The sequence below is a fragment of the Micromonospora aurantiaca ATCC 27029 genome (assembly GCF_000145235.1).
In the GTDB taxonomy this organism is placed as follows: domain Bacteria; phylum Actinomycetota; class Actinomycetes; order Mycobacteriales; family Micromonosporaceae; genus Micromonospora; species Micromonospora aurantiaca.
On record NC_014391.1, the window covers coordinates 1,176,891 to 1,234,561 of the forward strand.

The following is a 57,671-nucleotide window of genomic DNA, read 5'->3' on the forward strand; positions in this document are numbered from 1 at the left end:
GACGGCCCGTACCCGCCCCTGCCGATGTACGCACCCTCCGGCGCGCCCGACCGGCTGGCCACCGCGTACGGGCAGGAGGAGGGCTCGGTGGAGGACGTCTACCAGTTCTACGGCCTCCAGCCGGGCACGTTTCCGATCGGCCCGTTCACCGTCACGGTCGACCGGATGAACCACCCGGTGGAGACGTACGGGGTGCGGCTGGAACACGGCGGCCGGGTGTTCTGCTACTCCGCCGACACGGCGCCCTGTGAGGCGCTGCTGCGCCTGGCCCAGGACGCCGACGTGTTCCTCTGCGAGGCGAGCTACATGGACGGCGTGGAGAACCCGCCGGATCTGCACCTGACCGGCCGGGAGGCCGGCGAGGCGGCCACCAAGGCGGGGGTGGGACGCCTCCTGCTCACCCATCTCGTACCCGCCTGGGGCAGCGAGTCGCAGACGGTGGAGGCGGCGGCCGGGGCGTACGCCGGGCCGCTGGACGTGGTCCGGCCCGGCGCCTGCTACGAGGTCTGAGCCCGGCGGCGGCCCTGTCGTGTCGGCGGGCACCCGCGGGCGGTGCGATCACCGCACCGCATAGGGTGCAGGCATGGCGCGACCTGACGGGCGGCAACCCGACCAACTCCGACCGGTGACCCTGACCCGGGGCTGGAGCACCCACCCGGAGGGCTCGGTGCTCGTCGAGTTCGGCGCGACCCGGGTCCTCTGCACGGCGAGCGTCACCGAAGGCGTGCCCCGCTGGCGCAAGGGCTCCGGGCTGGGCTGGGTGACCGCCGAGTACGCGATGCTGCCCCGTGCCACGAACACCCGCTCGGACCGGGAGAGCGTCCGCGGCAAGGTCGGCGGCCGGACCCACGAGATCTCCCGGCTGATCGGCCGCAGCCTGCGCGCCTGCGTCGATCTCAAGGCGCTCGGCGAGAACTCGATCGTGCTGGACTGCGACGTGCTCCAGGCCGACGGCGGCACCCGTACCGCCGCGATCACCGGTGCCTACGTCGCGCTGCACGACGCGGTGACCTGGCTGGCCGAGCGCAAGGCGCTGGCCGGCAAGGTGGAGAAGGTGATGCACCGCTCGGTGGCCGCGGTGAGCGTCGGCGTGATCGGCGGCGAGCCGATGCTCGACCTCTGCTACGCCGAGGACGTCACCGCCGAGGTCGACATGAACGTGGTCTGCACCGGCACCGGCGACTTCGTCGAGGTGCAGGGCACCGGTGAGGCGGGCGTCTTCGCCCGCGACCAGCTCGACGCGCTGCTCGACCTGGGCGTGGCGGGCTGCCTGGAACTGGCCGACGCGCAGCGGAAGGCGCTCTCGTCATGAACAAGGTCCTGCTCGCCACCCGGAACCGGAAGAAGCTGGTCGAACTCCAGCGGATCCTGGACGGCGCGCTCGGCGCGCACCGGATCGCCCTGCTCGGCCTCGACGACGTCGAGGAGTACCCGGAGCTGCCCGAGACCGGCCTCACGTTCGGCGAGAACGCGCTGATCAAGGCGCGGGAGGGCTGCCGGCGTACCGGCCTGCCGACCATCGCCGACGACTCCGGGCTGGCGGTGGACGCCCTCAACGGCATGCCGGGTGTGTTCAGCGCCCGCTGGTCCGGGGGGCACGGCGACGACCGGGCCAACCTCCAGCTCGTGCTGGACCAGGTCGCCGACGTGCCGGACGAGCACCGGGGCGCCGCGTTCGTCTGCACCGTCGCGCTGGTGCTGCCCGGCGGCAAGGAGCACCTGGTCGACGGCCGCCAGTCCGGCCGGCTGCTGCGCGCGCCGCGCGGCGACGGCGGCTTCGGCTACGACCCGATCTTCCTGGGCGACGGGCAGGAGCGCACCAACGCGGAGCTGACGCCCGAGGAGAAGGACGCGGTCAGCCACCGCGGCAAGGCGCTGCGGGAACTGGCCAAGCTGGTCGCGAAGGTGCTCCCACCCGCCGCCTGACCCGCCCCCACCGGGCACCCGGCCGCAGCGCCGACCGGGCACCCGAAGAACGCCGGACCGGTCCGCTCAGGCGAGCGGGCCGATCTCCCGTTCGATCGCCGCGCGCAGCTCCGGGCCGCGTACCACCTCGCGCGCGGCCTCCATCAGCGGCGCGAGGAACACGTCCGGTCCCGGCTCGCCGATCGTGCGGCCGAGCGTGTCGAGCGCCGCCCGTCCGGCCGGTGACGGCGTCAGCGGCGCGCGGAGCTGGAGTCCGCGTACGGCCGCCAGCAGCTCCACCGCGAGCAGGCTGGTCAGGTTGTCCAGCACGGTGCGCAGCTTCTTGGTGGCCGCCCAGCCCATCGAGACGTGGTCCTCCTGCATGCCACTGGTGGGCAGCGAGTCGACCGAGGCGGGCGCGGCCAGCCGGCGGTTCTCCGCCACGATCCCGGCGGCGGTGTACTGGGCGATCATCAGGCCCGAGTTCACCCCGGCGTCCGGCGACAGGAACGCGGGCAGTTCCCGGGAACGGGTGACGTCCAGCAGCCGGTCCACCCGGCGCTCGGCGATGGCGCCCACCTCGGCGGCGGCGATGGCGAGGTAGTCGGCGGCGAAGCCGAGCGGCGCGCCGTGGAAGTTCCCGGTCGACTCGACCCGCCCGTCCGGCAGCACCACCGGGTTGTCCACCACCGACAGCAGCTCCCGGCCGGCCACCACCTCGACGAAGTCGAGCGTGTCCCGGGCCGCGCCGGCGACCTGCGGGGCGCAGCGCATCGAGTACGCGTCCTGCACCGCGTGCGCCAGGTCGTCGCGGTGCGAGTCCATCACCGCCGAGCCCTGCAACAGCCGGTGGATGTTCGCCGCCGACGCGGCCTGACCGGGATGCGGGCGGATCGCGTGCAGCTCGGGCAGGAACGGCCGCTCCGAGCCGAGCATCGCCTCGATGGCCAGCGCCGCCGTCACGTCCGCCATGGCGAACAGGTGCCGGGCGTCGGACACGGCGAGGAGCAGCATGCCGAGCATGCCGTCGGTGCCGTTGATCAGCGCCAGCCCTTCCTTGGCGGCGAGTGACACCGGCTTCAGCCCGACCCGGCGCAGCGCGTCGGCGGCCGGGAGGCGGTCACCGGCCGGGCCGAGCACCCAGCCCTCACCGAGCAGCACCAGCGCGCAGTGCGCCAGCGGCGCCAGGTCGCCGGACGCGCCGAGCGAGCCGTGCTCGGGCACCCACGGGGTGACCTCGTGGTTGAGCAGGTCCACGAGCGCCTCGGCGACCAGCGGACGGACCCCGGAGCGGCCGAGCGCCAGCGAGCGGACCCGCAGCAGCATCATGGCGCGTACCACCTCGCGCGGCATCGGCGCGCCCACCCCGGCGGCGTGCGAGCGGATCAGCGCGTGCTGAAGCTCGGCCCGGCGCTCCGGGGCGACGAACGTGTTGGCGAGGGCGCCGAAGCCGGTGGAGACGCCGTACACCGGGCGGCCGGCCGCCTCGATCCGGTCCACGATGGACCGGGAGGTCGCCATCGCCTCGGTGGCGGCCGGGTCGAGCACGACCTTGGCGGTGCCGCGGGCCACCGCGAGCACGTCGGCGGCTGTGACGCCGCTGGACAGGATGGTCACTGTGGTCATCGCGGTACTCCGTTGTGCAGGACCTGGCGGATCAGTGGCACGCCCGGCCGGTAGGCCAGGTGCAGGTGGGACGGGGCGTCGAGGACGATCAGGTCGGCCCGCGCCCCGGGGGTCAGCCGCCCCACGTCGGTGCGGCGCAGCGCCGCCGCCCCGCCGGCGGTCGCGGCCCACACCGCCTCCGCCGGGGTCATCCGCATCTCGCGTACGGCGAGCGCGACGCAGAACGGCATCGACGACGTGTACGACGACCCGGGGTTGCAGTCGGTGGCGAGCGCGACTGTGACGCCCGCGTCGAGCAGCCGCCGGGCGTCCGGGTACGGCGACCGGGTGGAGAACTCGGCGCCGGGCAGCAGTGTGGCGACAGTCTCCGAGCCGGCCAGCGCGTCGATGTCGGCGTCGGTCAGGTGGGTGCAGTGGTCGACGCTGGCCGCGCCCAGCTCCACGCCGAGCCGGACGCCCGGCCCGGGACCGAGCTGGTTGGCGTGCAGCCGTACGCCCAGACCGGCGGCCTGCCCGCAGGCGAGGATCGCGCGGGCGTGGTCGGCGTCGAACGCGCCCCGCTCGCAGAACACGTCGATCCAGCGGGCGTACGGCGCGGCGGCGGCGAGCATCGGCCCGCACACCAGGCCCACGTAGTCGTCCGGGCGGTCGGCGTACTCGGCCGGGACCACGTGCGCGCCGAGGAACGTGGTGTCGCCTGTGAACTCGGCGGCGATCCGCAGTGAGCGGGCCTCGTCGGCGACGTTCAGGCCGTACCCGCTCTTGATCTCGACGGTGGTGGTGCCCTGCCGCAGCATCTCCGCGCGCAGCCGGCCCACAGTGGCACGCAGCGCGTCGTCGGAGGCCGCGCGGGTGGCGCCGACTGTGGTCCTGATGCCGCCGCCGGTGTAGGGCTCGCCTGCCATCCGGGCGGCGAACTCGGCGGCCCGGTCCCCGGCGAAGACCAGGTGGGCGTGGCTGTCCACGAAGCCGGGCAGCACCGCCGCGCCACCGGCGTCGATCCGCCGGTCGGCGGCCGGCGCGTGCCGGGCCGGACCGGTCCAGGCCACCTCGCCGTCGGAGATGAGCAGCGCGGCGTCGCGGCGGATGCCGAGCGGGTCGCCGTCGCGGCCGTCGTTGGTGACCAGCTCGCCGATGTGGTCGACGAGCAGGCTGCCGCGCGTCACGAGTCCTCCTTCGCGGTCACCGCCGCGATCGCGTCCCGCAGTTCGGTGGGTACGTCCACGGTCAGGTGCCGGCCGCCGTCCACCACGGGCCGGCCGTCCACCACGACGCTCGTCACGTCCGCGGCGGTGGCGGCGAAGAACGCGCCGACCGGCGGCACCCCGGCGGTGCGGGCGCTGTCGAGCCGTACCGTGACCAGGTCGGCCCGCTGCCCGACGGCGAGCCGGCCGGCGTCGCCCCAGCCCAGCGCGGCGTGCCCGCCGACGGTGGCGGCGGTGAGCAGCTCGGCCGGCGTGAAGTGCCCCCGCCTGCGGGTACGCAGTCGCTCGTCCATCTCCAGCGCGCGGGCCTCCTCGAACAGGTCCACCACGGCGTGACTGTCGCTGCCCAGGCTCAGCGGGCTGCCCGCGTCGGCCATCCGGCGTACCGGGCCGACCCCGTCGGCCAGGTCGCGTTCGGTGGTGGGGCAGACGCAGACCCGGGTACGGCTGTCGCCGAGCAGCGCCACGTCGGCGGCGGTCGGGTGGGTGGCGTGCACGGCTGTGGTGTGCGGGCCGAGCACGCCGTGGTCGGCCAGCAGGCGCGTCGGGGTGCACCCGTGCACGGCCCGGCAGGCGTCGTTCTCGGCCGGCTGCTCGGACAGGTGCACATGCAGCGGCAGTCCGTTGCGGTCGGCCCAGCCGGCCACCGTGGCGAGCTGCCCGGCCGGGACCGCGCGCACCGAGTGGATGGCCGCGCCGAGCCGGACGTGGTCGTCGGACGGGCGGAACGCGTCCACCCGCTCCGCCCAGCGCAGCGCGTCGCCGTCGCCGAACCGGCGCTGCGGCCCGGCCAGCGGCGCACCGTCCACGCCCCCGGCCAGGTACGCGGTGTCCAGCAGCGTGAGCCGGATCCCGGCGTGCGCGGCGGCCTCCACGAGCGCGGCGGACATGGCGTTCGGGTCGTCGTACGGGGTGCCGCCGGGACCGTGGTGCAGGTAGTGGAACTCGCCCACGCAGGTGATCCCCGCCAGCGCCATCTCCGCGTACACGGCGCGGGCCAGCGCCAGGTAGGAATCGGGGTCGAGCCGGATCGCGACGGCGTACATCAGGCTGCGCCAGGACCAGAAGTCGCCGCGTCCGTCGTGGGTGCGCCCGCGCAGCGCCCGGTGGAACGCGTGCGAGTGGGCGTTCGCCAGGCCGGGCACCGTCAGGCCGGGCAGCCGGACCGCGTCGCCGAGCACCTCGACCCCGGCGGTCGGCGGACCGTCCACGGTCAGCGGGGTGACCGCGGTGAGCCGCCCGTCGGTCGCCTCGATCAGCACGTCCCGGGTGGGCTCGGCGCGATCGGGCAGCCAGGCGTACTCGGCCAGCCAGCGGGTCAGCGGCATGCCAGCTCCTCCAGCACCCGGGCCAGGGCGGCCACCCCGGCGGCGCAGTCGGCGTCGGTGGCCGCCTCGGCGGGGGAGTGCGACACCCCGGTCGGGTTGCGCACGAACAGCATCGCGGTGGGCAGGTGCGCCGCCAGCACGCCCGCGTCGTGCCCGGCGCCGGTGGGCAGCACCGGCGCGCCGAGCAGCGCGGCCAGCCGGTCGGCCAGCCCGCGGTCGAACGCGACGAGCGGGGTCGCCGACTCCTGCGTGCAGGTCAGCGCGGTCCCGTCGCGGCCGGCCCGGTCGGCGGCCTTGGTGCGTACCGCCTCGACCAGACCGTACAGCGTCTCCGCCTCGGCCGCCCGCGCGTCCAGCCAGCCGGTGACCCGGGACGGGATCGCGTTCGTGGCGTTCGGCTCGACCGACACCCGGCCGACTGTGGCGTGCGCGTCGCGCAGCCGGGCCTCCTTGTTCGCCGCCAGCACTGTGAACGCGTAGGTGAGCATCGGGTCGCGGCGGTCGGCCATCCGTGTCGTACCCGCGTGGTTGCCCTCGCCGGTGAAGTCGAACCGCCACCGGCCGTGCGGCCAGATCGCGGAGGCCACCGCGACCGGCGCGTCCAGGTCGACCAGCGCGCGGCCCTGCTCGACGTGCAGCTCCACGAAGGCCGCGAAGCGGCCGAGCAGCGCCCGGTCGGCGCCCGCCGGCCGCTCGCCGAGCGCCTCGGCGAAGGTCGTCCCGGCCTGGTCGCGCAGCCCGGCCGCGCGGTCGACGTCGATCTCGCCGGTGAGCAGCCGAGACCCCAGGCAGGGTACGCCGAACCGCGCGCCCTCCTCCTCCACGAACGCGGCCACCACCACCGGCCGGTCCGGGGTGACGCCCGCGGCCCGCAGCTCGTCCACGGCGAGGAACGCGCTGACGATGCCGAGCGGACCGTCGTACGCGCCGCCGTGCGGCACCGAGTCGAAGTGGCTGCCGGTGAGCACGGCGCCGCCGGTCTCGGGGTCGCCCCACCAGGCGAACAGGTTGCCGTTGCCGTCCTGCTGAACCGGCATCCCGCGGGCGTCGGCCTGGTTGTGGAACCACTCCCGCAGCCGCAGCTCCGGTTCGGTCAGTGCGTAGCGCAGGTAGCCGCTGCTGCCCTCGTCGCGCCCGATCGGCGCGATCTCGTCCCACAGCTTCCGGAACCCGTTAGGAAGGGACCCTTCCTCTACCGAATGCGTTAACAAGGGGCCCTTCCTTACTCGGCCATCGGGACGCGCACGCCGGTGCGCCCGGCGACCTCGCGGGCGTCGTCGTAGCCGGCGTCGACGTGCCGGATCACGCCCATCGCCGGGTCGTTCGTGAGCACCCGCTCGATCTTCTGCCCGGCCAGCGCGGTCCCGTCGGCCACGCAGACCTGGCCGGCGTGGATGGACCGGCCGATACCGACGCCGCCGCCGTGGTGGATGGACACCCAGGACGCGCCGCTGGCGGTGTTGACGAGCGCGTTCAGCAGCGGCCAGTCGGCGATCGCGTCGGAGCCGTCGGCCATCGCCTCGGTCTCCCGATAGGGGCTGGCCACGCTGCCGCAGTCGAGGTGGTCCCGGCCGATCACCACCGGCGCGCTCAGCTCGCCGGAGGCCACCATCTCGTTGAACCGCACCCCGGCGCGGTCACGTTCGCCGTAGCCGAGCCAGCAGATCCGCGCCGGCAGGCCCTGGAACGCGACCCGCTCGCCGGCCATCCGGATCCACCGGGCGAGGGACTCGTTCTCCGGGAACAGGTCGAGGATGGCCCGGTCGGTGGCGGCGATGTCCTTCGGGTCGCCGGAGAGCGCGGCCCAGCGGAACGGGCCCTTGCCCTCGCAGAACAGCGGCCGGATGTATGCGGGCACGAACCCGGGGAAGTCGAACGCCCGCTCGTATCCGCCGAGCTCGGCCTCGCCCCGGATCGAGTTGCCGTAGTCGAAGACCTCCGCGCCCGCGTCGAGGAAGCCGACCATCGCCTCCACGTGCTTCGCCATCGACGCCCGGGCCCGGTCGGTGAATTCGGCCGGCTCGGCCGCCGCGTAGTCCCGCGCGTCGGCCGGGTCCACGCCCTCCGGCACGTAGGACAGCGGGTCGTGCGCGCTGGTCTGGTCGGTCACGATGTCGATGGCCACGCCCCGGCGCAGCAGCTCGGGGAAGACGGTGGCGGCGTTGCCGACCACCCCGACGCTCAGGGCCCGCCGGTCCCGCTTCGCGGCGAGCGCCCGCTCGACCGCGTCGTCAAGCGAGTCGGCGATCTCGTCGAGGTAGCGGTCGTGCGCCCGCCGCTCCAGCCGGGACCGGTCGACGTCCACGATCAGGCAGGCGCCGCCGTTCATGGTGACCGCGAGCGGCTGCGCGCCGCCCATGCCGCCGCAGCCGGCGGTGAGCGTCAGCGTGCCGGCGAGCGTGCCGCCGAACCGCTTCTCGGCGACAGCGGCGAACGTCTCGTACGTGCCCTGGAGGATGCCCTGGGTGCCGATGTAGATCCAGGACCCGGCCGTCATCTGCCCGTACATGGTCAGGCCCAGCGACTCCAGGCGGCGGAACTCCGGCCAGGTGGCCCAGTCGCCGACCAGGTTCGAGTTGGCCAGCAGCACGCGCGGCGCCCACTCGTGGGTGCGCATCACCCCGACCGGGCGGCCCGACTGCACGAGCATCGTCTCGTCGTCGCGCAGGTCGGTCAGCGTCCGCACCAGCGCGTGGTACGACGGCCAGTCCCGGGCCGCCTTGCCGGTGCCCCCGTAGACCACCAGGTCCTCGGGGCGCTCGGCCACCTCGGGGTCGAGATTGTTCATCAGCATCCGCAGGGCGGCCTCCTGCGGCCACCCCTTCGCGGTGCGTGCGGTGCCGCGGGCGGCGCGGACGGGCTGGTGCATCTCGTACTCCTCTCAGCCGAGGAACAACTGGCGGCGGGCGGCGGACGACTCGAACGCCTCGAGCCGGTTCTGGGTCTCGGCCGGTGCGGCGTCGCAGATCGCCTGGAGCACCACCATGGCCAGCGTCATCGGGGCGGTGTGCAGATCGAAGACCAGGTCGGCGCCGACGGCGGCGGGCAGCACCACCTCGGCGTGCTCGGTGGCCGGGCTCACCGGCGAGTCGGTGATCGCCACGACCGTCAGCCCGGCGTCCCGGGCCTCGCGCAGCGCGTCGAGGGTCTCGCGGGGGTAGCGGGGCAGCACGAACGCCAGCATCGCCGTCGCGCCGGCCGCGACCGCCTGGTCCAGGCGGTCGACCAGCATGCTGCCGCCGTCGTCGAGCACCCGCACGTCCGGGTGCACCTTGGCGGCGAAGTACGCGAAGTACGCGGCGAGCGGCGCGGCGGCGCGCAGCCCGAGCACCGGCAGCGGACGGCTGGCCGCGAGCAGCTTTCCCACCTCGGCGACCCGGCCGGCGTCGGCGAGCTGAGCGGCGAGCCGGTCGAGATTGTCCCGCTCGGCGTGCACCGCCCGTTGCAGGGCGTTGCCGGCGGCCGGTCCGGCCGACCCGGTGACAGTGAGTTCCCGCAGGCGGCGGCGCAGCGCGGGGTAGCCGTCGTGCCCGAGCGCCATGGCGAACCGGGTCACCGACGGCTGGCTGACGCCTGCCAGCTCGGCCACCTCGGCGGCGGACAGGTACGCCGCCGCGCCCGCGTGCCGCACCAGGCAGTGGGCGATGCGGCGCTGGGTCGGGGTGAGCCGTACGCCGTGGAAGAGGTCGAGCAGGCGGTCAGGGGAGGCCGCACCGCTTTCATTCACGAGCCGACTCTATGCATGAAAACTTTCAGAGCGCAAGAGTGGCCCGACCGCAGGGAGATCCGACGGGCGTGCTCTCTGTACTATCCGCACGGCGGGTGAGCAGAGGAGTGGGGCATGCAGCCGGAAGGTCCGTACAGGTTCACCGAGGTGCTGGGCGAGTGCCAGGTCGGCAGGGCCTGGGCCGCGCTCGACGGGCAGGACCGCGCGCTGACCGTGGCGGTCCTGGACGGCGCCGCAGCCGGTGACCAGCGCTGGCGCGAGGCATTCACCAACGCGGCGAACGTGCTGGCCCAGACGCCCGGCGGCCACCGGTACGTCAACTCCGACTTCGCCGCCGGCCAGCCCTGGGTGGCGTACCCGTCCGAAGAGGACGGCGCTGCCGAGCGGCTGTTCCGCAGCCTGGGCATGGACTACCAGCGCACCGCCACCGCCGAGATCCTCCCGCCGCCCCCGCCGGTGTCCGCGCCGCCGCAGCAGGTCTCGTCCCCGCCGCAGTTGCCGTGGAGCCCGCAGCCGTGGGCGATGACGCCGCAGCAGCCGGTCTCCGGCGCGCCCGTCTCGTCCGGCGCGCCGGTGTCGCCCGGCATGCCGGTGTCGCCGGGCATGCCGGTGCCGGCGATCCCGGCCCAGGCCACCGCCCCGGATCCGCTCGTGCCGACCGGCGGTCCCCGGATCGCACCGGTCGCCCGCCCGCCCAAGAGCCGTACCGGCCTGTGGATCGGAGGTCTGGTCATGGCGGCGGTGCTGGCCGGCGGCGCCGGTCTGCTCGCCGGACGGTCGCTCGCCGACGGTGGCGAACCGTCCACTCCGGCGGCCAGCGCCTCCCCGGCGCTCTACGAGGCCACCCAGCAGTCGCTGAACAAGGCGAAGTTCGACGCCACGCTCATGCCGATCGCCGAGCCGTGGCTCGACGGGGTGGGCGGTTGCGCGATCAACACCGAGAAGAGCGGCCCCGGGCTCGCCGCCGGCGAGAAGCAGCACGTCTTCTGCCGCTACCTGGGCGTGTCGGTGCACTTCGCCGAGTACGAGTCGGCCGAGAAGAAGGAGGCGGCGCGCGCCTTCCGCCAGCAGATGGGCATCATCGGCCGTGCGCTCGCGCCGGGCATGCGGGAGGCCGGACCGGCCACCGGCGGCGTCAGCGGGGCGCAGGGCAGCTACGTCGAGTACGCCGGCAACGGCCAGGACGGCCGCCCGGTCTGCGGCATCTGGTGGGGCCGCGACGACAACACGAGCGCGATCTACATGGAGACGCCGTGCGGCGCCGGGCTCGGCGGCAACTGGGACGCCCTGCGCGACCTCTGGCAGCGGCACAGCTAGGACGCCGCGCGCCCGCTAGCGGACGCGGGCGCCGTTCGGCGGCGGCACCAGGCAGACGTCGCTGCCCTTGGTGACGCCCGCGGCCAGGTCGAAGCGGACCACGCGCGCCCCGCTGAACTGCCGCTCGGTGACCGCCACGCCGCTGCCGCCGAGCCGGACGATGACGTCCCGGTTCGCCCCGTCGGCCCAGTCGGTGGCCTGGAACAGCCAGACCCGGGATCGTCCGGGCAGCAACGCCGACACGGTCCGCCCCGGGCACCCGCCGGGGCCGGCCGCGACCACATAGGCGTCCGCTGCCGGGCCGTACCACGCCTGGGCGTTCCACGAGACCGTGGTGGCCAGCACCAGGTCACCCGGGCGGCGTTTGTCGTCCAGGTAGCCCAGCGCGCCCCGGTAGTCGACGGCGTTCGCGCCGCCGCCCTGGGCGAAGGCCCGCGCCGGATGCACAGTCGCCACCACTGCGGTGGCCAGCTGCGGAACGGCGAGCGCGAGCAGGAGCACCACCCCGACCACCCACCTGATCCGGGCGGGCAGGCCGGCCCGCATCGGTGGCGGTGCGACGGCGAGCGCGGCGAGCAGCAGGCAGGCCGGCACCGCGTAGAGCGCCAGCCGGCCGTTGAACGGGTAGACCGACACCGCCGCGCCGGCCAGCCCGGCCGCCAGCGGGGTGAGCAGAACCAGCACCGCCACAGTGGAGAGCCGGCGCAGCCCGGCGGCCGTGCCCAGCACCAGCAGCGGTACGACGACCCACACCGACCAGGCCACGAACGGCACTGTGGCGAGACTCCGGTACGTCGCCGCGAGCCATTCCACTGTGGCGGCCAGGTCGGTGAGCGGGTGCGCCGGATAGATCGACTTCGCCCGCCAGTACGCGGCGAGCTGCGGATCGGCGAGTCCCGGCGCCAGGAACAGCACGTACACCACGAGCTCGACCACGCCCCAGGCCGGCGCCGGGGCGAGGAACCGGCCCAGTTCACGCCACCTGCTCGCCCACTGCCGATCTGGGCGGGACAGCGCGTACCCGCCCAGCAGCACGCTGAGCGCGCCGGTGACCGGAATGGACAGGGTGCTGACGAACGCCATGACCGCCGCGGCCGACCAGAACACCGCCGACCCGGCCCAGGTGACGCCGTCCCGGACGAGCAGCAGCGCCAGCCCGACCACGAGCGTGACGCCGAACGCCTCGGCGCTGTACTGCTTCAGCTCGTTGGAGTAGCCGATGAGGAACGGCGCGACGGCGACCAGCAGCAGCGCCGCCAGCGCGGCGAGCGGCGGCAGGAGTGCCCGGCCGAGCCACGCCACGAGCGGCAGCAGCGCCAGCCCGAACAGCAGCGGCACCAGCCGCAGTGCCCGCTCACCGTCGCCGAACTGCTCGAACGCGAATCGTTCCAGCCACAGCCAGCCGGGCGGCGCCGACTGGCTGAACGCCAGCGGCTGCAACAGGTCCAGGTAGCCGCGCTCCCGGATGTTGTGCGCCACATACAGCTCGTCGCTCCAGAAGCTGCGCGCGTACGCCCACTGCCGGATCCGCAGCACGGCGCCCAGCGCGACGAGCAGGCCCGCGACGGACCAGTACGGGGACCGGCTCAGCCGGTCCCACGCGAGCGCGACGAGCGCCACCGGCGTGCCCGGCCGCGACGGCACCGGCGTCGCCGACGCGGGCGCCATCGAGGGGGAGAAGGCCGGGCGTGTCACGGACACGGCGAGACGGTATCAAAGCGTCATTCACGTCAGCGGCCCCGCGACCGGCTTCGATCACTGGCCGGCGCGGTCCGGCGTGGACGGAGTGGCGGAGACCGCCGTGCCGACCAGCCCGGCGGCCCGGCGGTGCCGGCGTGCCGGTCGCGGCAGGCCGACCAGGAACTCCGGGAACATGCCGAAGAACGTCCGGGCGCTGCGCAGCTCCAGCGTGTGCGCCCGGGACCAGCGCACCGAGTTGGTCGCGCGCGCCCAGTGGTGGGTCCACCGCACGTCACCGAGCACCGCCACCGGCATCCCGTTCCGCCAGGCGCGCAGCCCCAGCTCGTGATCCTCGTAGTAGAGGAAGAACCGCTCGTTCCATCCGCCCAGCTCGGTGACGTCGGCGGTCCGGCCGGCCACCGCCGCGCCCATCACCCAGGCCACGTGGCGCGTCTCGCCGGGCGCGGCCACCAGCCGGTACGCGGCGTGCAGCCGGGACAGCGGCCACACCTTCCGGTTGCCGAGTTTCGCCGTCGCGTACGGGAAGCCGCGCCCGTTGGCCTGCGGTGTGCCGTCGGTGCCGAGCAGTTGCGGCGCGACCAGTCCGCCGTGCGTGTCCAGGTGCCGGGCCAGCACGTCCAGGTCGTCCGGGCGCACCTCCAGGTCCGGGTTGGCGAACAGCACGTACCGGCCGGTCGCCTCGCGCAACGCGACGTTGTTGGCGCGGGAGAAACCGACGTTCTCCGGCAGCCGGATCACCCGCGCGCCCAGCTCCTCGGCGACCGCCGCCGAGTCGTCGGCCGAGGCGTTGTCGACCACCAGCCACTCGTACGGCTTCGGACCGCGCCAGCAGCGGCGCAGCGTGTCCGCCGAGTGGTAGCTGACAGTCACCACTGTCCACGGCTGTGCCGTCATCACGCCCTCCGAGCGGTCAGGTAGCCGAGCAGGGACGCGAACCCGAACCGCGGCCCGGTCCAGCGGCGGCGGGCCGCCGGCCCCTCCACGAGCCCGCGTCCGATGCCGCGCAGGAACGGGCGCAGCAGGCCCTGCCGGATCCGCCGGGCGGCGAGCGCGAGGTGTGCGAGCGCCAGCACCGGCACGGCCACGAGCAGCAGCGGCCAGGTGAACGTGCGGGACGCGACCAGCAGCCGGTTGCGGGCCAGCAGGAACGCCCGGAACCCCTGCAACCGGTCGTCGCCGTCCACGCTGTGGCCGCCCGCGTGCGGCAGGACCACGTCCAGCCCGCGCGTGCGCAGCCCGGAGGCGTAGAGCCGGAACGCCAGGTCGGCGTCCTCGCCCCAGGCGAACAGGTGCTCGTCGAAGCCGCCGAAGCGCCGGTACAGCGCGGCCGGGAAGACCGCCGCGCCGCCGGACGGGCCGAGCGGGGCACGACTCGCCGTGGACCGCCTGTCGATGAACAGCGACACCGGGTTCAGGTCGATGCCCACGTACTCGCCGCCGCGCATGGCGAGGCCGACAGCGAGCGGGGCGTCCGGGTCGGCGGCGACGGCGGCGCAGATCCGGGCCAGCGCGTCGTCCGGCAGCCACACGTCCGGGTTCAGCAGCAGCAGGTGACTCGTGGTGACCGTCGCCGCCCCCCGGTTGCAGCCGGCCGCGAAACCCGGGTTGGTGGAGTCGGGCAGGTACGCGTACCGGTCGGCCGGCAGGTGCCCGGCGATCACCTCGGCGCACCCGTCGGAGGGCCAGTTGTCCGCGAAGACGAACCGGACCGGCAGGTCACCGGCGCTGCGGACCCAGGTCGGCAACGTCTCGGCGAGCATGCCGGCGGACCGGTAGAGGACGGTGACCACTGTGAGCCCGTCGAACGTCATGCCGTGCTCCTGCCCAGCCGGTGCAGCACCCAGAGGCCGGGCACCAGGCTCAGCCAGGTCGGATAGATCAGCGGATACAGCTCGTAGACGCCGAACAGCGCGAAGTAGACGACGAACGCCCGCGCCAGTTGCCCGGCCGGCGCCCGGGAGAACTCGAACCACCGTTCGGTCGCGCCCACCGCCAGCCCCAGCGCGGCCAGGAAGAACACTGCGCCCAGTGGGCCGTAGTCGAGCAGCGGGATGGCCACGAACGTCGCGGTGTTCATCAGGTACGGCTGGCTGAGCTGGGACGTCAGGCCGTACAGGTCCGCCTTGCCGACGATCGGCTCGACCCGGGAGCCGAGGAACGTCAGCGAGTACGTGCCGTACCGGGGTTCCAGGTGCTCCCGCTGCGACCACACCCGCCCGAACGTCTCGGTGGACGAACTCAGCGACAGGTCGAGCGATCCGGCGCTGCTGGTCAGCGCGTTGCTGCCGTAGCGGGCCCGGAACTCGGTCTCGAACGCGCCGGTGCCGGCCATGGTGCGCTGCCCGCCGAGGAACACCGCCGCGCCGAGCGCCACCGCGCCGATCAGCAGCACCACAGGCGTCCGCGCGGCCAGGAACGACGCGGCCCGTCCCCGGGTACGCCGGACCGACAGCGCCGCGATCAGCGCGGGCGCGATGCCCACCAGCACCGAGTTCTTGCTCGCGCCGAGCGCGGCGCCGACGGTGAAGACAGCGGTGAGCGCGTAGTAGACAGGCAGCGCCCGGCCGCGCGCGGACAACGCGCGCAGCAGCGAGACGGCCATGCCGAGCGTCCACGCCTCGGACAGCAGTCCGATGATCAGGTTCGACTGCTCGCGCAGCACCTGCCGGGCGGCGTCCGGGTTGTCGGCGAGCAGCGGCGGCACAGTGCCCCGGAACCGGATCGCCGCGGTCACCACCGCGACGCCGAGCAGCACGAGCAGGTACGTCAGCAGGCGCCGCTCGGACGGCCAGGACAGCGCCGGGCGGGACCGGTCGCCGTCCTCGTCCCGCCTGTCGATCAGCCGCCGGCCCACCGCCCAGGCCAGCAGGAAGACCGTGACGTAACCGGCGAGCACCGGCAGCACCCCGCGACCGGCCCAGGAGTCGTACGGGCCTGGTAACACCCGTACGGCCAGCAGTGCGGCGGTCCAGACGGCGGCGCAGGCGGCGAGCGCCCACATCCGCAGGCGCGCGGCGAACAGCGTGCCGACCGCCAGCGCGAGCGCGACGGCGAACCCGGCGTCGAGCGTGGCCAGCAGCAGGGCCGCGCCGAGCGCGAACGGGATCCCGACCGACCAGAGGCGTCGCTCAGCGGGTGCCACGGGCGACCGTCCGGTACAGGTCGTGCCAGTCGTCCACGCATCCGTCGAACGAGTGCCGGTCGGCGTACTGCCGGGCCAGCTCGCGTCGCCGCTCGTCCCACGCGGCCGGGTCGGTGGCCGTCCGCACGGCGGCGGCCAGTGCCGGCGGCGTCAGGTCCGCCCGGTACGCGAGCACGCCGTCACCGGCGGCTGTCACCTCGGTCAGGCCGCCCGCGCCCGAGTGCACCACCGGCACACCCAGCGACATCGCCTCCAGCGCGCTGCGCCCGAACGCCTCCACCCGGGACGGCACCAGCAGGCAGTGCAGCCGTTGCAGGAACGGCGCGGCGTCGACCCGGCCGACCAGGTGCAGGTTCGGCCGCTCCTCGACGTCGACGGTGCCCGCGCCGGCGACCAGGAACTCCACGTCCGGCAGCGCGGCGGCGACGTCCCCGAGCAGGTCGGCGCCCTTTTCCCGTTCCAGCCGGCCGAGGAAGCCGACCCGCACCGGGCCGTCCGGTGCGAGACCACCGCTGTCGGTCACCTGCGGCCAGATGGCCGGCAGCGGATTCGGGATCACCCGCACGTCGCGGATCCGCCCGCGTACCCGGAGCTCGTGGGCCTCGAAGCCGGAGACCGCGACCGTCGCGTGCGGCCGCAGCCGCCGGAACATCAGGTCGGTGCTGATGTTGGCCTGCACCGCGGCCTTCGCGCGCAGCGTCTCCGCCGTGTCGCGGTACTGCCAGAGGCTGTTGTGCAGCGTCACCACCAGGGGCGTGCGGCGGCCCCGCACGCCCAGGCCGGCGCGGGCGTGCATCGCGGCGGAGAGCAGGTGCGCGCTCACCACGTCCGGCCGCAGCTCCTCGACGAGGGCGCGGATGCCGCGCGCGTACCCCAGGTCCACCCGCTTGGCCGCGCCCAGCGGACGCCACGGCACGCCCGCGTCCCGCAACGCCGCCGCCACCTCGTCCTCAGGGGTGGCGGCGACCACGTCGACGCCGCGAGCAGCGAGCGCGGGCAGCATCTCGATCAGGAAGCGCTCGGCGCCGCCGAGCTGCCGCCGCCCCGACCCGCCGGTGGTGCAGACGAACAGCACCCTCATCGGACGCCCATGCCTTCCAGGGCGCCGCGGGCGATCGCCCGCCGCGCCGCCCCGCCGCCCACCGCCGCCCGGGCGAGCACCCCCAGCGTGTACGCGGAGCACGCCACAGTGCCCCGCCATCCGGCCAGTTCACGGCTGGCCCGGATGAACTCGCGGGTCTGCCGGCGGGAGATCTCCTCGGCCGCCCACCGGCGCTTCGCGCTCGCGTCGTCCTCGTGGGTGACGACGGCGTCCGGCAGGTACGCCAGGCGCAGCCCGAGCCGGCGCACCGCCCAGCACAGCCGCAGGTCCTCGGAGTAGAAGAACGACGACTCGTCCACGCCGCCGATCCGGTCCAGCGTCTCCCGCCGGATCGCCACGAACGGCCCGGAGAGCCAGTCACCACGCTCCGGCGGGGCCACGATCCGCAGCCTCGGGAACACCAGGCTGAGCCCGGTGGCGTGCGCGACGCCGGTGCCCACTGTGAGGAAGCGGCCGGCGGCGGTCTGGTCATGGCCGGTCGCGTCCAGCACCTTCGGGAACGCCGCGCCCACAGCCGGGTCGTCCAACTCGGCCACCAGCCGCTCGATCGCGCCGGGCCGCACCAGGATGTCGTTGTTGGACAGCACCACCCGGGACCGGGTGCTGTGCCGGACACCGAGGTTCATGCCCTTGGCGTAGCCGAGGTTCGTCTCCGAGCGCACGTACCGGGCACCGGTCTCGGCGCACATGGCCCGCAGCCTGTCGCTGATCTCGGCGGCGCTGCCGTTGTCCACCACGACGGCTTCCACACCCTCTGGGAGCGAGCGGACGCAGCCGTCGGTGCGCTCGAAGTCTTCCCAGGTCAACACGACGATTGAGACGTCCACCGCTAGGCCATCCGATTGACGAGGAGGTGCGTGGACCGCTGGAGTCGCTGCCGGGTGCGCAACGCGTAGACGCCGTAGGCGACAGACGACGCGACCGCGGCGCCGAGCGCGCCGGCCCACGGGATGAGCAGAACGTACAGCACCACCGACACCGACATGGTGACGAGGGCCACGGCGGTGGTGGCCTGCTCGCCCGCGCGCTTGAGCAGCGCCGCGCTCCACGTCTTGCCGGCCGACAGCGCCAGCGTCCCCGGTAGCAGGAGAAGCCCGAAGATCCAGGCGTCGTGGTAGTCGGGCGCCAGCACGCCGAGTACCGCCAGGCCGATCACGGCGAGCGCGGCGATCGGCAGCGCCGAGCGCACGACCTCGCGGCCGTGGTCGCCGATCGCGTCCGGGTCACGCTCGGCCAGGATCCGCTGCGCCCGTACCACCGCGCCGGACTGGGCGAACTCCAGCGCCGCCACCGCCAGCGCGAACACGCCGAGCGCGCCCGCGCCGGCGAACCGGGCCACCAGAACCTGACTCAGCCGGTACGTCAGCATCTGCGCGCACACCCCGACGTGCAGCCGGCCCACCGCGAGCAGGTCGGCGCGGTACTCCGTGCGCCCCGCCGTCGCCGCCGGCACCGGCCCGAACCGCCGCGCCCAGCCCAGCACCGCCACCCCGAGCACCGTCGCGGTGGCGACCTGCACGCCAAGCCAGAGCACGCTCCACAGGCCACCGTCGAGCCGGTGGCCCAGCCAGAGCAGCCCGTACCCGGCCACCAGCACCGCGCCGCCGAGTGCCCGCATGGTGTAGACGAACCAGAACCGCTTGAGGCGCAGGCCGAGCGACGCAGCCGCGTTGAACACGGTGAGCGCGCAGCCCGCACCGATGCCGACCGGGTGGCTGCCCAGCCCGGCCAGCGTGGTCAGCAGCGCCGCGGCCAGCGCGGTCAGGCCGAGCGAGACGGTGAGGATGCCGGCGATCCACAGACGGCCGCGCGACATGATCCAGCCGGCCGGACGGGACAGCAGGAACGTGTCCACTGACAGGCCGCCGAGTGCCGCGCCCACAGTGGCGCTCACCATGTTCGCCGCGAGTTCACCGCGTTCCGCAGCCGGCAACGTGACCGACACCAGCGCGGCGAGCCCGGTCAGGCCCAGGGCGGCCAGATAGAGACGCTCGGGGGAGACGATCCGCCGGACCCGGCCTAACACCCGGCGCCCAGGCGCCGGCGCCGGCCGCGAGCCGGCCACGCGGAATCCACTCGTCTTCCCCCAAGATGCGCGGATGTGTGCGGGCCTGTTCTACCCGACATGAGCGCCGTTGCGCAACGGACCCGGCGGGCGGGTACGCCCGCAACGGCCCGCCGCCGGTAGGGTGACGCGTCGTGGACCTCGCCCACTTCCGCGACACGATCGGCAGGCGGTGGCCGATCGTGCTGGCGCTGACACTGCTGTGCGGCGCGTTCACCGGGGTCCTCGCCGAACGGCGGCCGCCGGTCTACCGGGCCGAGACCCAGATGGTCGTCACGTTCGCCGCCGAGAAGTCGGCCGCGCCCCAGCCCCGCCCGCCGGCCGACGAGGCGGGCCGGTTGATGCAGCGGCGGGTCAAGACGTACGCCACCATGATGAACACGCCCCGGCTGACCCGCCCGGTGATCGACTCGCTCGGACTGCCGTACACCACCGACGACCTGGCCGGGCGCGTCGTCGCCTCGTCCACAGTGAACTCGCTGGCGATCGACGTGGCGGTCACCGACCGGTCCGCCGGCACCGCCGCCGCGCTCGCCGCCGCGCTCGTCGCCGAACTGCAACGGATCGCCGAGCGCGACCTGCCGCCCGCCGGGCTCGGCCTCAAGGCCCACGTCGCAGTGGTCCGGGCCGCCGCGCCGCCGCCGCGTTCCGAGCCGGTGCGGTGGCAGTGGTACGCCCTCGGCGGTGCGCTCGGCGGTCTGGCGCTCGGGGTCGGCATCGCGCTGGTGCTCGGCTACCGCCGGGCCGGCACTCCGGTGAGCGCGGACGTGCGGGCGCTCTGGGCGACGACGGTGCGCCGTCCGGCCGGGGTGCCGGGTCAGACCGACGGCCGGGTCGCCGACGCTTCGGTGAAGGAGCGGCAGGCGTCGTAGCCGGGCAGCAGACCCGCGGCGCGCGCCTCGGCCAGGCGTGGCGCTGCCGCGTCCCGCTCGGACAGCAGCGGCGTCGCCGCCGGCCAGTCGATCCCGAGGTCCGGATCCAGCGGGTGCACCGTGTGCTCGGCCGCCGGGTTGTACGTGGCGGAGCAGAGGTAGCTGAGCGTCGCGTCGTCGGTGAGCGCGCAGAACCCGTGCCCCAGCCCTTCGGTCAGGTAGACGGCCCGCCGGTCGGTGTCGTCGAGGCGTACCGCCTCCCACCGGCCGTACGTCGGCGAGCCGGCCCGCACGTCCACCACCACGTCCAGCACCGCCCCGCGTACGCAGGTGACGTACTTGGCCTGGCCGGGCGGTACGTCGGCGAAGTGGATGCCGCGCACCACGCCCCGCGCCGAGACGGACAGGTTGGCCTGCGCCAGCCGCAGCGGACGGCCGACCGCCTCGGCGAGCCGGTCGAAGCGGTACCACTCCAGGAACAGGCCCCGCGCGTCGCCGTGCCGGCGCGGGGTCACCTCCCAGGCGCCCTCGATGCTCAGCGGACGGATCTTCACGACGCGCTCCCCGAACCGGACCGCTCGGCCAGCAGGCCCAGCAGGTATTCACCGTAACCGCTACGCGTCAGCGGATGGGCCAGCATCCGCAGCCGCTCGTCGTCGATCAGCCCGGACCGCCAGGCGACCTCCTCGACACAACCGATCTTCATGCCCTGGCGCTCCTCGATCACCCGGACGAACTCGGCGGCCTGCATCATCGACGTGAACGTGCCGGTGTCCAGCCAGGCGGTGCCCCGGTCGAGGACCGTCACCGTCAGTTCGCCCCACGCCCGGTACGTCTCGTTGATCGCGGTGATCTCCAGCTCGCCCCGGGCGCTCGGCGTCAGCTTGCGGGCGATGTCGACCACCCGGTTGTCGTAGAAGTAGAGGCCCGGCACCGCGTACCGGGACCGGGGACGGGCCGGCTTCTCCTCGATCGACAGCACCCGGCCGGCGTCGTCGAACTCGACCACGCCGTAGTCCTGCGGGTTCGCGACCGGGTACGCGAAGACCCGCCCACCGGCCGGTTCGCCGTGCTGCGCGAGCTGCCGTCCGAGCCCGACACCGTGGAAGATGTTGTCGCCGAGGATCAGCGCCACCGCCTCCTCGCCGACGAAGTCGGCGCCGAGCAGGAACGCCTGCGCGATGCCCTCCGGGCGGGGCTGCTCGGCGTACGTCAGGCGCAGGCCCCACTGGCTGCCGTCGCCGAGCAGCCGCTCGAACTGGGTGCGGTCCTCCGGTGTGGTCACCACCAGGATCTCCCGCACCCCGGCCATCACCAGAGTGGAGAGCGGGTAGTAGACCATCGGCTTGTCGAACACCGGCATCAGTTGCTTCGAGACGGCCCGGGTGATCGGCCAGAGCCGGGATCCGGTGCCACCGGCGAGAAGGATTCCGCGCACCCGCGGAGACTACCCGCGGCGCCGCCGCCCCCGTGGCCCGTCGACGTCCCGCCCGGGCTGCCGGTACGGCGTAGACTCCACCATCCGTGAGGATCCTCGTCACCGGCGGCGCCGGCTTCATCGGGTCGGAGTACGTGCGGATGCTGCTGGGCGTGCCCGGCGGCGACGCGTCCGGGGTGCCGGTCGAGGACCCGGCCGCGCTGACCGTGCTGGACAAGCTCACCTACTCCGGCAACCTGGCGAACCTGGCACCGGTACGCGACGACCCCCGGCTGCGCTTCGTCCGCGGCGACATCTGCGATCCGGCGCTGGTCGACGAGGTGGTGCCGGGCCACGACGTGATCGTCCACTTCGCCGCCGAGTCGCACGTGGACCGTTCGATAACCGGCGCGGCCCCGTTCGTCACCACGAACGTGCTCGGCACCCAGACGCTGCTGGACGCCGCGCTGCGGCACGGCATCAGCCGGTTCGTGCACGTCTCGACCGACGAGGTGTACGGCTCGATCGACTCCGGCTCGTGGACGGAGGACTGGCCGCTGGCGCCGAACTCGCCGTACTCCGCGTCGAAGGCCGGGTCGGACCTGCTGGCGCTGTCCTACCACCGCACCCACGGCCTGGACGTCGTGGTGACCCGCTGCTCCAACAACTACGGGCCGTACCAGTTCCCGGAGAAGGTCGTCCCGCTGTTCGTGACCAACCTGCTCGACGGCGGCACCGTCCCGCTCTACGGCGACGGCGGCAACGTCCGGGACTGGCTGCACGTGCACGACCACTGCCGGGGCGTGGCGATGGTGCAGGAGAAGGGGCGGGCCGGCGAGGTCTACCACATCGGCGGCGGCACCGAGCTGACCAACCGGCAGCTCACCGAGCGGCTCCTGGCAACGTGCGGCGCGGGCTGGGACCGGGTCGTGCCGGTCACCGACCGCAAGGGCCACGACCGCCGCTACTCGCTGGACATCGGCAAGATCAGTAGCGAGCTGGGGTACGCCCCGAGCATCGACCTCGACCGGGGCCTGGCCGAGACGGTCCGCTGGTACCGGGACAACCGGGCCTGGTGGGAGCCGTTGAAGACGGCCGGCCCCGAATGACCCGGATCCTGGTCACCGGCGCGGGCGGGATGCTCGGGCGGGACCTGCTCGCCGTGCTGCGGACCCGGCCGGACCTGTCCGTCACCGCCGCCGGCCGCGCCGACCTCGACGTCACCGACGCGCACGCGGTCCGGGACGCGGTGGGCGGCCACGACGTGGTGCTCAACGCCGCCGCGTGGACCGACGTGGACGGAGCCGAGACCCGCGAGCGGGACGCCACAGCCGTGAACGGCGACGCGGTCGCCGCGCTGGCCCACGCCTGTGCCGGGTCCGGCGCGCGCCTCGTGCACGTCTCCACCGACTACGTGTTCGCAGGCGACGCCACCGAGCCGTACCCGGAGGACGCCCCGACCGGCCCGGTGAACGCGTACGGGCGCAGCAAGCTCGCCGGGGAGCGGGCGGTGGCCCGGCTGCTGCCGGAGACCGGGTACGTGGTGCGTACCGCCTGGCTCTACGCCACCCACGGGCACAACTTCGTCACCACCATGCTGCGGCTGGCAGCCGAACGCGACCGGCTCGACGTGGTGGACGACCAGCGCGGCCAGCCCACCTGGTCGTACCGGTTCGCGGAGCGTCTCGTGGCGCTCGCCGACGCGGCGCTCGCCGGCGACGCGGCACCCGGGACGTACCACGGCACCGCCGCCGGCGAGACCACCTGGTACGGCCTGGCCCGCGCCGTCTTCGCCCTGCGCGGTCTCGACCCGGACCGGGTCCGGCCGACGACGAGCGACCGCTTCCCGCGCCCGGCGCCGCGCCCCCGGTACGGCGTGCTGGCGCACGGCCGCTGGTCGGCGGCGAAGCTGCCGCCGCCGGGCCACTGGCGGGCGGACCTGGCGCAGGCGCTGACCGGCGACCGCGGCTAGCGGCCGCCGCCCCGGATGACCTCGGTGACGGTACGCAGCACGATCTTGATGTCGAGCCAGAGCGACCAGTTCTCGACGTAGTAGTTGTCGAACCGCGCCCGGTCCGAGATCGGCGTGTCCCCGCGCAGCCCGCTGACCTGAGCGAGCCCGGTGAGTCCGACCGGTACGCGGTGCCGCATCGCGTACCTCGGGTATTCCATGGAGAACTTCTCCACGAAGTACGGCCGCTCCGGCCGGGGCCCCACCACGCTCATCTCGCCGCGCAGGATGTTCCACAGCTGCGGCAGCTCGTCCAGCGAGGTCCGCCGCATGAACCGCCCGATCGGGCCGACCCGCTCGTCGTGCGCGATCGACCAGGTGGTCTGCGACTCGAGCTCGTCGGCCGGGCGCATCGACCGGAACTTGATCACGTGGAACGGCTTGCCGTACCGGCCGATGCGCTCCTGACGGAAGAACACGCCCCGGCCGCCGTCGAGGAACGTGGCGACGACGCAGAGCAGCAGCAGCGGGCTCAGCACCAGCAGGGCGGTCACCGCGAACACCACGTCGGAGGCGCGCTTGAGCCGCCACCGGGGACCGGTGAGCGTGGTGTCGCCGATCTTGACGATCGGGATGGCGCCGATGTGGTCCGGATAGCCGCCCTGCGACCGCGACCCCCACAGGCGCGGCACCGCCCACAGGTCACAGCGCGAACTGGCCGGACGCAGCAGCGACTCCATCAGGTCGGCCTCGGAGCAGTCCGGGTCCGCGATGACCAGGACCTCGCACTCCAGCATCTCGGCGAGCTTCTCCAGGTCGTCGATCGTGCCGATGAGCGGCAACGCGCCGATCCGCGGCCGCGACGGGGCGTCGACGGCGCCGACGAACCGCAGCCCGTACTGCGGGTAGCGCCGCAGCAGCCGGGCCAGCTCGCCGCCGATCGGCCCGCCGCCGATGACTATGGCGTTGTGCTCCACCCACCGGCGCTTGCGGGCCAGCAGGATGAGCCGGCTGTTCAGCGCCCGCCCGACGATCACCAGGCCGGCGGAGAGCGCGACGCCGCGCATGAACCCGCTGACGTACGGCACCGAGTCGTGCCGCAGCGCTGCGATGATCGCCCCCACCGCGCCGGAGGCCAGCAACCGGCCGCCGAGGCTCGGCAGTTCGTCCAGGATGCTGATGTGCCGGCGCGGCCGGTAGAGCCCGCCCGCGGCGAACAGGCCCACGGTGAGCGCGGCGTTGAACAACGTGCCACGCCAGTAGTTCTGGGTCAGCAGCAGCGGCGTGAGCAGCGCCGCGACGTCGATGGGCGCGGTCACCATCCAGGCCCGCAACCATCGGGTACGCGTCGATGCCCGCGACCCCGCGTACGGCAGCACCGTGGTCGTGTCCATGCCGCTGTCCATCGGCCTGTTCATGGCCACACCGGACGGCGGCGCAGACGGATGCTCGAACGCCGGCAGGCGTGGCATGGTCGATCCTCCCCCGTGACGCCGCCGGCCCGGATACAGAGACCGACGGCGATCGCAGGATACGAGCGACCCCGCCCCGCCGCCAGCACCGGCATGGCAGATCGACGTCCTACTTTCCGCTGATGGCGAGGATCTCGGGGACCGAGTCGCGGCGCACCGCGTCGAACAGCGTCTTCGAGCGCGCCGGATCGGGGAACACGACGCTCTCGCTGCCGACCCGGCCGGTGCCCTTGACCGGGCAGGTGAAGAACGTCAGGTTGCCGCCGCGCAGGCCCCGCATCTCCATCGCCAGATCCACCAGCGACAGTGACTTGTCGACGGCCACCGAGTCGGACGTGGCACGGACGAACGAGTTGAGCTTGGCCGGGTTGGTCATCACACCGCCCGAGGCGGCCTTGTCCAGGATTGCCTTGATCACCTGCTGCTGGTGCCGGATCCGCGCGAAGTCGCCGTCCGGGAAGGCGTGCCGCTCCCGCGCGTAGTCCAGCGCGGCGGCCCCGTCCATCGTCTGCCGGCCCTTCTCGAAGGTCCGCGTGCCGATCAGCGAGTACTTCGTGGTGAAGCCCTTCTCCACGTCGATCTCGACACCGCCGAGCGCGTCGATGATCTCCTTGAAGCCGGCGAAGTCGACCATCGCCACGTTGTCCACCCGTACGCCGCTGAACTTCTCCACCGTCTGCACCATCAGCGGCACACCGCCCCAGGCGTACGCGGCATTGATCTTCGCGTCGCGACCGCCGCGGCCCTCCTTCGACTTCGGGACGGCCGTCCAGGTGTCGCGGGGGATCGAGATGAGCTGGGCGCTCGACCGGTCCTTCGGCAGGTGGGCCAGGATGATCGTGTCGCTGCGCGAGCCGCCGGTGCTCTCCGGGTCGCGGGAGTCACTGCCCAGGATCATGATGTTCATGGCACCCTTGGCCTCGACCTGAGGGCGCGACTCCTCCGGCACGCCCTCGAAGGCGTCGACCCGCTCGATCGACTTGTCGACCGAGCGGTAGTAGAGGCCGCCGGCCAGGGCGGTGCCGCCGCTCAGCAGCACCACCACCAGCAGCACGATCAGGGCGATCCGCCGGCCCCGGCGGCGCCGGGGCCGCTCCTCCTCCGCGGGCCCGCCCGGCTCCACATCGGAGCCCTGCGCGCGCGGGTCGGAATCGGTGAGCTGGTGGCGATCTGACATGCCGCGATGCTACTGAGTCACGTCGTACCGTGTGGACCCGCGCCCGGACGGTGACGCCCCGGCGGCGCGGGACCGCCGCGACGAGGTGGCCGGTTCCGGGCCTTGCCGCCGGGCGGCCGCCGGATCGATGATGGTGAGGAATGCCACATCGACCGAGGAGTCGAGATGCAGGTTGTCCACCAACCGCGGGTGGCGTGGGACGCCGCCCGGGTCATCGGCGGGGCGATCCACGACGAGCACCTGTTCGGCTGGCTGCGCGGCGAACTCGGCGCCCTGATGGGCCCCGCGGCGGCGGTGGCCCTGGACGAGACCCGTGACCGGGTCCGCTGGGCCGGCGACGCCCGGCTGCCGGTCGAGACCGGCGTCTGGCGGGTCCGCCTGGAGGACTCGCTGCGGCAGGACCCCGACCTCGCCGGCGGGCTGGCCGGTGTCGTCTCCACCGCCCGTACGCTGCGCCCGGTTTAGCTTTCGCTTAGCTCGCTTGTCCGGTGGCACGCCGGTCCGGCAGCATCGACCGGCGTGACCGACGGCACCGCACCCCACCCGCCGACAGCCGGCGACCCGCCCGGACCCGCCGCCCCGGACGGTCGTCGCCGCGCCGCCACGCGCCGTCGCCGCCTGGCCGCCGCCGGTCTGGTCACAGTCGCCGCCGCGGTCGCGGTGACCCTCGCGGTACGCGGAGGCGCCGCCCCCGCCTGCGCCGCCCCGCCCGTCGGCGGCGCGACGCACAGCGGCAAGGCCACCTTCTACGACTCCGAGGGCGCCGGCGGCAACTGCTCCCGGCCCGCTGCGCCCGCCGACCGGATGTACGTCGCGCTCGGCCCGAGCGAGTACGCCTCCGGCGCCTCCTGCGGCGGCTTCCTCGACGTCACCGGCCCACGCGGCACCGTCCGGGTGCTGGTGATGGACCAGTGCCCGGAGTGCGCGCCCGGTCACCTCGACCTCTCCGCCGAGGCGTTCGCCCGGATCGCCGACCCGGTACAGGGGGTGGTGAAGGTCAGCTACCGCGCGGTGGTGAACCCGAGGCTGTCCGGCCCGCTCACCTTCCGCATGAAGGAGGGCTCGTCGCAGTGGTGGTTCGCCGTCCTGGTCGGTGACCACGGCAACCCGTTGCGCTCGGTCGAGGTGCGGCAGAACGGCTCGTGGCGGGCGGCGCAGCGGCAGGACTACAACTACTGGCTGATCGCGTCCGGGGCCGGTCCCGGCCCGTACGAGATCCGGGTCACCGACGTGTACGGCCACCGCGCGACAGCAACTGGTATCCGGATGCTCCCCGGCCAGGTGCAGCGCAGCAAGACGCGCATGTACGGCGCCGATCCCGCCACCCCCAGACCCACCCCGAAGAAGCCGACCCCCACACCCAGGACCCCCACCCCCAGCCCTCCGACCTTCCTCACGCCGTCGCCCACCCCCGACGCCCCCACCTCAGCCGCAACGGAACCCCTGGTGCAGGCAGCCGCCGCCCCTCCCACCCAGGCGCCCTGCTCCTGACCCGCCCAGGGCTCCTGCCGAGCCCTCAGCTCGCCGATCTTGCACTTGTGGCCCCGCTGTTGCCGCCTACGCACCTTTCGCCCGGGCCGCAACCGCAAGATCGCCGAGGGCGGGCGAGCGGGCGCCTCGCGACCAGCCCACAGCGCTGATCTTGCACTTGTGGCCCTCGACCTGACCTGGATGCGGCTTTTGCGGGGGCGGAAAGTGCAAGATCGACGGGGCAGGGCGGGGCGGGGGCGGGTCAGGGGGCGGTGGGGAGGTCGAGCCACATGAGGATCTCGTCACGGGCGTCGGTGGGGGACAGGCGCAGCGCGGCGGGGAGGCGGCCGATCTCGCGGTAGCCGAGGCGCTTGTAGAAGCCGTCCAGGCCCAGGCCGTCGCGGACCGTCACGTGCAGCGCCGCCAGGCCGAGCCCTCGGGCGATCCGTTCGGCCTCGCGCATCAGCGCCGCGCCGTGGCCGCGTCCCTGCGTGTCCGGGTGCACCATGACGCGCTTGAGCACCCGCCAGTGCGTCTTGAGGTGGAACCGGTTGTCGGCGATGACCAGCACCGCGACCAGCTTCTCGCCCTCGTAGCCGGCGAGCAGCCGGTCCGGCCCGTCCGCCACCTCGTCGAGTGTCGAGGTGGCGAGCGGGCGTACCTCGTCCGCGGTCACCGGGGCGACGAAGCCGACGGCGCCGCCGGCGTTCGTCACGTCCACCCAGAGCGCGATGATCTGTTCGCGCAGCTCGGGGGTCAGGTCGGGGTCGAGTACGAAACGCAGGTCCACGACGCCATCCTGCGCGTGGCGACGCGGCCCGGACCCGCGTTCGTGATGCGGGTGACACCGCTGATGGTGCGGGAGGGGGGTTTCGAACCCCCACGTCCTCTCGGACACAGGCTCCTAAGGCCTGCGCGTCTGCCGTTCCGCCACTCCCGCCGACCCGCTGAGTTTAGAGTGTCGCGCCGGAGCCGTGTGTACTCCGGGCCGCGACCGGGGCGCGCCGCGCGACGACCTCAGTCGAGGCCGAGGTCCCGGCGCAGCTTGGCGACGTGGCCGGTGGCCCGCACGTTGTAGAACGCCTGCTCGATCTTGCCGTCCTCGTCCACCACGAACGTCGAGCGGATCACGCCGGTGACCGTGCGGCCGTACATCTGCTTCTCGCCGAACGCGCCGTACGCGGTCAGCACCGCCTTGTCCTCGTCGGAGACCAGCGGGAACGTGATGGCGTCCCGGTCGCGGAACTTGGCGAGTTTCGCGGGCTTGTCCGGCGAGATGCCCACCACCTCGTAGCCGGCGGCCTGGAGGGAGACGAGCGAGTCCCGGAAGTCACACGCCTGCTTCGTGCAGCCGGGCGTCATGGCGGCCGGGTACGCGTACAGGATGACCTTGCGGCCGCGCAGGCCGGACAGGGACAGCGTGCCGCCGTCGTCGGTGGGGAGGGTGAACTCGGGGGCGGGGTCGCCGGGCTTGAGGCGGTCGGTCATGGCGGTGACGATACCGCCGGGCCGGTGCGGTGGGCGGGCGGCGACGCGCGGGCGCGGTGACGGCCATCATGAGGTTGTTGCCAGATATTGGCAACAGTGCCTTCCTGGAAATACGCTGAGCCCGTGGACACCCTGGCGATGCACATCTCCAACGGGATCATCAACGGTCCGGTCGCCGCGATCTTCGCGGCTCTCGCCCTCGCCGCGCTCGCGTTCTGCGTGATGCGGGGCCGCGCCGACCTCGACGACCGGCTGGCCCCGATGGCCGGGCTGGTGGCGGCGTTCATCTTCGCCGTGCAGATGCTCAACTTCCCGATCTTCACCGCCGGGGTCAGTGGTCACCTGCTCGGCGGCGCGCTGGCCGCGCTGCTCGTCGGCCCGTGGGTCGGCGCGCTCTGCGTCGCCGTGGTGCTCATCGTGCAGGCGCTGGTCTTCGGTGACGGCGGGGTGGCGATGCTCGGCCTCAACATCACCAACATGGCGCTGCTCGGCACCGCCGCCGCGTACCTGCTGATCGCGCTCCTGCTGCGCGTACTGCCGCGTACCCCGGCCGGGCTGGCGGTCACCGCGTTCGTGTCCGCGCTGGTCAGCGTGGTGGTCGCGTCCCAGGGCTTCGTCCTCCAGTACTGGCTGGGCGGCACCACCGACCTCGGCGGCAACCTCACCGGCCTGGCCGGCACCATGGCCTTCGCCCACCTGCTCATCGGCATCGGCGAGGGCCTGATCACCGCGACCACGGTGGTCACCGTCGCGAAGGTCCGGCCCGACCTGGTGTACGCGCTGCGCGCCCTCAAGCCGGTCACGCCGGCTCCCGCCGTCCCGGTCGCCGGAGGTGCCCGATGAGCAAGCGTCACTGGCCGTTCCTGCTCGGCGGCCTGCTGGTGGCCCTGGTGCTGGCCGGCGTGGTCAGCAACTACGCCTCCTCGCACCCGGACGGCCTCGACTCGTCGCTGCTCAAGGGCTGCACTGTGAACGCCGACGACGAGATCACCGGCGGCAGCTGCCCGGCCCAGCAGGCCAAGGACCACGAGCTGGCGGACAGCCCGCTGGCCGACTACGGCGTACGCGGGATCGGCAACGACTTCCTGTCCACCGGCCTGTCCGGCGTCCTCGGTGTGCTGCTCACCTTCGCGCTCGGCGGCGGCCTGTTCTGGCTGGCCCGCCGCCGCGGCCCCGCCACGCCCGCCGCGCCCGCCGGCCCCGCCGCGCCTGACACGACCACCGCGAGCGCCGACCCGGTGGACGACGCAGCGACCCCGTCCACCGGCACCCGCTGACCATGGGCGCCGGGCACGCGCACGTCCTCTACCGCGAGTCCGGCTCGCCGGTGCACCGCCTCCCGCCGGAGGTGAAGATCGCCGCGATGGTGCTGTTCACAGTCGCGGTGGTGGCGACGCCCCGGGAGGCGTACTGGGCCTTCGGCGGCTACGCGCTCCTGGTCGCCGTGGTGGCCGCGCTGGCCCGGGTCGGCCCGCGCTGGCTGCTCAGCCGGGCGCTGATCGAGCTGCCGTTCGTGCTGTTCGCGTTCGCCCTGCCGTTCCTCGGGGCGGGGGAACGGGTCGAGGTGGCAGGGCTCGCCCTGTCCGTGGACGGGCTGCACGGCGCGTTCAACATCCTGGCGAAGGGCACGCTCGGCGTACTCGCGTCGCTCCTGCTGGCGGCGACCACGACGACGCGTGACCTGCTGCTCGGCCTGGACCGGCTGCGGTGCCCGCAGATCCTCACCCAGATCGCCACGTTCATGCTGCGCTACCTGGAGGTGCTCGTCGGCGAGGCCCGCCGGATGCGGGTGGCGCGGGTGTCGCGCGGCGACGACCCGCGGTTCCTGTGGCAGTTGCGCGGCTTCGCGGCCGGCGTCGGCGCGCTGTTCCTGCGCGCGTTCGAGCGCGGCGAGCGGGTCTACCTGGCGATGCTCTCCCGTGGCTACACCGGCCGGATGCCGGCGGTGTGGCAGGGGGCCGGCGCGGCCACCGCCGGCCAGTGGGCGGCCGCCGCGACGGTGCCGGCGATCGCGGCCACCATCGCCGCCGTCGCGCTCGTCCTGCAATGATCGGGTACGTGCAGCAGCAGCCCTCCCTCGACGTCAACGGCGTCCGGTACGCGTACCCGGACGGTCACGTCGCCCTGCACGGCGTGGACCTGACCGTGCCGCGCGGCGATCGGGTGGCGCTGCTCGGACCCAACGGCGCCGGCAAGACCACGCTCGTGCTGCACCTCAACGGCATCCTCACCCCGACCGAGGGCACGGTGACCGTCGGCGGCCTGACGGTCAGCCGGGACCGGGACACGCTGGCCGAGGTACGCCGCCGCGTCGGCATCGTCTTCCAGGACCCGGACGACCAGCTGTTCCTGCCCACAGTCGCCGAGGACGTGGCGTTCGGCCCGGCCAACCTGGGCCTGCGCGGGGCGGAGCTGGCCGCCCGGGTCGACGAGGCGCTCGCCGCGGTCGGCATGAGCGAGCACCGGGACCGCGCGCCGCACCACCTGTCGTTCGGGCAGCGGCGCCGGGTGGCGGTGGCGACGGTGCTGGCGATGCGCCCGGAGATCCTGGTGCTGGACGAGCCGTCGTCGAACCTCGACCCGGCCGCCCGGCGGGAACTGGCGGAGATCCTGCGCGCCCTGCCGGTGACGCTGCTCATGGTCACCCACGACCTGCCGTACGCGGCCGAGCTGTGCCCCCGCTCGGTGATCCTGGACGGCGGCCGCATCGTCGCCGACGCTCCCACCGCGGACCTCCTGTCCGACGAGGCACTGCTGACCGCCCACCGCTTGGAGCTCCCCTACGGCTTCGCCCCCCGCCCAACCTGACCCGGCCCTCGTCCCTCTCGCCCTTCCCGCCCTCCTCCGCCGCGATCTTGCACTTTCCGTCCGCGTATTTCGGGGCAAAAGCCGCACGCGCGGGGCGGCAACTGCAAGATCACGTCGCCCAGGGGTGAGTGCGGCGGGAGTGGAACGTGATGGGTGTGTCGGGGGCGTTTTGACACCCGTGGTGTTCCACTCGGGCGTGCCCGGCGCTCGCAGCGCTCGGTGATCTTGCCGTTGCGGCCCCGGAGATGTCGTGAACGCCGTGGATGCCGGGGCGGAAGGTGCGAGATCGCGGTGTTTGGGGGTGGGTGGGCGGAGGTTCCTCGTTCGGCTGGCTGCTGTGGCGAGCGCCTCCCGTTATGCGAGATTGGCGTTCCGCATGGTGGGAGCGGTGGAGATCTTGGTAGGAAAGGGCCCTTATAGGGGCCGTTTGGTACCAAGATCTCGCCGAGGGCGGGGCGGGGCGGGGCGGGGCGGGGCGGGGCGGGGGTCAGGGCACGGGGGTTGGGTGGGGGGTGGGGCGGGCTGCTCTTGCGGCTGTGCGCAGGCGCAGTAGGCCCGCCGCCACCGCGCCGGCGCCTGTCGCCAGGCCGACCACCACGAGCACCCGGACCAGCACGGCCGGGCCGGCGGCCGGGGGGATCGCGCGGGACAGCGCGGCCAGGTTCGTCGCCCCGGCGAACAGCGTGAGGCAGGCGCCGGCGAGCGCCAGCACGAAGTCGGCGGCCGGGCGGCGGGCCAGCGCGTACCCGCCCGCGGCGAGCGCGCCGAGCCCGGTGAGCAGCGTCCACACCTGGCCGGTGACCAGTTCGGCGAGCGTTCCGCCGACGCCGGGGGTGCCGGTGTCCAGCGCGCGGGCGACTGTGAGCGCCACTGTCGCCGCGCCGCCCAGGGCGAGCAGGGCGCCGACCGCGCGCAGCGCCCGCACCCCGGCGGCGGTGCCACCGGGCGCCAGCCCGGCCGCGCCGATCAGCAGGAAGCCCAGCGTGGCGGCCACCCACCAGGGGTACGGGTCGGGCGGCGGCACCCAGTCCAGCGTGCCGCGTACGGCTCCGGTGGTGTCACCGGCGCGCAGCGGCACCGCCCAGTCGCGTACCCGGTGCTCCCGGTCCGGGTCGGCGGCGACGGCGGCCGGCGGAGCCTCCTCCCGCCACAGCGTGCGCTGGTCGTGCCAGCGGGCGGTGGGGCCGTCGTCGATCCGCCGCCAGTCGGGCGCGGCGGCCGGGTTCGCCTCGGCCGGCAGCCGGGTCTCCCCGGCCAGCGTCCGGTTCAGGTACGAGGCGGGGGAGCGGGTGTTCTCGTACACGCCGCCCGGGCCGATGCGCAGGTACGGCTCACCGGAGTAGCCGAGCACTGTGACCTCGGCGCCGGTGTCGTTCGTCAGCTCCAGCCGCGCGCCGGCCTCCACCATGCGCGCGGTGAGCCCGGGGCGGTCGGGGTCGACGCCGCTGATCGTGGCGCGGTAGTCGGTGCCGTCGGGCGCGTCCGCGCCGTGCGCGGCGGCCGGCGCGGCGAGCGTGAGCAGTGCGGTGGCCGCGACGACGAGCACCAGCGCGGCCCGGCGCAGGGGTGCGATCACTTGCCGGCCGCCTCCACCGCCGACTTGATCCCCTCGGGGCTGCGGTCCTGGAGCTCACTGCCGTTGACCTTGATGGTCGGGGTGTCGGTCACGCCGGACTTGCTCGCCTCGTCGGTGACGTGCTCGGTCCACGACCGGTACGTGCCGTCGGAGACGCAGGAGGCGAACTCGTCCCGGTTCAGCCCGACGCCCGCGCCGATGTCGACGAGTTCGTCGTTGCTGAGCCCGGCGCCGCCCTCCGGCGGCTGCTTGGCGAAGAGCTGGTCGGTGAACTCGCGGAACTTGCCGCCCTGCGCGGCGCAGCCGGAGGCGGCCGAGGAGCGGGTGGAGTATTCAGTGGTGGAGAAGCGGTTGAGGAACGCGACCGGGTGGAACACCAGCTTGGCCTTGCCCTCGCTGACGAGCTGGTTGAGCGTCTCGCCGTTGATCTGCTGGAACTGCTTGCAGGCCGGGCAGAGGTAGTCCTCGTACAGGTCGATGGTGACCGGTCCGGTGCCGAGCACGATGCCGGTGCCGGCGTTGTTGGCCCCGGGCGGGGCGGTGAACTCGTCGGACTTCTGGCTGGAGTGCACCGCCCAGCCGATGCCACCGGCGATGACGAGCACCAGCACCGCGGCGATCGAGGTCCAGAGCGTCCGCTTGCGCCGCTTCTCCCGGGCGATCTGCTCGCGTACGACCCGGGCCGCGTCCTTGCGCCCCTTGCGACTACTCATCGGTGTCCTCCACGGTGTCGTCGCCCGCCAGCCACCCGTCCACGGAGAACGGGGTGCGGGGCCAGATCAGCAGGAACCCGGCGAGTACCAGGAACCCGAGGTCCCGGAGGATCTCCGGGAGGTAGCTGGGCGTCTGGCCGGCGGCGAGCTGCCCGCCGCTGCCGAAACACCCGCAGTCGATGGCCAGGCCACGGGCCCAGGCCGAGGCGATGCCGGCGATGAAGACCACGAGCAGTGCCGCTGACACGCCGGCGCTGATCCGGGTGGCGAGCCCGGCGAGCAGCAGGACGCCCAGGGCCAGCTCGACGAACGGCAGCGCCGCGCCGATCACAGTGGCCACGTCGTACGGCATCACCTGGTACGCGTTCACGGCCCGGCCCGAGGCGGCCAGGTCACCGACCTTGGTGCCGCCGGCGATCAGCCACACGGCTGCCAGTCCGAGGCGGGCCGCGACGCCGAGCCAGGGCCGCAGGGCCTGCCAGCGGCCGGCCCGGGAGGGGGAGGGGGTCACAGTCATTCGTCGTCCGAGCGCCACGAAAGGTTCCCGCTATCCGGCCAGTGTGTCGCCGACGGCGTCGACCAGTTCGTCGCGGGCGCGGGCGACCCGGGAGCGGATGGTGCCCACCGGCACCCCCTCCACGTCGGCGGCCTCGGCGTACGACAGGCCGAGCAGCTGGGTGAGCACGAACGCGGAGCGCCGCTCGGCTGGTAGCCGGCGGACCAGGTCGGTGGCGCCGAGCTGGCCGGCCGGGTCCGGGTAGGGGCGGTCGGTGGCGGCCTGGGCGGCGAGCCGCGCGTCGAGCCGGCGGCGGCGCACGACTGTGCGCAGGTGGTCGGCGCAGGCCCGCCGGGCGATGCCGAGCAGCCAGGTACGCACGCTGGAGCGCCCCTCGAAGCCGGACAGCGCCCGGAACGCCCGCAGGTACGTCTCCTGGGTCAGGTCGTCCGCGCTGTCCGGGTCGACGAGCGCGGCGGCGAAGCGCCACACCTCGGCCTGGGTGGCCCGGACGAAGGCGGCCTGCGCGTCGCGGTTCCCGTCGCGGGCGGCCAGCGCCCAGCCGGTGGCCGCGTCCCGGGCAGCGTCGGGCGCCGACTCGGGGCGGTCGGCGGCGGTGTCGCGCGGGCCGGGGATCACGTCACCCGAGGTTACGCGGCGTACCTGGAGGGGACAGGGTCCTTCGACCCATTCCGTGGTCCCGCACACGCCGGGAACTTTTTCCGCCGGCCGTCCGACTACCCTCCCATGACCTCCGAGCAGGCCCGGCGTGGCGCGCGCCGCCGCACCGGGTGGGCGCTCGGTCACGCCTGCCGGAGACCGGCTCGCCGGACCCGCCCCGGTTCGGGAACCATTGCGGTCATGACTGCTGCCGTACGCCGCCCGTCCCGGGTCGTCGCCGCCCGCTCCGGGGCCGTCGCCGGGCTGCTGCTCCTGCTGGTCGCCCTGCTGCTCACACCGGCCACCCCGGCCGCCGCCCACGCGGTGCTGGTGAGCAGCAGCCCGGCCGCCTCCGCCGTGGTGCCCGAGGCGCCCGCGCAGGTGGTGATCACGTTCAGTGAGGGCGTCCGCAAGGTGCCCGGGAAGGTGCGGGTGATCGCCCCCGACGGCTCGCGGGCCGACCGGGGCGAGCCGACGTTCCAGGGCGCCGAGGTCACCATCCCGGTGGACCCGTCCGGCGGGCGCGGCACCTACCTGGTCAGCTACCGGGTCATCTCGGCCGACAGCCACCCGGTCTCCGGCGCCTTCACCTACTCCGTCGGCGCGCCGTCGGAGCCGCCCTCCGACAGCGGCTCGGACAACCGGGCGAACCCGGTCACCGAGAACGCGGTGAAGGTGGCGAAGTACGCCGGCTACACCGGCTTGCTGCTGCTCGTCGGCCCGGCGCTGGTGCTCGCTGCGCTCTGGCCGCGCCGGCTGTCCCGCCGGGGACCGGCACGGCTGGCCTGGACCGGGCTGGGCCTGCTGGCGGTGGCCACGGTGGCCGAGGTGTGGCTCCAGGTGCCGTACGTCAACGGCGGCGGCCTGTTCGACGTGACCGGGTCCGGCCTGGGTGACGTGCTGGGCAGCGCCTACGGCACCACCCACCTGGTCCGGCTGGGTCTGCTCGCCGCGGCGGCGTTCCTGCTCCGGCCGCTGTTCGCCGGCCCGATCGGCCGTACCGACGGGATCATCCTGGCGGTCCTCGGCGGCGCGGCGCTGTTCACCTGGCCGCTGGCCGGGCACGCGGCGGCCTCGCCCGCGCCCGCGGTGTCGGTGGTCGTGGACGCGGTCCATCTGGGCGGCATGGCCGTCTGGCTGGGCGGCCTGGTGATGCTCGCGGTGTTCCTGCTGCGCCGGGCCGACGAGCGCGAGCTGGACGCGATCCTGCCGATCTGGTCCCGCTGGGCCGCGCTCGCGGTGGCCGCGCTGCTGCTGGCCGGCACCGTGCAGGGCCTGATCGAGGTGGCCAGCATCCAGGCGCTGTTCGACACCACGTACGGCCGGCTCCTGCTCGCCAAGATCGTGCTGTTCGCGCTGGTGATCGGCGTGGCCGCGTACTCCCGGGCCCTGGTGCGGCGGCGGGTCGCCGCCGGGCGGCCGGGCGCGATGCGGCGGGCCGTGGTGGCCGAGCTGGTGATCACGGCGGTGGTGCTGGGCGTGTCGGCGACGCTCGTGCAGACCACCCCGGCGCGGACCGCCGCCGCGAACGTCGCGGGCGCCGAGCAGGGCTACTTCTCCACCACGCTGAGCAGCCCGATCTACTCGCTGGAGGTCCAGCTGGACCCGGCCGAGACCGGCAACAACTCGATGCACCTGTACGCCTACACCAAGGACAGCCGCCCCCAGCCGGTGCAGGAGTGGAAGGTCACCGCCGCGCTGCCGTCGGCCGGGATCGAGCCGATCACCGTCCCGCTGCTGCCGCTGAGCGACAACCACGCCACCGGCGAGGTCAACCTGCCGGCCCGGGGCGACTGGCAGTTGCGCATCACCGTCCGCACGACCGACATCGACCAGGCCACGGTGACCGCCACCGTGCCGATCAAGTAACGGAAGGTCCCATCTGATGATCCGTCTCCGGCGCCCCGCGACGATCGCCGCGCTGACCCTCACCGCCGTCGCCACGGCTGTGCTCGGCCTGGCCGGTCCGGCCTCGGCGCACGTCACGATCAACCCGGCCGAGGGTACGCAGGGCGGCTACGGCCGGTTCGCGTTCCGGGTGCCGAACGAGAGCGACACGGCGTCGACAGTCAAGGTCGAGGTGAACCTGCCGGAGAACGCGCCGGTCGGCTCGGTCTCCACCATGCCGGTGGCGGGCTGGACGGTGGCGGTGGAGAAGCGCAAGGTCGACCCGCCGATCGAGGTGCACGGCAGCCAGCTCACCGAGGCGGTCTCCAAGCTGACCTTCACGGCCGCGCCGAACGGCGGCGTGAAGCCGGGCGAGTTCCAGGAGTTCCCGGTGTCGATGGGCCCGCTGCCGCAGGCCGACACGATGGTGTTCAAGGTGCTCCAGACGTACTCCGACGGCAACGTCTCCCGGTGGATCGAGGAGCCGACGCCGGGCGCGGAGGAGCCGGAGAGCCCGGCGCCGGTGCTCAAGCTGGCCGCCTCGGCGCCCGCCTCGGCGGGCGCGAGTGCGCCGGCTGCCGCCGCGGCCGACGACGACGATGACGACGACGCCGGCTCCGGCGCGGCCGTCGCCCTCGGCGTGGCCGGCCTGGTCGCCGGACTGGGCGGCCTGGCCCTCGGCGGCCTGGCGTTCGCGCGTACCCGGCGGGAGCCCGCCGCGAAGTCCTGAACGTGAGCGACGCACCGGCCCGGCGGAACGATCCGCCGGGCCGGTCGCCGTCCCGGACGGGTGCCGCCGATATCCGGCGATCGGCCGACGCGCGTCGGTAAGGTCGGCCGGGTAGTTGGCTACCGAGAGGGACGACGCGAATGCGTTTCGTACGCACGATCGCCGGCATGGTGCTGCTGGCGTTGGGGATTCCGGCGCTGCTGGCGGGCGGAGGTCTCTGGCTCGCCGCCCGGCACGCCGGCCCGGACGGCGGCTTCGACGCCCGGTTCGAGCCGGTCCGCACGCACGCCCGCGCGGTGCTGGTGACCGACGTGGACGCGTTGCTGCGCGCCGACCTGCCGCTGGCGCGCACCGGGCAGGCCCGGCTGCACCTGACCGCGCGGGACGACGACGGCCCGGTCTTCCTCGGCCTCGCCCCGACCGACCAGGTGCGAGGGTGGCTGGCCGACGTCCCGCACAGCACCGTGCGCCGCGTGGCGGTCACCCGGGGCCCGCTGCCGGTCGACCTGGACCCGGCCACCGCCGGCACCGGCACCGCTGTGCCGATGACTCAGCCCTTCTGGGTACGCGAGGGCGTCGGCTCCCTGGAGTGGAGCCCGGCGGAGCTGTCCGGCCGGTCGCTGAGCCTGGTCGTCATGCGCGTGGACGGCGCGGACGGGCTCGACCTGCGGATGCGTGCCGAGTTGCGGGCCGGGTGGTTCCCCGGGCTGGCGTGGGCGCTGCTGGCCGGCGGGACGCTGCTGGTAATCCTCGCCGTGGTGGTGCTGCTGCGCCCGCTGCGGCCGCGTGAGGTGGTCTTCGTGGTCGAGCCGGACCAGGTGCCGGTGCTGGCCGGGCGTCTCGGCGTCACCTCGCTGAGCGGGCTGGGCCGCCAGCCGGGCCCGGCGTCGCGACCCGAGCGGCACCTGGTGGCAGTGGGCTCCGGGCCCGGTGGGCGGACCCGCGCGGCGATCGCGCCGCCCAGCCGGTGCCCCGACGGCCGGGACTGACGACGAGAACCCGAACGGCCCTCCGCGCTGCCGACGCGGAGGGCCGTTCTTCACCGGGGGATCGGTGCTACCTGGGAGAAAACTGAGGTAGTTGATACCAGATTAGCGCTGATCGCCATTTGTTGCGAGGTGTGTCCGTTCAGTCCGGGTCATCGGTTTCTCGTCCGCGTGCCGACGGATCGGCAGCGCCGCGAGCACCAGCAGGCTCAGCAGGACGTACATGTTGCGGACCACGAAGTCGACCGGGTCGTCCGTGTGCACGATGGCGGTGCCCCAGTCCTGGAACGTCACCAACCCGTACACGATCGGCAGGCCGACGACGGCGGCCAGCGCGAAGAGGCCGCCGCGACGGCGGGCCCCGGCGGGCGTCGCCGGATCGGCGTCCAGTGCCGCGTCGACGAGCACCACCACCGCGGGAATGAACCAGTACAGGTGGTGGATCCAGGTGATCGGGCTGACCAGCCCGCCCACCAGCCCGGTCAGGGTGAGACCCACCAGCGCGTCCCCCGCGCGGGCCGCGCGCGCCGCCCGCCACAGGCCGAACGCGGCCACCGCCAGCGCGAGCAGCAGCCACAGCAGCCGGTCCGGCTCGGTCGGCGCGGTCAGGCGGCTGAGCAGCCCGAACAGCGACTGGTTGCCGGTGTAGTCGGGGCGGCCCACCCGGTCGGTCACCCACAGCTCGTGGGTCCAGAAGCGCCACGAGTCGCCCGGCGCGACCGCCGCCGCCAGCAGTGTGGCCACCGCCGCTGTCACCGCCGCCACGGCCGCCGCCCGCCACTTCCGGGCGGCGAGCAGGTAGACCACGAAGATGCCGGGAAAGAGCTTGAGCGCCGCCGCCAGTCCCACGCCCACACCGGCCCAGCGCCGGCCCTGCGGTACGGCGAACAGCAGGTCGCCGAGGATCAGCACCACGAGCAGCATGTTGATCTGCCCGAGCGTGATCGTCTCCCGGGTGCTCTCCACCGCCAGCACCAGCAGCACGGCGACGGTGAGGCCGAACCCCCGCGGCAGGTCGTGCCGCCGCAGCACCGGCAGTACCAGCCAGCGCGTGGTCACCACCACCGCGGCCACTGTCAGCACCGCGAAGGCCGCGATGGCCACCCCGAGCCGCAGATACCCGAACGGCGCCAGGAGCAGCGCCGCGAACGGCGGATAGGTGAAGTAGAGCGCCCCCTGCACCCGGTCCGGCTGGACGTAGTCGTAGAGCGGGTGCCCGGCCGCCCACCAGTCCATCGCCGACATGTAGATCTTCTGGTCGTAGTAGTCGTGCCGCAGGTTGCGCAGGTAGGGCGCCGGCATGATCGCGATCAGCGCCAGCACCACGACCACCCGGCGGGCCGTACGCCCGCCCGCGTCGTCACGGGGGACGGCGGGTGGGGCGACGGGTTCGGCTGGCACGCAGGAAACCCTAGCGGTCCACCTCGGCCGCCGGGCCGAGGCGCGGGCGCGTCGGCGGCGCGTAGTCTGTTCCGGTGGCTGATCTTCTCGTCTGGATCGACTGTGAGATGACCGGGCTCGACCTGCGGCGGGACGCCCTGATCGAGGTCGCCGCGCTCGTCACCGATCCCGACCTCAACGTGCTCGGTGACGGCGTGGACGTGGTGATCCACGCCGACGACGAGGCGCTCGACGGCATGCCGGAGATCGTGCGGACCATGCACGCCAAGTCCGGCCTCACCGAGGAGGTACGCCTCTCCACGGTGACGCTGGCCGAGGCCGAGGACATGGTGCTCGACTACGTGACCAGCTACGTGAAGGACCCGCGTACGGCCCCGCTGTGCGGCAACTCGATCGCCACCGACAGGGGTTTCCTGGCCCGCGACATGACCCGGCTCGACGCGCACCTGCACTACCGGATGATCGACGTGTCCTCGATCAAGGAGCTGTGCCGGCGCTGGTACCCGCGGGTGTACTTCGGGCAGCCGCAGAAGGGCCTGGCCCACCGGGCGCTCGCCGACATCCGGGAGAGCATCCGCGAGCTGGAGTACTACCGGCGGACCGTGTTCGTGCCGCTGCCGGGGCCGGACGTCGAGGCCGCGAAGGCGATCGCCGCCCAGCTCTGACGCCCCGGCCGAACCCGGTGGACGGGGTCGGCCGGAGTGTGGCTATGATTAGTCCGCGCACCGCCCGGGCGACCGGAGCGGCGAGCATGGTGGCTGTAGCTCAGTTGGCAGAGCACCGGGTTGTGGTCCCGGTTGTCGTGGGTTCAATTCCCATCAGTCACCCCAACACGAAGCCCCCTCCTCCGGGAGGGGGCTTCGTCGTATGAGTGGGTCAGGGGGTGGGCTCGACGCTCGGCGTACCGGCGTCCGGCGTGGTGTCGTCCGACGGCGGCTCGTACGGCAGGGCGCTGCCCTTGACGTACTCGTCCCAGCTCATGTTCCAGTCGGTCCAGCCGTTGCCGTTCTGGAGCTTGCGCTCGGTGCCCTTGACGGTGATCGGGTCACCGATGCGGGTGTTGGCGAACAGCCAGTTGCCTTCCTTCATCGAGACGTTGACGCAGCCGTGCGACACGTTCGTGCGGCCCTGCACGCCCTCGGACCAGGGCGCGGCGTGGATGAACTCGCCGCCCCAGGTGAGCCGCTGGGCGTAGTCGATCTCGGTGCGGTAGCCCTCCTCCGGGCCCAGCTCCTCCAGGGTGTCGAAGACCGTGTGCCGGAGCTTCTCGATCACCACCATGGTGCCGCTGGAGGAGGGGGTGCTCTTCTTGCCCAGGCTCACCGGGATGGTCTTGACCACCTTGCCGTCGCGGGTGACAGTCATCCGCTTGGTGCGGTTGTCGACTGTCATCACGAACGACGGGCCGATCTTGACGTCGACGCTGAGGTCGGCTCGGCCGTACCAGCCGCCGCCCAGCGGCAGCCCGCCCGCCTGCACCTTGTAGCTGACCGTGCTGTTGGCCTTCCAGAACGTCTTGGGCCGGTAGCGCACCTCGGTCGGGCTCACCCAGTGCCAGATGCCCTCCTGGGCGGGCTTCGAGGTGACAGTCATCCGGCGCTGGATGTCGTCGCGGTAGTCCTCCGGGATGGCCCGGCCGAACTTCACGATCAGCGGCATGCCCACGCCCACGACCTGGTTGTCGCCCAGGAAGCTGGTGACCCGGATCTGCTTGGCCGGCTTCGCCATCGTGGTGAACGTGCTGGTCGCGGTGGCGGGCTTGCCGTCGTCGCCGGTCGCGGTGACGGTCGCCGTGTACGTCTGCCCGTACTCCAGGGCCGAGGACGGCAGCCAGCTCGCGCCGTCCGCCGCGAGCGTGCCGTCGACGACCTTGCCGGCGGCGTCCTTCAGCTCGACTGTGGTCTCCTGCGCCTCCTTCGTGGTGAAGGTGATGGCGGTGGACGCGGGCACGTCCTTGGCGTCGGCGGCGGGCTCGCTGATGGTGGCCGCCGCCTTCGGGGCCTTCTCGCCCTCGTCGCCGCCGCCCTGCCAGCTCGACGGCTTGTCGCCGCCGCCGCTGGTGCAGGCGGTCAGGGCCATCGCGGCGGCGAGCAGCCCGGCCGCCAGCGCACGGCGGCGGCCGACGCGTCGGGCGCTCGCGCCCCGGATCGGTTCGTCCTGGCCAGCTCGCATGAGTCCCTCACAAAGTGATGCCGTGCCCCGTCGTCTCTGGTCAGACGCGCCGGAGCGGGTACGCGTTGCCGGACGTGAAACGGAACACCCTGCGCGGGTGTAACGATTCCGCCGTCGTCCGGCGCTTTGTCGGAGGTGGCATGTCCGACCACGTTACGCCGGTCAGAACGGCGCCGGCTGCCCGCCCTGCGGAACCGGCAGCGCGCTGCCGGCGACGAACTGCGACCAGCTCATGCTCCACGCCGTCCAGCCGTTACCAGGGGCCAGGCGGCGTTCGGTGCCCTTCACCGTGATCGGGTCGCCCACCATCGTCTTGCCGAACAGCCACCGGCCGTTGGCCATCGACACGTTGACGCAGCCGTGCGAGACGTTGCGGCGCCCCTGCACGCCCTCGGACCACGGAGCGGCGTGGATGTACTCGCCACCCCAGGTGATCCGCTGGGCGAAGTCGATCTCCGTGACGTAGCGGTTGGCCGGGTCGGGCTCGCTGCGGGTGTCGAAGACGGTGGACTCCTTCTTCTCCATCACCACCATCGTGCCGCTGGAGGAGGGGGTGCTCTTCTTGCCCAGGCTGACCGGCAGCGTACGGATGACAGTGCCGTTCTCGGAGACCGTCATCTGCTTGGTCGCGTTGTCCACGGTCATCTCGAACGCGCGGCCGATCTCGGCGGTGGCGCTGCGGTCGATGTTGCCGTAGCGGCCGTTGCTCAGCGGGATCCCGGCCAGCGCCAGCCGGACCGTGATCGTGGTGCCGGTCTTCCAGTACTCCGGGGCCCGGTAGTACGCCTGGGTGCCGTTGTCGACCCAGTGCCAGGCGCCGGGCTGCGGCGGGTCGGTCTGCACGAACATCCGCTTCTGCACCGCCGCCCGGTCCTTCTTCGGGATGCCCGGGGAGAACTCGGCGACCACGGGCATGGCCACCCCGTACGTCTTGCCGCTGAACATGTAGAGGCCGGAGCCGATCATCGACTTGGGCTTGGCCATCGTGGTGAACGTGCTGGTGCCCTGGTAGGTCCGGCCGTCCTTGCCGGCGCCGGTGACCGTGGCGGTGTACTTGGTGCCGTACTTCAGCGCGGCCGACGGCACCCAGCTGGAGCCGTCGCGCCGCATCCGCCCGGCGACGCTGGCGCCGTCGGCGGTGGCGAGCGCCACCTTCGACACGGTGCCGCCGCCGGGGATGCGGGCGCTGATCTCGGTGCTGACCGGCCGGCCGCTCGCGCCGTCGGCCGGGCTCACCGTCAGCGGCGGCGCGGCGGCGCTGTCGCTGGGTGCGACGCTCGGGTCGGGCGCGGAGGACGAGACGCCGCCGACCTGCTGCTGGCCGGGCACGAACTCCGGCTTCTTCCCCTCGTCGCCGCCGCTGCCGCACCCGGTCAGTGCCAGCGACGCCGTCAGGACCAGGGCGCCCACCGTCGCCCCGGCCCGCGCGAACCTGCCCATGCCCACCCCTGTCCTCGCGTGCCTGGCGGACATCGTGCCGTATCGACGCTCCCGCGCCCGCCCCCGCGCCGGATCAGGTGACCGTTTTGGCCGCTTTCGCCGGTTAAGCTCGTCCGAAGGGTGGACCCCGGTATCGGATTGGAACCCGCCTCGGCGGGCGTGCTAATCTTCTTCCCGTTGTCAGCGAGCGCCGCTAGCTCAACTGGCAGAGCAGCGGACTCTTAATCCGCGGGTTCGGGGTTCGAGTCCCTGGCGGCGCACCAACGAGCAAGGCCCTGACCAGGCGTTCACGCCGGCCGGGGCCTTTTTCGCGTACGGTGCCCCGGTGCGCGCCGGGGTGGCCGCCCGTGGGTGGGACGCCACGTGCGTCACACCGGCCGCAGGGCACCCATGACGTTCCACCGAGGCGCGGTCCGCCCGTCGGCGCCGCTTGTGCGGTCGCCCTAATCTGATCATGATCGTAACGGCCACGATGGATGGTCGGGTGACGACGATCAGGACGGGAGAAGACATGAAAGCCTTCGGACGGCCGCGGATCCGCAGCCTCGTCGCCGCCACCTCGGTCGTGGGCGCCTTGGTGCTCGGTCTGGGTGCGCCCGCGTACGCGGACTACTCGAGCCCGACCTACTCGACGTTGAAGGCCTGCAACGAGGCCCGGCCCAAGTACCAGTCGTCGTGGACGAAGCCGCAGGCGTGCCGTCCCATGTACAACTGGGACGGCACGAAGGTGATCGGTTACGCGTTCCTGGTGAAGACCCAGGGCTAGTGCGGTCGCCCGCCGGGCTGCCAGGAGCGGCACCGGCGGGCGTCCACCCGCCTTCGGCATCGCTCCTCGCGTCAGGGAGGGACAGTGCGCGCCGTACCCGCCGGCAGCTCGGACACGATCCTCGTCTGCATTCGGGGCAACTCCGGCTCGGGCAAGAGCAGCATCGCCCGGGAGCTGCGACGCCGGCACGGCCGGGGCTGCGCCCTCGTCGAACAGGACTACCTGCGTCGCATCGTCCTGCGCGAACGGGACAAGCCCGGCGGCGTGGCGCCCGCCCTGATCGAGCAGACCGTCCGGTTCGCCCTCGACCGCGGCTACCACGTGGTCCTGGAAGGCATCCTGTACACCGGCCGCTACCGCGACGTGCTGACCTCGCTGCGGGACGGTCACCGGGGGCGGTCGCTGTTCTGCTACCTCGACGTGTCGCTGGCCGAGACGCTGCGCCGGCATCTGACCCGCCCGCAGGCCGCTGACTTCACCGCCGCGCAGATGAGCGGCTGGTACGCCGCGCACGACGTCCTGGGCTGGCCCGGCGAACTCGTCCTCCCGGAGAGCGCCGGTCTGGACCAGGCCGTGGAGGCGATCGCGGCTGCCTCCGGACTGCCTCAGGACGGGTGCGACGACGACAGGCGCTAGCCGGCGTCATTTGCCCTTCCGGTTACTGCAAGGGGCAGTCTGGGGTCATGTTGTCGATCAGCGAGTTCAGCCAGATGTGCCACCTGTCCCCGCAGGCGCTGCGCTTCTACCACGCCGAGGGGCTGCTCGTGCCCGCCGGGATCGACGACCGGACCGGCCACCGCTCGTACGCCTTCGACCAGGTGGAACGGGCCATGCTGATCACCTTGCTGCGGGACACCGGGATGAGCGTCAAGCTGGTCCGGCGCGCCCTCGACGAACCGGACCAGGCGGTCGCCCTGCTCGACCGGCACAGCGACGAGGTCAGCCGGCAACGGCAAGCTCAGGCCGACGCCATCGCGGCGGCCCGCGCCGTCTTCGAGGCGCAGCCCGAACCGCGGTTGCGGCACGTGCCGGCCACGACTGTGGTGGCGCGGCTCGTGCCCGGCACACCGCTGGGCCGGGACGCGCAGGAGTGGGACCGGGCCGATGAGATCATCACGGCGGCGGCGGCCGACCTGGTCACCACCGTGCGGCAGGCCGGCGTCACCTGCCGGGGTGAGCCGTGGCGGACGCTGGCACTGGAGACGCCGGAGCAGGACCGGCGCGTACTCGACGGCACCGGGCCGTTCTGGACGGTCAAGGTCGCTGTGGATGGCACCCCGGAGGCACTGCCGTCCCTGCCCGCCGGCCTGATCGTGCAGACGCCCGACGCCCACGACGAGCTGTCCATCTTCATGCCGGGCCGCAACACGATGGCCAAGTACTGCACTGTGGTCCTGCGCCTGCTCGACGCCGCCCCTGTCGACGGCGACCGGTTCGTGAACCTGGCGCGTCTGCGTCAGGAGGTCCGCCCCGACGGCGTGCTGAGCAGCGCGCCCGTCGAACGCCGGCCGGGGTCACCCACGGAGGACCTTGAGCGCTGAACCCGCCCGCAGCCCGGATGTCAGAAGGTCGGCCAACCCTGACGAAATCGGTGCTCCAGTGCTTTCGACTGGTAATCGTCTTCGCCGATTGCCTCGCTCGCGTCGCGCATGATGATCACCGACGCGTCACTCCGCGGACGAGGGTGATCCCGACGCCCGAATGAGGCGAATATCGGTCGGTGTTCTGACGACACGAATCGGTTTTCCGTTGTCGCTGTTCGGTGCTCCGTGCTGGACCGATGACCTGCCCGAGCGGCTGGCGTGATGCCGCCCGCCGCCATTTCGGTGCGTCCATGAGTCTGATTGGTCCGGCACTGTCTCCCGATGGGCGAGTGCCGCATCGGCTGATTGTTCGATCAATGGCAACTACGCCGTGTCATATTCGAAGATAACGATGCGTGAAAGTAGTTCGCAATGGTGACGCGGCCCGCATGGCGTCAGTTGACTGCGGCAACCATCTACTGATCTGCGGTTTTGAAGATCGACCCGACCGCCTGACGCCACCACGCGTGGGTGCGGCAGTCGCCGAACTCTCCAATGTGGAGGACGCAATCGGCTACCGAGCGTGTTGATCGATCGATGGGATGTCCAGTTCGCCGTGATCCGTCCTGACAGAACGTGTCCGACCTTGTGCGCTGAGGCAGGACGCCCTTAGAGTCCCGCTCGCACAACTGGAAAGCACACGGGGGAGGGTTTGTGGCACGTCGAGTGACGGCCACTGTCCGTTCGTGCCTGGCTGCGGGCGTCGCCGTACTGACGGCGGCCGCGTTGGCGGGCGTACCGGGAGAACCGGCGGAGTTTCTCGCCGCTGGACCGGACGGCGTGACAGGTGGCGTGGAGAGCCGGACCGATGAGGCGGTGTCCCTTCGGACCGCCCGCGAGTCCGGCAAGCCGGTGCAGGTCAAGAGCCTCACGTCGGAGACCACCGAGGTCTTCGCCCTACCGGACGGTCAGTTCCGGGCCGAGCTTTCGGTCGGCGCGAGCCGGATCCGGCGCGGTGACCAGTGGGTTCCGGTCGATCTGACCCTGAGCAAGGGCGCGGACGGGCGGATTGCCGCCGTCGCCCACCCGTTCGATCTGGTCGTCTCCGGCGCGCAACCGAGCGGGACGCAGGAGCTGGCAGTCCTCGGCCAGGGAGCCGACCGGCTCGCGGTCGGCTGGGCCGGTCGGCTGCCCGAGCCGAAGCTGGACGGCGGACGGGCCACCTATGTCGACACGCTGCCCGGGGTGGACCTGATCGTCGAAGCGACCCGCGCCGGGATGGAGGCGTTCTTCGTCGTCAAGGACCGCAGCGCCGTGAAGCAGGTCGCCCGACTCACGCTGCCGATCACCGGGCCGAACGCCGCCCGGGCGGTCCGCGACGCCGGCGGCAACACCGCCATCCAGGACACCGCCGGCCGGGTGGTTGCGCGCACTCCCGCACTGCGAATGTGGGACGCGCGGGTCGACGCGCTCGGCAATCCCACCGCCGAGACGGCGGTTGCATCCACGATCGCCCCTGCCGCCGGGGCCCGTGGAACCGGCCGGCTCGACCTGACGCTGACCCCGGACATGCGCTGGCTGACCGACTCCGAGCGGGAGTATCCGATCGTCATCGACCCGACGATCAACCCGCTGTACACCACCTTCGACACGTTCATCCAGGCCGGCGACACGGTCAACCGGGGCGGCACCGACGACCTCCGGCTCGGTCGGCTCGGTCCGACCGGGCCCGTCACCCGGTCCTTGCTGCGCTGGGACACCGCGGCCCTCGTCGGCAAGCAGATCACCTCTGCCACCGTCTCGTTCTGGAACTGGTGGTCGCCCCTGTGCGAGGGCCGGTCGTGGGAGCTCTGGACCGTGGGGACCGTGGCCGACGACATGATCTGGGATACCCAGCCGGCATGGAACAACCAGGAGGCGACCACCCTGGCGACTGCCGGCTACGACGCCAGTTGCAACGACGCCTGGGTCGGGATCAGCGGTACCAAGTTCTTCCAGCGCGCGGCGAACGCCGGTGACACCCGCGCCGACATGGGCCTACGGGCCACCGACGAAACCGATTCGAAGTCCTTCAAGCAGTTCCGCTCCCGCAACGCGACCGCCAGTGCCGAGGTGCCCAAGGCCAGCGTCACCTACAACTCGTGGCCGACCGTGACGGCCCGGTCGACCGTCCCTGCCACCACGTGCGCGACCGGGTCGGGTCGTCCGCTCGTCAACACCCTCACGCCGCAGCTCAAAGCAACAGTCACCGATGGTGACGGCACCGCGATGACTGTCACCTTCGAGTGGTGGGCGATGAACGCCGACGGGCCGATCGGTGCGGCGAGCCTCAGCGGCGTCGCCTCCGGGGCTACCGCCGCCGCGACCGTGCCGGCCGGGGCCTTCGTCGACGGCGGCATCTACCGCTGGCGGGTGAAGGCCGCGGACGGGGTCAGCGGCAGCGACATCTGGTCGTCGTTCTGTGAGATGCAGGTGTACACCACGGCCACTCCGGTCACCGGTTGCACCGGCGGAACGGACAGCGACTTCAACGGCGACGGCGTCGCCGACATCGCGATCGCCGACCCGGAGGCCACTGTCAACGGCCAGATCCGTGCCGGCCGCATCAACGTCACGTACGGCGGCGGCACGACGGTGCACACCCTGCACGAGGGTGGGGCCAACATGCCCGGTGCAGCCGAGGCGGGTGACCGCTTCGGCACGTCGATCGCCGCGTACGACGCCAACAACGACGGGTGCACCGACCTGGCGGTCGGCGTGCCGAACCAGGCCGTCAGCGGCCAGGCCCAGGCCGGTGTCGTGTACGTACTGCTCGGATCACCCGCCGGCCTCGCGCAGGGCCCGCCCGCCGTCTCGTACCACCAGGACAGCGCCAACGTCCCCGACGCGGCCGAGGCGTACGACTGGTTCGGCTACGCCGTGGCCGGCAGCCGGACGGCCAGCGGTGAGCCGTACCTCGTCATCGGCGCGCCCGGTGAAGGGCTGGCCAACCCGGTCACCGGGATCGTGCATTACATGCGCGGCACCGTGAACGTGGCGATGTCCCAGGGCAGCGGCATCCCGGGCGCGGCCGAGATCGACGACCGGACGGGCTATGCGGTGGCCGCCTCCACCCACCACTGGGCGGTCGGTTCCCCGGGCGAGGCGATCGGCACCGAGGCCTTCGCCGGAGCGGTGAACGTCTTCAGCCACACGCTGAGCAACGGGCTGCCGACCCTCGCCGCCGGCCTGGAGCAGAACGTCGCCAACGTCTCGAACGACGCCGAGGCCAACGACAACTTCGGCAAGTCGATCTCGATCGCGCCGTACCGTCCCGTCGGTGCTCCCGCCGGCCAGGCCGACTCGCTGGTCGTTGTCGGTGTGCCGGGTGAGGACCTGGTCGTCGCGGCCACCAACACCCCGGCGCCGGACGCCGGGCTGGTGCACCGGTTCCACGTCACGGCCGCGAACACCTTCACCGAACTGCCCGCGATCACGTACGCCTCGGAGGACGGCGACTACCTCGGCGAGAAGGTCGTGGTGGTGAACACCGCGCCGGGCAGCGAGGGCACCAACGCGACGATGTTCGTCGCGATCGGCGTGCCGGGTGAGGACGCGGGCACGTCGGTGGCCGACTCCGGACGGGTACGTGTCTTCCCGGCGCTGGCCAATCCGATCGGCACCCCGACCACGCTGCACCGGGAATCGGGCGGCATGCCGGGGACGGCCGGCGCCCAGGAGCTGGTCGGCACCTCGCTCTCGGCCACCTCGCAGCGGCTCTATGTCGGCACCCCCTACGGTGCCGACGCCGTCTACGGGTTCACCTGGTCCGACCTGAGCGCGGGCAACACGGTTCCGAGCGTCACCTGGCAGCCGGGACAGGGCGGTCTCCCCACCGGGCACAGCGCGTTCGGGGCGGCGATCAGCTGATGAAGACCATCGACATGAGCAGTTATCCAGCGGGGGAGGACCAGAGGGTGGCCCGTCGTACGAGAAAACGGGGCCGGGTGTTCACGCTCGGCCTCACGCTCGGCCTCGCCGGCCTGATGTCCACTGCGGTGTTCGTCCAGCCGCCGGAGCCGGCGCCGCGCACCGCCGCGGCCTCGGAGGACCTCGTCCGGGACACCGAGGTCGAGGCGCTGGTGGCCGCCAGGGCACTCAACCAGCCGGTCGAGGTGCTGGCGCACCGCACGGAGTACCGCGACGTCTTCGCGCAGCCGGACGGCACGCTCATCGCCAACGGCCACACGCAGCCGGTGCGGGTCACCCAGGGGGACGCCTGGGTGCCCGCGGACTCGACCCTTGTGGTTCAGCCCGACGGCTCGTACGCCCCGGCGGCCGCGCTGCTCGGCATGCAGCTCTCCCAGGGCGGCACCGCACCGCTGATGGTGGTCACCCGGGACCAGAAGAGCATGACCCTGACCTGGCCGCACGGGCCGCTTCCCGCTCCCGTGATCGAGGAGAGCAAGGCGACCTACCCGAACGTGTTCCAGGATGTCGACCTGGTCACGAACGTCACCGTCGAGGGCTTCTCGCACGTACTGGTGGTCAAGACGCCGGAGGCGGCCGATCTGCCGGAGCTCCAGAATCTCCGGCTCGGGGTCGCCGCGGTGGGTCTGACCATCGAGGAGACGGCCGAGGGTGGCGTGGTCGCCCTGGACCCGGTCACCGACAACCCGGTCCTGGAGGCGGACGCGCCGACCATGTGGGACAGCGGAAGCCAGGAGGGGGGCGATGCGGCCGCGGCGCGGTCGCTGGACACCTCGTCGACCGACCCGGGCGCGGCCTCGGCCGAGGGACCGGGCGACACGTCGGAGGTGGCTCCGGTCGGCCTCGACTACTCGGACAACACCCTCACCCTCACCCCGGACCGGTCCATGCTGACCGATCCGGAGGCCTCGTTCCCGCTGTACATCGACCCGGTCTGGCAGAGCAGCACCAACAGCGCCTGGGCGATGGTGGACAGCGGCTATCCCAACGAGGAGTACTGGAAGTTCGACGGCAAGCGGCACGAACGGATCGGCCTCTGCCCCAGTTCCTGTAACAACTCGAAGGTCAAGCGCCTGTTCTACCGGCTCGCCACGCCGTACTCGGGCAAGACGATCCTGGAGGCCACCTTCCGGGTCACCCTGCAGCACGTCTACAACTCGACCGCCCGGGCGGCGGCGCTCTACCTGATGCCGGCCGGGATCACCTCCTCCACCAACTGGAGCAACCAGCCCGGCGGCTCGGGCTGGTCCGGAGCGACGCACCTCGCCACCAGCTCACCGACCAAGACGCAGGCCACCTGTACCTCCACCAACCAGAACACGGAGTGGAACGCGAAGGCCGCGGTGCAGCAGGCGGTGACCAAGGGCTGGAGCAACGTGACCCTCGGCCTGCGGTCGGTCAGTGAGAGCGACTCGACGCACACCAAGCGGTTCTGCGACAACGGCGTCCTCTCGGTCCGCTACAACCGGGCGCCGGTGATCGCCAACCTCAACGAATTCACCATGTCCCCCGGCGGGCAGTGTGTCTACGGCTCCGGCGCGCCCTACGTGGACGTGCCGCCGCGGCTGAACGCGGTGCTGCGGGACCCGGACCACTCCTCGGCCCACACCGAGCAGATCAAGGCCGAGTTCAAGGTGACCTGGACGCCGGCCGGCGGGACGCTGCAGACGCGCTCGTACACCACTCCGCTGAAGGCCAGCGGATCGGTCTTCTCGTACACGGTCCCGAGTGACATCGCGCAGAACGTCCCCATCTCCTGGGAGGTACGGGCCAGCGACAACACCAGCTGGGGTCCGTGGAGCAGTGAGGGCTCGCGCAACGTCTGTCAGTTCCTCTACGACAAGACCAGCCCCAGCGCGCCCGACGTCGACTCCGCGGTGTACCTGCCGCAGGACGCGGCCGACAACGGGACGGCGAGCGCGTCGAACTGCATCGAGAGCGACGAGTGGCTGGGTTCGATCGGTGTACCCGGCAACTTCGTCTTCGACTCCGCCGCCACGGACGTGGTGGAGTACCGGTACGGCTTCAACACCAACCCGGCGCCGGGCGTGAACGTGCTTCGGCCCACCACCGACGGCGGGCCGGTCACCCTGCCGAACTGGTACCCGGACAAGGAGGGCCCGCGGACGATCAACGTCCAGGCCGTCGACCGGGCCGGCCGGTCGAGCAGCATCGCCTCGTGCACGTTCCGGGTGGGCAAGCGACCGCCGACCGCCCAGTGGTCGCTCGGCGAGGTCGCGGGCGAGGACGGTGCCGGCGACGGGCTCGGTGACAACGACGCGACGGCCGGAAGCGGCGTCACGTTCGGGGTCGAGGGTCCGGGTGGGACGTCCGACACGGCCGCCCGGTTCGACGGGACGGCCGACGCCCACCTCACGACCAGCAAGCCGGTCCTGACCGACACGTCGGCGAGCTTCGCCGTGACCGGCTGGTTCAAGATCGACGATGCCGGCCGCCGGCAGGTGGCGGTCAGCCAGGACGGCACCGGTGAGCCCGGGTTCGCGCTGGGGGTCGAGGGGGGAACCTGGTTCTTCCGGATGCCGGTCAACGACGTCAACTCACTGGGCCGCTGGCAGGTGGACGGTGCGGCGGCCACCACGGGTTGGACGTACGTGTCCGCCATCTTCGACGGTGCGAAGAAGGAGATGTCGCTCCAGGTCGGGAACAACGCCCCGCGCGTCGCCCAGCGCAGGTCGCTGACCAAGTCGCGCGGTCCGCTCCAGATCGGCCGTGTGCTCACCAAGAGCGGTTACGCCGACAACTGGGGAGGGGCGATGGCGGACGTCTCGGTCTTCGACCGGCTGATCATCGCCGACGAGGTCACCGGTCTGCAGAAGACCGCCCCGAGCCGTAAGGCGTACTGGCGGTTGAACGCGGAGACCAGCAAGGTCAGCCCCGAGGAGCGCGGTGGAGCGGGACTCACCCTGGGCACCGGTGCGACCATCTTCAAGCACCCGGTCCTGTCCCTGCTCGGCGGTGGTCACCTCGCGCTGACCGGTAACGCGGACAGCTATGCCAGCACATCGACCAACGCGGACATGGCGGGCAGTTTCTCGATCAGCGCCCGGGTCAAGCTGACCAGCAACTGTGCCGGTACCCCGATGACCGTCTTCTCGCAGAAGGGCACCAACGGCAGCTCGGTCGTCGTTCGCTGCAACAACGCCGGGCAATGGGAGCTGGCGATGGCGAGCACCGACACGGTGGCGCCGGAGTGGACCACGAAGGCCACCGACGAGGCGCCGAAGCTGGTCGGCAAGGGTGACCATCTGACCCTCGTCTACAACGGCTACGCCCGCGAAGTGACCCTGTACGTCAACGGGTCATTCACCGAGGCGATCCAGCTGGTGTCGCCGTTCGTCGCCACCGGCGGGGTGCAACTGGGTCGCGCCTGGCTCGACGGCGCCTTCAAGGAGCACCTGTCCGGCGCCGTCGACGACGTCCGGGTCTACGACGGTGTCGCCGACAAGGTCCTGATCGAGAAGCTCAACGTCCAGGTCCGCGAACAACTCTCGCTCTGACGTGACAGGCGGTGGGTCCGCCCGCTCCCGGGCGGGCCCACCGGCACGCGAGACCTTTCCCGTTCTTCTCCCGTAACCCCTGGAGGGGTGATGTTCTCCCGACTCCTGGTCCGGTCCGGCGGGTTCGTCCGCCACACCGTACGACCGGTTTCCTGGGCGATGGCCGGTGTCATGGCCGCCGGCTTCATCCAGATCGCGACCCCACCCGCCTCGGCCGAGGCGAAGCCGAACCGTCCGTCGACCTCGGACGCGTCCAAGGTCCTGCCCAAGCGCGACCCGCTGCCGGCCAAGCCGAAGGCGGCCAACCCGGCGGTGGCTGCCGCCTCCACCGCCCCGGCGAAGGTCACCTGGCCCGCCGCCGGCGCCGCGGACATCACCGTGCCGGCGCCCGCGTCGGCCCGCTCCACCGCCGGCTCTTCGAAGGCCCCGGCGGCCACCGCCAAGATCGGTGGCCTGCCGGTCGCGGTGTCGGCCGCACCCGCCGCCGCGGCCGCCGCGCCGGACTCGGCCCGTCCGGCGGCCTCCGCTCCCGGCAAGGTACGCATCGAGGTGCTCGACCGGAAGGCCTCGGAGAAGGCCAAGGTCGACGGCCCGATCGTCCGGCTCGACCGGGCCGACGGTCAGGCCGCCGCCGGGAACGTCCGCCTCGACCTCGGCTACGGCGGGGTCGCCGGTGCGTTCGGTGGCGACTTCGGCGCCCGGCTGCGGCTGGTCCGCCTGCCGGAGTGCGCGCTGACCACTCCGGAGAAGGCCCAGTGTGCCCCGGTTCCGCTGCCGACGACGAACGACAGCGCCGCCGAGACGCTCTCCGCCGAGGCGGGCACCGGTGCGCTCTTCGCCATGACCGCCACCGACTCCTCCTCGCAGGGTGACTACGGCGCCACGAAGCTGTCCCCGTCGTCCAAGTGGTCGGTGGCCCCTTCCACGGGTGGCTTCTCCTGGAGCTACCCGCTGCGGAGCCCGCCGGTGCCGGGTGGTGGTGCGCCGCCGATCGCGCTTGCCTACTCGTCGCAGTCGGTCGACGGCCGGACCGCGACGACCAACAACCAGGGTTCGTGGATCGGTGAGGGCTTCAACTACGAGCCCGGGCACATCGAGCGCCGGTACAAGCCCTGCTCGGACGACGGGCACGACCAGTACGCCGACCAGTGCTGGGCGTACGACAACGCGACCATCCTGCTCAACGGCAAGTCGACGGAACTGGTCAAGACCGGTGACACCTGGCGGTTCGGGACCGACGACGGCTCGAAGGTCGAGCGGCTCACCGGCGCGGTGAACGGTGACAACGACGGCGAGTACTGGCGGGTCACCACCACCGACGGCACCCAGTACCACTTCGGCCTGAACCGGCTTCCCGGCTGGACCTCCGGCAAGGAGGAGACCGGCTCGACCTGGACCGTGCCGATCTACGGCGACGACTCGGGCGAGCCCTGCTACAACGCGACGTTCACGTCGGCCTACTGCGACCAGGCGTGGCGCTGGAGCCTCGACTACGTCAAGGACCGCTACGGCAACGTCACCTCGTACTTCTACGAGAAGGAGATCAACTACTACGCCCGGGGCAAGAAGACCGACGTCAACGGTGTCCCGTACGTCCGGGGCGGCTGGCTCAAGCGGGTCGACTACGGCCAGCGGCACGAGGCCGTCTACACGACCAACGCCCCCGCCCGGGTGCGCTTCGAGACCAAGGAACGGTGCCTGCCGTCCGGCAACGTCGACTGTGACCCGCAGGATCTGAACACCACCACCGCGCCCTACTGGCCGGACGTGCCGTTCGACCGGAACTGCGCCAAGGACACCAAGTGCAAGCTCGACCAGATCACCCCGACGTTCTGGACCCGGGCACGGTTGACCGGCATCACCACCGAGATCCGCGAGGGCACCGGCTGGACGCCGGTGGACAACTGGAAGCTCGACCACCTGCTCACCGACAACGGTGACGGCTCGCGGACCCTCTGGCTCCACAAGATCACCCACACCGGTCTCTACGGGCCGGGCGCCGACATCGCCATGCCGTCGGTCGAACTGGGCGGCCTGCAGCTGCCCAACCGGATCGACCGCGACGGCGACAACATCGCCCCGCTGGTCCGCTTCCGGCTGGCGACCGTGTGGACCGACGCCGGTGGTCAGATCGACGTCAACTACGCCACCCCGGACTGCACCAAGAGCACGCTGCCCACGCCGGGCAACAGCACCAGGCGTTGCTATCCGGTGAAGTGGAACCCGCTCGGCAGCGGCGACCCGATCACCGACTGGTTCCACAAGTACGTGGTCGAGCAGGTCGTCGAGACCGACCGCACCGGCGGGGCGCCGGACATGGTGACCCGCTACCAGTACCTGGACGGTGCGGCCTGGCGGCACGCCGACCCGGACGGCATCTCCGACCCGAAGGACCTGACCTGGAGCGACTGGCGCGGTTACGGCCGCGTGATCGTCACGGCCGGCGACGGTCAGGTCCAGACGACCAAGACGGAGTACCGCTACCTGCGCGGCATGCACGGCGACAAGGATCCGGACGGCGGCACGGGTACCGTCAGCGTCGCCGACTCCACCGGCGGGAGCCACACCGACCACAACGAGTTCTCCGGCCACCAGTTGGAGAGCATCGTCTACGACGGCGCCGACGCGGTCAGCAAGAGCATCGCCGTCCCGTGGCGGCACAACACCGCGACGGAGACCCACAGCTGGGGCAGCAAGAAGGCCTGGTTCATCAACACCACCACCGCCCGGAGCCTGGTCGCCCTGGCCGCCGGCGGGTGGCGGGAGACGAAGCAGACCTCGACCTTCGAGACCAGCTTCGGCCGGGTGACCGAGACCGAGAACGAGGGTGACGTGGCGGTCACCGGCGACGAGGCCTGCAGCCGGACCACGTACGCCGACAACGCGACCGCCCACCTGTACAGCCTGGTGTCACGGGTCGAGTCGGTGTCGGTGGCGTGCTCGGCCACCCCCGACCGCAGCAAGCAGGTCATCTCCGACACCCGGACGCTCTACGACGGCAAGGCGTTCGGCGTCGCGCCGACGCTGGGCAACCCGACCCGGACCGAGCGGCTGAAGAGCCACAACGGCACGACGGCCACCTACATCCGCGCCTCGGAGGGCACGTTCGACGCGTACGGCCGGCCCTTGACCGCCGTCGACGCGCTGGGCCGGGTCACGAAGACCGTGTACACGGACACCAACGGCCTGACCACCAAGGTCAAGGAGACCAACCCGCTGCAGTTCGTCACCACCACCGACTACGCCCCGGCGTGGGGTGTGCCGGTCGGCCAGGTGGACCAGAACGGCCTCAAGAGCGTCCTGGAGTACGACGCCCTGGGCCGGCTGGCGAAGGTCTGGATGCCGGACCGGACGGGCGCCAGCGGGCTGGAGCCGAGCATCCGCTACAGCTACCTGGTCCGCACGGACAAGCCGGTCGCCATCAAGACCGAGCGGCGGCAGAACGACGGCTCCTACAGCGTCGAGTACAAGCTGCACGACGGTCTGCTCCGGCCCCGCCAGGTGCAGTCGGAGGGCCCGGACGGCACCCGTACGGTCGCCGACACCTTCTACACCGGCACCGGCCAGCTGGCGAAGACGTACGCGACGTACACGGTCGCGGGCACGCCCACCGACGTGATCTACCCGGCCGTCAACGGTGACGTCAACGGCCAGACGCTGTACGTCTACGACGGCGCGGACCGGGTCACGGCGGAGATCTTCGCGGTCGCGGGCAACGAGAAGTGGCGCACCACGACCACCTACGGCGGCGACCGGGTTTCGGTCGACCCGCCGGCCGGCGGCACCCCGACGACCTCGATCACGAACGCCCTGGGCAAGACCACCGAACTGCGGCAGTACAAGGGCAGCGGTCCTACGGGCGACTTCGACAAGACCGAGTACACCTACACGCACGCCGGGCAGCTGAAGACGGTCAAGGACCCGGCCGGCAACGTCTGGTCCCACGAGTACGACCAGTTGGGCCGCAAGACGAAGTCGATTGACCCGGACGCCGGCACGTCGACGTCCGGCTACGACGACCTGGACCGGCTCACCAGCACCACGAACGCCCTCAACCAGAC

49 protein-coding genes and 3 tRNA genes (2 of these 52 cut by a window edge) are annotated in these 57,671 nt (G+C 72.7%); 25 read left to right on the plus strand and 27 right to left on the minus strand.

The window, feature by feature from the left end; genetic code table 11:
- From MICAU_RS05795 to rdgB, 3 genes are all read left to right on the plus strand, one after another.
- Nucleotides 1-510 carry the 3' portion of an MBL fold metallo-hydrolase gene (locus MICAU_RS05795; RefSeq protein WP_013284360.1) on the plus strand. It extends 237 nt beyond the left edge of the window, so 510 of the gene's 747 nt are visible here — the last part of the coding sequence; its start codon lies beyond the left edge, outside the window; the stop codon is at nucleotides 508-510.
- A 73-nt stretch (nucleotides 511-583) separates the two neighbouring features.
- Complete coding sequence (gene rph / locus MICAU_RS05800; RefSeq protein ID WP_013284361.1) at nucleotides 584-1,312, plus strand: ribonuclease PH; 729 nt, start codon at nucleotides 584-586, stop codon at nucleotides 1,310-1,312.
- Complete coding sequence (gene rdgB / locus MICAU_RS05805; protein ID WP_013284362.1) at nucleotides 1,309-1,926, plus strand: RdgB/HAM1 family non-canonical purine NTP pyrophosphatase; 618 nt, start codon at nucleotides 1,309-1,311, stop codon at nucleotides 1,924-1,926. The genes rph and rdgB overlap by 4 nt, the downstream gene beginning before the upstream one ends.
- Nucleotides 1,927-1,992: 66 nt before the next feature.
- Here the strand turns inward: rdgB and hutH are convergent, their stop codons facing one another.
- The 6 genes from hutH to MICAU_RS05835 are packed head-to-tail and all read right to left on the minus strand — an operon-like array spanning nucleotide 1,993 to nucleotide 9,791.
- Entirely contained in the window at nucleotides 1,993-3,531 is a 1,539-nt protein-coding gene (hutH, locus tag MICAU_RS05810; protein WP_013284363.1) for a histidine ammonia-lyase, read from the minus strand.
- Nucleotides 3,528-4,697: an imidazolonepropionase gene (gene hutI, locus MICAU_RS05815; protein ID WP_013284364.1), complete on the minus strand. Its 1,170-nt coding sequence runs from the start codon at nucleotides 4,695-4,697 to the stop codon at nucleotides 3,528-3,530. The genes hutH and hutI overlap by 4 nt, the downstream gene beginning before the upstream one ends.
- Nucleotides 4,694-6,058, minus strand: a complete 1,365-nt coding sequence (locus tag MICAU_RS05820; RefSeq protein ID WP_041799179.1) for a formimidoylglutamate deiminase — start codon at nucleotides 6,056-6,058, stop codon at nucleotides 4,694-4,696. Before MICAU_RS05820 ends, hutI begins: the two co-directional genes overlap by 4 nt.
- Nucleotides 6,055-7,275, minus strand: coding sequence for an allantoate amidohydrolase (locus tag MICAU_RS05825; protein ID WP_013284366.1), 1,221 nt, complete (start codon nucleotides 7,273-7,275; stop codon nucleotides 6,055-6,057). The genes MICAU_RS05820 and MICAU_RS05825 overlap by 4 nt, the downstream gene beginning before the upstream one ends.
- 11 nt (nucleotides 7,276-7,286) lie before the next feature.
- Nucleotides 7,287-8,933: a urocanate hydratase gene (gene hutU / locus MICAU_RS05830; protein ID WP_013284367.1), complete on the minus strand. Its 1,647-nt coding sequence runs from the start codon at nucleotides 8,931-8,933 to the stop codon at nucleotides 7,287-7,289.
- Between the two features lie 12 nt (nucleotides 8,934-8,945).
- Nucleotides 8,946-9,791 (minus strand): MurR/RpiR family transcriptional regulator, encoded by an 846-nt coding sequence (locus tag MICAU_RS05835; RefSeq protein ID WP_013284368.1) that lies wholly within the window; start codon nucleotides 9,789-9,791, stop codon nucleotides 8,946-8,948.
- A gap of 114 nt (nucleotides 9,792-9,905) precedes the next feature.
- Between MICAU_RS05835 and MICAU_RS05840 the strand changes: the two genes are divergently transcribed.
- Nucleotides 9,906-11,108, plus strand: coding sequence for a hypothetical protein (locus tag MICAU_RS05840; protein WP_013284369.1), 1,203 nt, complete (start codon nucleotides 9,906-9,908; stop codon nucleotides 11,106-11,108).
- Between the two features lie 15 nt (nucleotides 11,109-11,123).
- On the opposite strand, the gene MICAU_RS05845 is transcribed toward MICAU_RS05840, so the two are convergent.
- From MICAU_RS05845 to MICAU_RS05875, 7 genes are read right to left on the minus strand one after another with little or no spacing between them, the layout of a single operon-like run.
- Nucleotides 11,124-12,809 carry a glycosyltransferase family 39 protein gene (locus MICAU_RS05845; protein ID WP_244879729.1) on the minus strand — a complete coding sequence of 562 codons (1,686 nt, stop codon included), beginning with the start codon at nucleotides 12,807-12,809 and terminating at the stop codon, nucleotides 11,124-11,126.
- 54 nt (nucleotides 12,810-12,863) lie between these two features.
- Entirely contained in the window at nucleotides 12,864-13,703 is an 840-nt protein-coding gene (locus tag MICAU_RS05850; protein WP_013284371.1) for a glycosyltransferase, read from the minus strand.
- A complete protein-coding gene (locus MICAU_RS05855) occupies nucleotides 13,703-14,620 on the minus strand; it encodes a glycosyltransferase family 2 protein (protein WP_013284372.1) in 918 nt (305 codons plus the stop codon). The genes MICAU_RS05850 and MICAU_RS05855 overlap by 1 nt, the downstream gene beginning before the upstream one ends.
- Nucleotides 14,617-15,951, minus strand: a complete 1,335-nt coding sequence (locus tag MICAU_RS05860) for a hypothetical protein (RefSeq protein WP_013284373.1) — start codon at nucleotides 15,949-15,951, stop codon at nucleotides 14,617-14,619. The genes MICAU_RS05855 and MICAU_RS05860 overlap by 4 nt, the downstream gene beginning before the upstream one ends.
- Nucleotides 15,938-17,032 (minus strand): glycosyltransferase family 4 protein, encoded by a 1,095-nt coding sequence (locus tag MICAU_RS05865; protein WP_013284374.1) that lies wholly within the window; start codon nucleotides 17,030-17,032, stop codon nucleotides 15,938-15,940. The genes MICAU_RS05860 and MICAU_RS05865 overlap by 14 nt, the downstream gene beginning before the upstream one ends.
- Nucleotides 17,029-17,862 (minus strand): glycosyltransferase, encoded by an 834-nt coding sequence (locus MICAU_RS05870; RefSeq protein WP_235437481.1) that lies wholly within the window; start codon nucleotides 17,860-17,862, stop codon nucleotides 17,029-17,031. The genes MICAU_RS05865 and MICAU_RS05870 overlap by 4 nt, the downstream gene beginning before the upstream one ends.
- Before the next feature lie 20 nt (nucleotides 17,863-17,882).
- Nucleotides 17,883-19,079 (minus strand): polysaccharide biosynthesis protein, encoded by a 1,197-nt coding sequence (locus MICAU_RS05875; protein WP_230651303.1) that lies wholly within the window; start codon nucleotides 19,077-19,079, stop codon nucleotides 17,883-17,885.
- A gap of 173 nt (nucleotides 19,080-19,252) precedes the next feature.
- Here MICAU_RS05875 and MICAU_RS05880 point away from each other — a divergent pair, with 173 nt between their 5' ends.
- Nucleotides 19,253-19,990, plus strand: a complete 738-nt coding sequence (locus MICAU_RS05880; RefSeq protein ID WP_013284377.1) for a YveK family protein — start codon at nucleotides 19,253-19,255, stop codon at nucleotides 19,988-19,990.
- On the opposite strand, the gene rfbC is transcribed toward MICAU_RS05880, so the two are convergent.
- Nucleotides 19,936-20,544 carry a dTDP-4-dehydrorhamnose 3,5-epimerase gene (gene rfbC, locus MICAU_RS05885; protein WP_013284378.1) on the minus strand — a complete coding sequence of 203 codons (609 nt, stop codon included), beginning with the start codon at nucleotides 20,542-20,544 and terminating at the stop codon, nucleotides 19,936-19,938. The genes MICAU_RS05880 and rfbC overlap by 55 nt on opposite strands.
- Nucleotides 20,541-21,428 (minus strand): glucose-1-phosphate thymidylyltransferase RfbA, encoded by an 888-nt coding sequence (gene rfbA / locus MICAU_RS05890; RefSeq protein WP_013284379.1) that lies wholly within the window; start codon nucleotides 21,426-21,428, stop codon nucleotides 20,541-20,543. Before rfbA ends, rfbC begins: the two co-directional genes overlap by 4 nt.
- An 86-nt stretch (nucleotides 21,429-21,514) precedes the next feature.
- Here rfbA and rfbB point away from each other — a divergent pair, with 86 nt between their 5' ends.
- A complete protein-coding gene (gene rfbB / locus MICAU_RS05895; RefSeq protein WP_013284380.1) occupies nucleotides 21,515-22,516 on the plus strand; it encodes a dTDP-glucose 4,6-dehydratase in 1,002 nt (333 codons plus the stop codon).
- Nucleotides 22,513-23,379: a dTDP-4-dehydrorhamnose reductase gene (gene rfbD, locus MICAU_RS05900; RefSeq protein WP_013284381.1), complete on the plus strand. Its 867-nt coding sequence runs from the start codon at nucleotides 22,513-22,515 to the stop codon at nucleotides 23,377-23,379. The genes rfbB and rfbD overlap by 4 nt, the downstream gene beginning before the upstream one ends.
- On the opposite strand, the gene MICAU_RS05905 is transcribed toward rfbD, so the two are convergent.
- Both MICAU_RS05905 and MICAU_RS05910 read right to left on the minus strand, forming a co-directional pair.
- Entirely contained in the window at nucleotides 23,376-24,830 is a 1,455-nt protein-coding gene (locus MICAU_RS05905) for a sugar transferase (RefSeq protein WP_013284382.1), read from the minus strand. The genes rfbD and MICAU_RS05905 overlap by 4 nt on opposite strands.
- A 109-nt stretch (nucleotides 24,831-24,939) precedes the next feature.
- Nucleotides 24,940-26,007: an LCP family protein gene (locus MICAU_RS05910; protein ID WP_013284383.1), complete on the minus strand. Its 1,068-nt coding sequence runs from the start codon at nucleotides 26,005-26,007 to the stop codon at nucleotides 24,940-24,942.
- Between the two features lie 165 nt (nucleotides 26,008-26,172).
- On the opposite strand from MICAU_RS05910, the gene MICAU_RS05915 reads away from it, so the two are divergent.
- Complete coding sequence (locus MICAU_RS05915; protein WP_013284384.1) at nucleotides 26,173-26,472, plus strand: hypothetical protein; 300 nt, start codon at nucleotides 26,173-26,175, stop codon at nucleotides 26,470-26,472.
- Nucleotides 26,473-26,526: 54 nt separating this feature from the next.
- Nucleotides 26,527-27,498 carry an expansin EXLX1 family cellulose-binding protein gene (locus tag MICAU_RS05920; protein WP_013284385.1) on the plus strand — a complete coding sequence of 324 codons (972 nt, stop codon included), beginning with the start codon at nucleotides 26,527-26,529 and terminating at the stop codon, nucleotides 27,496-27,498.
- 241 nt (nucleotides 27,499-27,739) lie between these two features.
- Here the strand turns inward: MICAU_RS05920 and MICAU_RS05925 are convergent, their stop codons facing one another.
- The 3 genes from MICAU_RS05925 to bcp form a co-directional block, all read right to left on the minus strand.
- Entirely contained in the window at nucleotides 27,740-28,267 is a 528-nt protein-coding gene (locus MICAU_RS05925) for a GNAT family N-acetyltransferase (protein WP_013284386.1), read from the minus strand.
- A gap of 64 nt (nucleotides 28,268-28,331) precedes the next feature.
- Nucleotides 28,332-28,417, minus strand: a tRNA-Leu gene (locus MICAU_RS05930).
- Between the two features lie 77 nt (nucleotides 28,418-28,494).
- Complete coding sequence (gene bcp, locus MICAU_RS05935) at nucleotides 28,495-28,965, minus strand: thioredoxin-dependent thiol peroxidase (protein ID WP_013284387.1); 471 nt, start codon at nucleotides 28,963-28,965, stop codon at nucleotides 28,495-28,497.
- 123 nt (nucleotides 28,966-29,088) lie between these two features.
- Between bcp and MICAU_RS05940 the strand changes: the two genes are divergently transcribed.
- The 4 genes from MICAU_RS05940 to MICAU_RS05955 are packed head-to-tail and all read left to right on the plus strand — an operon-like array spanning nucleotide 29,089 to nucleotide 31,773.
- Complete coding sequence (locus tag MICAU_RS05940; RefSeq protein WP_041798831.1) at nucleotides 29,089-29,808, plus strand: energy-coupling factor ABC transporter permease; 720 nt, start codon at nucleotides 29,089-29,091, stop codon at nucleotides 29,806-29,808.
- The gene (locus MICAU_RS05945; protein WP_013284389.1) at nucleotides 29,805-30,242 is read left to right on the plus strand and encodes a PDGLE domain-containing protein; all 438 of its coding nucleotides are present in this window, start codon (nucleotides 29,805-29,807) and stop codon (nucleotides 30,240-30,242) included. Before MICAU_RS05940 ends, MICAU_RS05945 begins: the two co-directional genes overlap by 4 nt.
- A gap of 2 nt (nucleotides 30,243-30,244) precedes the next feature.
- Nucleotides 30,245-31,015, plus strand: coding sequence for a cobalt ECF transporter T component CbiQ (cbiQ, locus tag MICAU_RS05950; RefSeq protein ID WP_013284390.1), 771 nt, complete (start codon nucleotides 30,245-30,247; stop codon nucleotides 31,013-31,015).
- A complete protein-coding gene (locus MICAU_RS05955) occupies nucleotides 31,012-31,773 on the plus strand; it encodes an energy-coupling factor ABC transporter ATP-binding protein (RefSeq protein WP_013284391.1) in 762 nt (253 codons plus the stop codon). The genes cbiQ and MICAU_RS05955 overlap by 4 nt, the downstream gene beginning before the upstream one ends.
- A gap of 487 nt (nucleotides 31,774-32,260) precedes the next feature.
- Here MICAU_RS05955 and MICAU_RS05960 read toward each other — a convergent pair whose 3' ends face one another.
- Genes MICAU_RS05960 through MICAU_RS05975 form a run of 4 tightly spaced genes read right to left on the minus strand, consistent with a single transcriptional unit; the run spans nucleotide 32,261 to nucleotide 35,197 of the window.
- The gene (locus tag MICAU_RS05960; RefSeq protein WP_013284392.1) at nucleotides 32,261-33,349 is read right to left on the minus strand and encodes a hypothetical protein; all 1,089 of its coding nucleotides are present in this window, start codon (nucleotides 33,347-33,349) and stop codon (nucleotides 32,261-32,263) included.
- Nucleotides 33,346-34,062 carry a thioredoxin domain-containing protein gene (locus tag MICAU_RS05965; RefSeq protein ID WP_013284393.1) on the minus strand — a complete coding sequence of 239 codons (717 nt, stop codon included), beginning with the start codon at nucleotides 34,060-34,062 and terminating at the stop codon, nucleotides 33,346-33,348. Before MICAU_RS05965 ends, MICAU_RS05960 begins: the two co-directional genes overlap by 4 nt.
- Nucleotides 34,055-34,579, minus strand: coding sequence for a MauE/DoxX family redox-associated membrane protein (locus MICAU_RS05970; RefSeq protein ID WP_013284394.1), 525 nt, complete (start codon nucleotides 34,577-34,579; stop codon nucleotides 34,055-34,057). The genes MICAU_RS05965 and MICAU_RS05970 overlap by 8 nt, the downstream gene beginning before the upstream one ends.
- A gap of 30 nt (nucleotides 34,580-34,609) precedes the next feature.
- On the minus strand, nucleotides 34,610-35,197 hold the full coding sequence (locus MICAU_RS05975; RefSeq protein WP_013284395.1) for a sigma-70 family RNA polymerase sigma factor: 588 nt from the start codon (nucleotides 35,195-35,197) through the stop codon (nucleotides 34,610-34,612).
- Nucleotides 35,198-35,419: 222 nt separating this feature from the next.
- Here MICAU_RS05975 and MICAU_RS05980 point away from each other — a divergent pair, with 222 nt between their 5' ends.
- From MICAU_RS05980 to MICAU_RS33625, 3 genes are all read left to right on the plus strand, one after another.
- Nucleotides 35,420-37,087 (plus strand): copper resistance CopC/CopD family protein, encoded by a 1,668-nt coding sequence (locus MICAU_RS05980; protein WP_013284396.1) that lies wholly within the window; start codon nucleotides 35,420-35,422, stop codon nucleotides 37,085-37,087.
- A 16-nt stretch (nucleotides 37,088-37,103) separates the two neighbouring features.
- The gene (locus MICAU_RS05985) at nucleotides 37,104-37,835 is read left to right on the plus strand and encodes a YcnI family copper-binding membrane protein (RefSeq protein WP_013284397.1); all 732 of its coding nucleotides are present in this window, start codon (nucleotides 37,104-37,106) and stop codon (nucleotides 37,833-37,835) included.
- Between the two features lie 140 nt (nucleotides 37,836-37,975).
- Complete coding sequence (locus MICAU_RS33625) at nucleotides 37,976-38,824, plus strand: hypothetical protein (RefSeq protein WP_013284398.1); 849 nt, start codon at nucleotides 37,976-37,978, stop codon at nucleotides 38,822-38,824.
- A gap of 102 nt (nucleotides 38,825-38,926) precedes the next feature.
- Here MICAU_RS33625 and MICAU_RS05995 read toward each other — a convergent pair whose 3' ends face one another.
- On the minus strand, nucleotides 38,927-40,222 hold the full coding sequence (locus MICAU_RS05995) for a glycosyltransferase 87 family protein (protein WP_013284399.1): 1,296 nt from the start codon (nucleotides 40,220-40,222) through the stop codon (nucleotides 38,927-38,929).
- A gap of 74 nt (nucleotides 40,223-40,296) precedes the next feature.
- On the opposite strand from MICAU_RS05995, the gene orn reads away from it, so the two are divergent.
- Nucleotides 40,297-40,887, plus strand: a complete 591-nt coding sequence (gene orn / locus MICAU_RS06000; protein WP_013284400.1) for an oligoribonuclease — start codon at nucleotides 40,297-40,299, stop codon at nucleotides 40,885-40,887.
- A gap of 89 nt (nucleotides 40,888-40,976) precedes the next feature.
- Nucleotides 40,977-41,052 (plus strand) — tRNA-His (locus MICAU_RS06005).
- Nucleotides 41,053-41,098: 46 nt separating this feature from the next.
- Here MICAU_RS06005 and MICAU_RS06010 read toward each other — a convergent pair.
- Nucleotides 41,099-42,394 (minus strand): L,D-transpeptidase, encoded by a 1,296-nt coding sequence (locus tag MICAU_RS06010; RefSeq protein WP_013284401.1) that lies wholly within the window; start codon nucleotides 42,392-42,394, stop codon nucleotides 41,099-41,101.
- Between the two features lie 162 nt (nucleotides 42,395-42,556).
- Nucleotides 42,557-43,834: a L,D-transpeptidase gene (locus MICAU_RS06015; protein ID WP_013284402.1), complete on the minus strand. Its 1,278-nt coding sequence runs from the start codon at nucleotides 43,832-43,834 to the stop codon at nucleotides 42,557-42,559.
- Nucleotides 43,835-44,021: 187 nt separating this feature from the next.
- On the opposite strand from MICAU_RS06015, the gene MICAU_RS06020 reads away from it, so the two are divergent.
- From MICAU_RS06020 to MICAU_RS06050, 7 genes are all read left to right on the plus strand, one after another.
- Nucleotides 44,022-44,097, plus strand: a tRNA-Lys gene (locus MICAU_RS06020).
- A gap of 248 nt (nucleotides 44,098-44,345) precedes the next feature.
- Nucleotides 44,346-44,600, plus strand: coding sequence for a hypothetical protein (locus tag MICAU_RS06025; protein WP_013284403.1), 255 nt, complete (start codon nucleotides 44,346-44,348; stop codon nucleotides 44,598-44,600).
- A gap of 84 nt (nucleotides 44,601-44,684) precedes the next feature.
- Nucleotides 44,685-45,236, plus strand: coding sequence for a kinase (locus tag MICAU_RS06030; RefSeq protein ID WP_013284404.1), 552 nt, complete (start codon nucleotides 44,685-44,687; stop codon nucleotides 45,234-45,236).
- A 47-nt stretch (nucleotides 45,237-45,283) separates the two neighbouring features.
- The gene (locus MICAU_RS06035; protein ID WP_013284405.1) at nucleotides 45,284-46,141 is read left to right on the plus strand and encodes a MerR family transcriptional regulator; all 858 of its coding nucleotides are present in this window, start codon (nucleotides 45,284-45,286) and stop codon (nucleotides 46,139-46,141) included.
- Nucleotides 46,142-46,837: 696 nt separating this feature from the next.
- A complete protein-coding gene (locus MICAU_RS06040) occupies nucleotides 46,838-50,032 on the plus strand; it encodes an FG-GAP repeat protein (RefSeq protein WP_013284406.1) in 3,195 nt (1,064 codons plus the stop codon).
- Nucleotides 50,033-50,148: 116 nt separating this feature from the next.
- Nucleotides 50,149-53,610, plus strand: a complete 3,462-nt coding sequence (locus MICAU_RS06045; RefSeq protein WP_174361767.1) for a LamG domain-containing protein — start codon at nucleotides 50,149-50,151, stop codon at nucleotides 53,608-53,610.
- Between the two features lie 90 nt (nucleotides 53,611-53,700).
- Nucleotides 53,701-57,671: the 5' portion of a polymorphic toxin-type HINT domain-containing protein gene (locus MICAU_RS06050; RefSeq protein WP_013284408.1), read on the plus strand. The gene runs 2,776 nt beyond the window's last position; the window shows 3,971 of its 6,747 coding nt (coding positions 1-3,971); its start codon is at nucleotides 53,701-53,703; the stop codon falls past the right edge of the window.

Bases quoted from the DNA above. Each gene is read 5' to 3' on its own strand.
- rph (WP_013284361.1), top strand. From the start codon at position 584: ATGGCGCGACCTGACGGGCGGCAACCCGACCAACTCCGACCGGTGACC.
- rdgB (WP_013284362.1), top strand. From the start codon at position 1,309: ATGAACAAGGTCCTGCTCGCCACCCGGAACCGGAAGAAGCTGGTCGAA.
- hutH (WP_013284363.1), bottom strand. From the start codon at position 3,531: ATGACCACAGTGACCATCCTGTCCAGCGGCGTCACAGCCGCCGACGTG.
- hutU (WP_013284367.1), bottom strand. From the start codon at position 8,933: ATGCACCAGCCCGTCCGCGCCGCCCGCGGCACCGCACGCACCGCGAAG.
- MICAU_RS05840 (WP_013284369.1), top strand. From the start codon at position 9,906: ATGCAGCCGGAAGGTCCGTACAGGTTCACCGAGGTGCTGGGCGAGTGC.
- MICAU_RS05850 (WP_013284371.1), bottom strand. From the start codon at position 13,703: ATGACGGCACAGCCGTGGACAGTGGTGACTGTCAGCTACCACTCGGCG.
- MICAU_RS05855 (WP_013284372.1), bottom strand. From the start codon at position 14,620: ATGACGTTCGACGGGCTCACAGTGGTCACCGTCCTCTACCGGTCCGCC.
- MICAU_RS05865 (WP_013284374.1), bottom strand. From the start codon at position 17,032: ATGAGGGTGCTGTTCGTCTGCACCACCGGCGGGTCGGGGCGGCGGCAG.
- rfbD (WP_013284381.1), top strand. From the start codon at position 22,513: ATGACCCGGATCCTGGTCACCGGCGCGGGCGGGATGCTCGGGCGGGAC.
- MICAU_RS05905 (WP_013284382.1), bottom strand. From the start codon at position 24,830: ATGCCACGCCTGCCGGCGTTCGAGCATCCGTCTGCGCCGCCGTCCGGT.
- MICAU_RS05910 (WP_013284383.1), bottom strand. From the start codon at position 26,007: ATGTCAGATCGCCACCAGCTCACCGATTCCGACCCGCGCGCGCAGGGC.
- MICAU_RS05915 (WP_013284384.1), top strand. From the start codon at position 26,173: ATGCAGGTTGTCCACCAACCGCGGGTGGCGTGGGACGCCGCCCGGGTC.
- bcp (WP_013284387.1), bottom strand. From the start codon at position 28,965: ATGACCGACCGCCTCAAGCCCGGCGACCCCGCCCCCGAGTTCACCCTC.
- MICAU_RS05945 (WP_013284389.1), top strand. From the start codon at position 29,805: ATGAGCAAGCGTCACTGGCCGTTCCTGCTCGGCGGCCTGCTGGTGGCC.
- cbiQ (WP_013284390.1), top strand. From the start codon at position 30,245: ATGGGCGCCGGGCACGCGCACGTCCTCTACCGCGAGTCCGGCTCGCCG.
- MICAU_RS05955 (WP_013284391.1), top strand. From the start codon at position 31,012: ATGATCGGGTACGTGCAGCAGCAGCCCTCCCTCGACGTCAACGGCGTC.
- MICAU_RS05965 (WP_013284393.1), bottom strand. From the start codon at position 34,062: ATGAGTAGTCGCAAGGGGCGCAAGGACGCGGCCCGGGTCGTACGCGAG.
- MICAU_RS05970 (WP_013284394.1), bottom strand. From the start codon at position 34,579: ATGACTGTGACCCCCTCCCCCTCCCGGGCCGGCCGCTGGCAGGCCCTG.
- MICAU_RS05980 (WP_013284396.1), top strand. From the start codon at position 35,420: ATGACTGCTGCCGTACGCCGCCCGTCCCGGGTCGTCGCCGCCCGCTCC.
- MICAU_RS05985 (WP_013284397.1), top strand. From the start codon at position 37,104: ATGATCCGTCTCCGGCGCCCCGCGACGATCGCCGCGCTGACCCTCACC.
- MICAU_RS33625 (WP_013284398.1), top strand. From the start codon at position 37,976: ATGCGTTTCGTACGCACGATCGCCGGCATGGTGCTGCTGGCGTTGGGG.
- MICAU_RS06010 (WP_013284401.1), bottom strand. From the start codon at position 42,394: ATGCGAGCTGGCCAGGACGAACCGATCCGGGGCGCGAGCGCCCGACGC.
- MICAU_RS06015 (WP_013284402.1), bottom strand. From the start codon at position 43,834: ATGGGCAGGTTCGCGCGGGCCGGGGCGACGGTGGGCGCCCTGGTCCTG.
- MICAU_RS06025 (WP_013284403.1), top strand. From the start codon at position 44,346: ATGAAAGCCTTCGGACGGCCGCGGATCCGCAGCCTCGTCGCCGCCACC.
- MICAU_RS06035 (WP_013284405.1), top strand. From the start codon at position 45,284: ATGTTGTCGATCAGCGAGTTCAGCCAGATGTGCCACCTGTCCCCGCAG.
- MICAU_RS06045 (WP_174361767.1), top strand. From the start codon at position 50,149: ATGTCCACTGCGGTGTTCGTCCAGCCGCCGGAGCCGGCGCCGCGCACC.